Source organism: Pseudomonas sp. nanlin1 (genome assembly GCF_045571515.1).
Lineage (GTDB): Bacteria > Pseudomonadota > Gammaproteobacteria > Pseudomonadales > Pseudomonadaceae > Aquipseudomonas.
Genome location: NZ_CP124218.1, coordinates 170,605 through 225,637 on the forward strand (window position 1 = coordinate 170,605; position 55,033 = coordinate 225,637).

The following is a 55,033-nucleotide window of genomic DNA, read 5'->3' on the forward strand; positions in this document are numbered from 1 at the left end:
TCGCCGCGCAGAAGGTCTCTGGTTGCATGGAGCTGCACGTGGTCACGGGGGAGTTCGACTACTTTATGATGATCCGTACGCGCGATAGCCACAGTTTTAACCGCCTGCACGCGGAACAATTGTTATACCTGCCAGGCGTCCGCCAGATCCGTTCTTTCATGGGTTTGAAACAGGTCATGTCGACCACCGTTTTGCCGATCTGACGCTAAGTTTGCAGAAAGAGTCGGCGGGTGCGCGTCGTCGGCTATGTGGGTGCCGCTCCCCGACATCCGCCCTTTATTAGCCGCGCGATAATCGAGTATCGATCACCGGCTCGTCGAGGTAAGCATGACTGATAGCGCGCAACAGCAGGTTGCCCCTGCTACCCTGAAAAAAGTGATCTGTGCTGCCGCTGTTGGCAATTTTGTCGAATGGTTCGACTTCGCCGTGTACGGTTTTTTGGCCACCACCATCGCCCAGCAATTCTTCCCCAGTGGTGATGCCAGTGCGGCCCTGCTCAAAACCTTCGCAGTGTTTGCCGTAGCCTTCGCGTTTCGACCGTTGGGCGGTATCGTTTTCGGCATGCTGGGGGACCGCATTGGCCGTAAGCGAGTGTTGGCCATGACTATTCTGCTAATGGCCGGGGCGACCACCTTGATTGGCCTGTTGCCTACCTACGCCGCCATTGGCGTCGCCGCCCCGCTGCTTCTAACCCTCATCCGCTGTGCGCAAGGCTTCTCTGCCGGCGGTGAATATGCCGGTGCTTGCGCCTATGTGATGGAGCATGCGCCGCGTACTCAACGCGCTTGGTATGGCAGCTTTGTCCCGGTGTCTACCTTCGCCGCGTTCGCCAGTGCGGCGGTCATCGCGTTTTGCCTGGAAAGCGCCCTATCGGCAGAAGCGATGGGCAGCTGGGGCTGGCGCGTGCCTTTCTTGATTGCCGCACCGCTGGGTATCGTAGGGCTCTACTTACGCTGGCGCCTGGATGAGACCCCGGCGTTCCAAGCGGTCACCGCAGAGCATAGTGCGGAGCACTCACCGTTGCGCGAAACCCTCAGAGTTCAAGGCCGAAGCATGTTGATGCTGGGAGCTTTTGTGTCTTTGACGGCTTTGTCGTTTTATATGTTCACCACCTACTTTGCCACTTACCTGCAGGTAGCCGGGGGGCTGAGCCGGGCATCGGCGTTGCTGATTTCCGTTTTGGCGTTAATCTTCGCCGCAGCTATCTGCCCACTGGCGGGAGCCTTTTCTGACAAAGTGGGCCGGCGCACGACCATGGCGACGGCCGCCATCGGCCTTGCCGTGGTGGTCTATCCGGCTTTTCTGCTAGCGAGTTCCGGTGTATTTATCGCAGCCATGGTGGGTGTCACGCTGCTGGCCACCGGCGCGGTGCTATGTGGTGTGGTGACTGCTGCGCTGCTGTCTGAGGTGTTCCCTACCCGGACGCGGTATACCGCGTCGGCCATCACCTACAACATGGCGTATACCCTATTTGGCGGGACTGCCCCGCTCATCGCAACGTGGTTGATCACTCAAACGGGTAGCAGCTTATCCCCCGCCTTTTATTTGATAGCGGTCGCCCTATTGGCGCTGATAGGAGGGCTTTGCTTGCCGGAAACCGCACAGGTCTCGCTCCATGGTGATCCCCACCCTGGAAATCATACTGATAGCACCGCGGCCATGCCCGGCTAAAACGCAGATGTTCCACGTGGAACGCGCTAAAAATGGCGAATAAAAAAATCGGCAATAGATGCCGATTTTTTTATACCGCGAAAAAACTTATGCACTTTTTTGATAACGTTGAAGCCATTGAAAATAAGCAGCAAAAACAATGAGTTGCAGATGCAATTTCAGGCTTTCGAAAAAGGTTGTACACAAGTTATCCACAGAATCAGATGACGGTCTCCGTCACCACCTCAGGTTGTGCGGGCAGTGAGCCCAAGCTTCGCTGCGCTTGCTCGTTCCACGCCTGCACTTGGTCGTTCAATTGGGCGATGGCACGCGGTGCGTTGCTTTGGGCATACATCGGTTCGCCAATGATCACCTGAATAGTGCCCGCGCGCTTACCCCACCCTTCTTTGGGCCAATACTTGCCAGCATTGTGAGCGATGGGCAGCACGGGCAGTTCGGCATTCGCGGCCAATGCACTGCCACTGCGGGTGAATTTGCCAATCTTGCCAAAGGGGACGCGGGTGCCTTCGGGGAAAATCAGCACCCAAACGCCGTCCTTGAGCAACTTGTCACCCTTGCTGGCGATTTCTTTGAGCGCTGCTTTGGGGTTGTCACGGTCAATGGAGATCGGGCGTAGCATGGCCATGGCCCACCCAAAAAAAGGTACGTACAGCAGTTCCTTTTTCAGCACTTGGCTCATGGGCTGAAAGTAAGCCGAAAGGAAGAACGTCTCCCAGGTGCTTTGGTGGTTAGACACGATGACGCAAGGGGTTTGTGGGATGTTCTCGGCGCCGATGACCTCTACCTTAATGTTCAGGATGACCCGCGTCAGCCACATTGCACAACGGCACCAATAGACATTGATAAAGCGATAGCGCGCCCGAAAGGACAAGAACGGTGCGATGAAAAAGCTCAGGGTGCACCACAGCAATGAGCTGGTACCCAGCAGCAGGTAAAAAAGAAATACTCTGATCGCCTGCAAGATCGACATAGCGGCAGTTACCGTTGCGGGAAGCCCCGCTCTCTTTGAAGCTTCCAACGTGGAAGCCTAGTGGTGAATAAGTGACTGGGCGACGGACGCCAAGTCCTCGAAAATCAGTGTGCCCGCGGGCAATGGCTTGCCCAGGGTATTGATGCCTTTCCCGGTTTTAACCAGCACCGGCTGAGCGCCCGTGGCTTGAGCTGCCTGTAAATCGCCCAGGCTGTCGCCGACGAACCACACGCCGTCCAGATGGGTAGCGTAATGCGCGGCTATGGTCTCGAGCATCCCTGGACGGGGTTTGCGGCAGGCGCAACCCTCGGCTGGACCATGGGGGCAGTAGACGATCAACCCCACCTCACCCCCCTGTGCCACCACCAGATCGCGTAAGCGCTGGTGCATGGCGTCCAGGGTGGCCAGGCTGTAATAACCGCGGGCAATGCCGGACTGGTTAGTCGCTACGGCGACTGTCCAGCCGGCTTTGCTGAGGTCGGCAATCGCCGTGATGGACCCAGGAATAGGTACCCACTCCTCCACCGACTTGATGTAGGCGTCGGAGTCCTGGTTGATCACCCCATCGCGGTCCAGTATCAGCAGCTTCAAGGCTTACCCCAGCATCGAGATATCGGCAACGCCCAGGAACAACCCACGCAAGCGTGCCAACAAGGCGTACCGGTTGGCGCGTACGTTGGCGTCTTCGGCATTCACCATGACGGCCTCGAAGAACGCATCGACGGGTTCGCGCAGCGCAGCCAGGCGAGCGAGGGCCTCGTGATAACGGCGCTCTGCCGCCATCGGTACCACCGCGTGGTCGGCCTGCTGGATCGCTGAATACAACGAGAACTCGTTGGCATTATCGAAATACTTGGGTTCGACGGTCGGTGCGATAGCACCTTCGGCCTTGCTCAAGAGGTTCGACACCCTTTTGTTCACGGCGGCCAGGGCAGCGGCCTGCGGCAGTTTGCGGAAGGCTTGAACCGCTTGTACGCGCTGGTCGAAGTCCAATGCAGAACCTGGCTTCAGGGCACGTACCGAGAGGTAAGCGCCGACATCGATGCCTTCGTCTTCATAGCGCGAGCGCAGGCGGTCGAAGATAAAATCCAACACTTGGTCGGCCAAGCCTGGGGCTTTGACCTTCGAGCCAAAGGCATTCACGGTGAAAGCGACGGCCTGGTTCAGGTCCAGGTCCAGCTGCTTCTCGATGAGAATGCGCAGGATACCCAAGGCTGCACGACGCAAGGCATAGGGGTCTTTGCTACCGGTCGGAAGCATGCCGATGCCGAAGATACCCACCAGGGTGTCGAGCTTGTCGGCAATCGCCACGGCGGCGCCGGTCAAGGTGGTCGGCAGTTCTGCGCCCGCACCGCGAGGCATGTACTGCTCGTTGAGGGCCAGCGCTACGTCGTCGGCTTCATCGTCGTTCTGGGCATAGTAGTAACCGGCAACACCCTGCATTTCCGGGAATTCGCCGACCATCTCAGTGGCCAGGTCGCATTTGGACAATAAGCCCGCCCGCGCGGCACGTTGAGCATCACCACCGATCAGCGGCGCGATATAGGCCGCGAGTTTCGAGACGCGCACGGCTTTGTCGTAAACGCTGCCCAGTTGCGCTTGAAACACGACGTTTTCCAGGCGCTGGTTGAAGCTTTCCAACGGCTGCTTTTTGTCCTGCTTGAAGAAGAACTCAGCATCGGTCAGGCGTGGACGCACGACTTTCTCGTTGCCCTGAACGATCTGGGCGGGGTCTTTGCTTTCAATGTTGGCGACCGTGATAAAGCGTGGCAGCAGCTTGCCATCGGCGTCCAGCAGGCAGAAATACTTCTGGTTGTCCTGCATGGTGATGATCAAGGCTTCCTGGGGAACGTCGAGGAAGCGCTCCTCGAACGAACAGACCAGCGGCACCGGCCATTCGACCAGGGCTGTCACTTCATCGAGCAGGCTCGGCGGCACGATGGCGCTGCCTTCTTGCTGCAGGGCCAATTCGGCGGTGCGTTTGGCGATCAGCTCGCGGCGCTCGCTGGCATCGGCCAGCACATAAGCTTTGCGCAGGTCTTCGACGTAGTTGGCTGGCGAAGTGATACGCACGCTTTGCGGGTGGTGGAAGCGGTGCCCGCGGGACTCGCGGCCGGCGGTCTGGGCCAGGATCGTGCAATCGATGACCTGATCACCCAGCAGCATCACCAGCCATTGCGTCGGCCGCACAAACTCTTCCTTGCGCGCGCCCCAGCGCATGCGCTTGGGGATGGGCAGGTCGTTCAGCGAATCTTCAACGATGGTCGGCAGCAAGCTGGCCGTCGGCTTGCCTTTGATGTTTTGGCTAAAGCGCAGCTTGGGGCCCGACTGGTCGATTTCGCTTAAATCGACCCCGCATTTTTTGGCAAAGCCCAGGGCCGCTTGGGTCGGCTTGCCTTCAGCGTCGAACGCTGCCTGCAGTGGCGGGCCATCCAGGTTGATGCTGCGATCAGGCTGCTGGGTATCCAGCGCGCTGATCAATACCGCCAGGCGCCGGGGCGCGGCGAACACGCGCTTGGCGCTGAAGTTCAGGCCAGCGCCTTGCAGGCCCTTTTCGATGCCGCCGAGAAAGGCTTCGGCCAGGGTATTGAGGGCCTTGGGTGGCAGTTCTTCGGTGCCCAGTTCGACCAGGAAATCTTGAGCACTCATTGCGCAGCCTCCAGCTTAGCCAACACTTCATCTCGCAGTTGTGGGGTTGCCAGGGGGAAGCCCAGCTTGGCACGGGCCAGCAGGTAGGCCTGGGCCACGGCACGGGCAAGGGTGCGTACGCGCAAAATGTATTGCTGACGGGCGGTCACCGAAATGGCGCGGCGCGCGTCGAGCAGGTTGAAGGTGTGCGAGGCCTTCAAGACCATTTCGTAGCTGGGCAGTGGCAGTGGCTGTTCCAATTCCAGCAGGCGCTTGGCTTCGCTCTCGTAGAAGTCGAACAATTCGAACAGCTTCTCGACGTTGGCGTGTTCGAAGTTGTAGGTCGATTGCTCCACTTCGTTCTGGTGGAACACATCGCCGTAGGTCACCTTGCCGAACGGGCCATCGGCCCACACCAGGTCGTACACCGAGTCGACGCCCTGCAGGTACATGGCCAGGCGCTCCAGGCCGTAGGTGATCTCGCCGGTCACCGGGTAGCACTCAATGCCACCGGCTTGCTGGAAGTAGGTGAACTGCGTGACTTCCATGCCGTTGAGCCAGACTTCCCAGCCCAGGCCCCATGCCCCCAGGGTAGGCGACTCCCAGTTGTCTTCGACGAAACGAACGTCGTGCACCAACGGGTCGAGGCCGATGTGCTTGAGCGAGCCTAAGTAGAGCTCCTGGAAGTTGTCCGGGTTGGGCTTGAGCACCACCTGGAACTGGTAGTAATGCTGCAGACGGTTGGGGTTTTCGCCATAGCGGCCATCGGTAGGACGGCGGCTGGGCTGCACGTAGGCGGCGTTCCAGGTCTCTGGGCCGACGGCGCGCAGGAAAGTTGCGGTGTGGAATGTGCCGGCGCCTACTTCCATATCGTAGGGCTGAAGCACCACACAACCTTGCTCGGCCCAGTACTGCTGGAGGGCGAGAATCAAGTCTTGGAAGGTACGCACGGCTGGCGTAGGCTGGCTCACGAAATTCACCTGTTTCTAGGGCTGCAAATATAAAGAGCGGGAGTATACCGCGATTCAGCCGCGCCTCTACCCCATGGAGCCTTATGCCTCGTTGCTTTTGGTGCACGGAAGATCCGCTTTACCAGGCTTATCACGATCGCGAATGGGGCGTGCCACAGCATGACGCTGGCGCGTTGTTCGAGTTGCTATTGCTCGAAGGGTTCCAGGCGGGTTTGTCCTGGATCACCGTTCTGAAAAAGCGCGAGCGCTATCGCCAGGTGCTGTTCGGCTTCGACCCGCAGCGCCTGGCCGTTATGGGCGATGAGGTCATCGAAGAATTGATGCACGACCCCGGCATCATTCGTAACCGCCTCAAGCTCAACGCGGTACGGCGCAATGCCCAGGCCTGGTTGCGCCTCGAAGACCCGGCCAGTTGGTTGTGGAGCTTCGTCGGTGGCCAGCCACGCATCCATCACCGGGCCGACCGCAGCCAGGTCCCCACCCAGACCCCGGAAGCCGAAGCCATGAGCAAGGCCTTGAAAAAGGCCGGTTTTACTTTTGTAGGGCCGACGATCTGTTACGCCTTTATGCAAGCCAGCGGTATGGTCATGGACCACACCCTGGATTGCGATCGATACGCAGCACTTGCGCACTGACGCTACAATGCGCGGCTTGTAGAAAGAGGAGTCCCCTGTGGATAAGTTTAAAGGTGCGCTGATGGTCGGCGCTCTGCGGTTATTCGCACTGCTTCCGTGGCGCACGGTGCAGTGGGTGGGGGCGGCGATCGGTTGGCTGATGTGGAAGCTGCCGACCCGCTCGCGCGATGTGGTGCGTATCAACCTGGCCAAGTGTTTTCCCGAGCTGGACCCTATTGCGCATGAGCGTTTGGTGGGGCAAAGCCTTAGAGGCATTGGCAAGACCCTGACCGAAAGTGCCTGCGCGTGGATCTGGCCGGCCCAGCGTTCCATCGACCTGGTACGTGAGGTACAGGGCCTGGAAGTGCTCACCGAGGCCTTGGCGTCGGGTAAGGGGGTGGTGGGTATCACCAGCCACCTGGGCAACTGGGAAGTGCTCAATCACTTCTATTGCAACCAGTGCAACCCGATTATTTTCTACCGCCCGCCCAAGCTCAAGGCGGTCGACGACCTGCTGCGCAAGCAGCGTGTGCAGTTGGGCAACCGCGTCGCCGCTTCGACCAAGGAAGGTATTCTGAGTGTCATCAAGGAAGTGCGTAAAGGCGGCCAGGTCGGCATACCCGCAGACCCTGAACCGGCAGAATCGGCCGGAATGTTCGTGCCGTTTCTCGGCACCTTGGCGCTCACCAGCAAGTTCGTGCCGAACATGCTGGCCGGTGGCAAGGCGGTCGGGGTGTTCTTGCACGCGGTGCGGCTGGCTGACGGCTCTGGCTACAAGGTGATCCTGGAAGCCGCGCCCGAGGCGATGTACAGCACCGACACCGAAACCTCGGCAGTGGCGATGAGCGGTGTCATCGAACGCTATGTGCGGGCCTACCCCAGCCAATACATGTGGAGCATGAAGCGCTTCAAAAAGCGCCCTGCGGGCGAGGCGCGCTGGTATTGAGGCAGCGGGGGCGTGCCCCCGATCTGCTGCGGCCGGTCAGAAAAAACTCAACCCCACATGGAACAGCTTCTCCACGTCGCGGATGTACTTCTTGTCGACCACGAACAAAATCACGTGGTCGCCCGCCTCGATGACACTGTCGCCGTGGGCGATCACCACGTTGTCGTCGCGGATAATCGCGCCAATGGTGGTGCCAGGCGGCAGGCTGATGTCATCGATGGCACGGCCGATCACTTTGCTCGAACGGGCGTCACCGTGGGCAATCGCTTCGATGGCCTCGGCCGCACCCCGGCGCAGGGAGTGCACGCTGACGATGTCGCCCCGACGTACGTGGGCTAACAGGGTGCCGATGGTCGCTAATTGGGGGCTGATGGCAATGTCGATTTCGCCACCTTGGACCAAGTCGACGTAAGCCGGGTTGTTGATGATGGTCATGACTTTGCGCGCTCCCAGCCGTTTGGCCAGCAGCGACGACATGATGTTGGCTTCATCGTCGTTGGTCAGGGCCAGAAAAATATCGGCCTGGGCGATGTTTTCTTCGAGCATCAGATCGCGGTCCGAGGCGCTGCCCTGCAAGACCACGGTGCTGTCCAGGGAGTCCGAAAGATGGCGGCAGCGCGCCGGGCTCATCTCGATGATCTTGACCTGGTAGCGGCTTTCGATGGCTTCGGCCAACCGCTCGCCGATCTGCCCGCCCCCGGCGATCACGATGCGCTTGTTGGTCACCTCGACCCGGCGCAGCTCCGCCATGACAGCGCGGATGTCCTCGGTGGCAGCGATAAAAAACACTTCATCGTCGGCCTCGATCACGGTATCGCCGCGCGGAAGGATCGGCCGGTCGCGGCGGAAAATGGCCGCGACCCGGGTGTCGACATTGGGCATGTGCGCGCGGATCTGGCGCAGTTGCTGGCCCACCAGCGGGCCACCGTAGTAGGCCTTGACTGCCACCAGTTGCGCTTTGCCTTGGGCGAAGTCCAGCACCTGCAGGGCGCCGGGGTACTCGATCAGGCGCTTGATGTAGTTGGTGACCACCTGTTCCGGGCTGATCAGCACGTCCACCGGGATGGCGTCGTTGTCGAACAGCCCGGCGCGGGTGAGGTAGGCTGATTCTCGCACCCGGGCGATCTTGGTGGGCGTGTGGAACAGGGTGTAGGCGACTTGGCAGGCGACCATATTGGTCTCGTCGCTGTTGGTCACGGCCACCAGCATATCGGCGTCTTCGGCGCCCGCTTGCCGCAGCACCGTGGGATACGAGCCGTGGCCCTGCACGGTGCGGATGTCCAGGCGGTCGCCGAGGGCGCGTAAACGGTCGGCGTCGGTGTCGACCACGGTGATGTCGTTGGCTTCGCTGGCCAAGTGCTCGGCCAGGGTGCCGCCCACCTGCCCCGCGCCGAGGATGATGATTTTCATCCGATACTCCCATGAGCGATCTTGATCAGCTTGGCATAGTAGAAGCCATCGTGGCCGCCCTCTTGGGCCAGCAGTTGCCGGCCGTGGGGTTGCTTGACGCCGGCGCTGGTGGCCAGGTCCAGCTCGCGCGCGCCGGAGGTGCGCGCCAGAAAAGCCGCAATGACTTCGGTGTTTTCCGTTGGCAGCGTGGAGCAGGTGGCGTACAGCAGAATACCGCCGACCTCCAGGGTTGCCCAAAGGGCGTCGAGCAACTGCCCTTGTAGCGTGGCCAGGGCTGCAATGTCGTCGGGTTGGCGGGTGAGCTTGATATCCGGGTGGCGGCGGATAACCCCGGTGGCTGAGCAGGGGGCGTCCAACAAGATGCGCTGGAACGGCTGGCCATCCCACCAAGCCGCGGTATCGCGCCCGTCGGCGGCGATCAATTGGGCATCCAGGCCGAGGCGGTCAAGGTTTTCTCGCACCCGTACCAGGCGTTTGGCTTCAAGGTCCACGGCCACCACGGCGGCCAGGCCAGGCTCCGTTTCGAGCATATGGCAGGTCTTGCCGCCCGGCGCGCAACAGGCGTCCAGCACCCGCTGCCCGGGTTTCAGGTCCAGTAGCGGCGCGGCCAGTTGGGCGGCTTCATCTTGCACGCTGATCCAGCCTTCGCTGAAACCGGGCAATTCGCGCACGTCGCAGGGTTTTTCCAGGACGATACCGTCTTCGCTGTAAATGCACGGGCTGGCGACGGTGCCTTGGGCGGCGAGCAGTTGCAGGTAAGCGTCACGGCGCTGATGGCGCCGGTTGACCCGCAAGATCATCGGCGGGTGAGCATTGTTGGCGGCGCAAATGGCCTCCCAGTCCTGCGGCCAGAACGCCTTCAGCGATTTCTGCAGCCAGCGTGGGTGGGCGGTGCGCACCACGGGGTCGCGCTCGAGTTCGGCGAAAATAGCCTCGCTTTCGCGCTGGGCGCGGCGCAGTACGGCGTTCACCAGGGCTTTGGCCCAAGGCTTTTTCAGTTTGTCGACGCAACCGACGGTTTCGCCAATGGCCGCGTGGGCCGGGATACGGGTGTACAGCAGTTGGTAAAGGCCCACCAGCAGCAGAGCCTGAACGTCGTTGTCAGCGGCCTTGAACGGCTTTTGCAGCAGGTGCTCGGCCAGTGCCGCCAGGCGCGGCTGCCAGCGTGCGGTGCCAAACGCCAGGTCTTGGGTGAGGCCGCGGTCGCGCACCTGCACTTTATCCAATTGGCTGGGCAGCGAACTGTTCAGCGAGGCTTTGCCACTGAGCACGGTGGCCAGGGCGCGGGCAGCCGCCAGGCGCGGGTTCATTGGCCCAACACCGTGCCAATGGCGAAACTCTCGCGGCGGCTGTTGAACAGGTCGCTGAAATTCAACGGCTTGCCGCCAGGGAATTGCAGGCGCGTCAGGCACAACGCCTGATCGCCGCACGCCACCACCAGGCCTTCTTTGCTGGCGCCGAGGATCTGCCCTGGCGCGCCCTGGCCGTCAGCCACGCGTGCGGCCAATACCTTGACGGCCTCCCCGGCCAGGCTGCTATGGCAAATGGGCCAGGGGAAGAAAGCGCGAATCAGGCGCTCCAGTTCGACGGCCGGGCGGGTCCAGTCGATACGTGCTTCGTCTTTGTTCAGCTTGTGGGCATAGGTGGCCAGGCTGTCGTCCTGGATCTCTCCACCCAGGGTGCCGGCGGCCAGGCCTTCGATGGCGCTGACCACGGCGGCCGGGCCCATCTGCGCAAGGCGGTCATGCAAGCTGCCGCCGGTCTCGTCAGGCCCGATCGGCGTGCTGACTTTGAGCAACATAGGGCCGGTGTCCAGCCCGGCTTCCATGCGCATTACCGTGACGCCACTGGCCTCATCGCCGGCTTGCACCGCACGCTGTATCGGCGCCGCGCCGCGCCAACGGGGCAGCAGCGAGGCGTGACTATTGATGCAACCCAATGCCGGGATGTCGAGCACGGCCTGGGGCAGGATCAGGCCGTAGGCAACTACCACCATGAGGTCGGGCGCCAGCGCGGCCAGCTCGGCCTGGGCTTCGGGCGCGCGCAGGCTGGCGGGCTGCAAGACCGGGATGGCGTGCTCCAGGGCGAGCTGCTTGACCGCACTGGGGGTCAGCTTCTGGCCCCGGCCTGCCGGGCGGTCTGGCTGGGTGTAGACCGCGATCACTTCGTGGGCGGTGGCCAATAGAGCCTTCAGGTGTTCGGCGGCAAACTCGGGGGTGCCCGCGAAGACGATGCGCATGGTGGTAGGGGTCTCGCTTGAAGCTGGAAAAGAAAAAGGCTTGCAACGCAAGCCTTCGGCGGGGCGGGATCAGGCTTGCTGGCGGTGCTGCTTTTCCAGTTTCTTCTTGATCCGGTCGCGCTTGAGGTTGGACAAATAGTCGACGAACAGCTTGCCGTTGAGGTGATCGCACTCGTGTTGAATGCAGACCGCAAGCAACCCCTCGGCAATCAATTCATACGGTTTGCCATCGCGGTCCAACGCCTTGATTTTTACCTGCTGGGGGCGGTCGACGTTCTCGTAGAAGCCCGGTACCGACAGGCAGCCTTCCTGGTATTGGCCCATTTCTTGGGTGAGCGGCTCGAATTCGGGGTTGATGAATACCCGCGGTTCGCTACGGTCCTCGCTCAGATCCATGACGACAATGCGCTTGTGCACATTGACCTGGGTGGCGGCCAAGCCGATGCCCGGCGCCTCGTACATGGTTTCAAACATGTCATCGATCAATTGACGGACTTCGTCGTCGACCACGGCCACTGGCTTGGCCAGGGTTCGCAGGCGCGGGTCTGGAAATTCGAGGATGTTTAAAATAGCCATATGCGTATTTGCTGCACTGTAAGGTAAAGTCGAGGATAGCGGTCGAGCCGGTTGCAAGCGACCTGCCGGTAAAACGATCTCCCAAGGAGAGCCCGTGTCGGGCGGCGTTTCACGTGAGCGGACATGATAAAGGGATTCACGGCATGAGGAAATCACTACTCGCCTGGCTACTGCTGGCGTGTGCAGGGCTGGCCCAGGCACAGGTCGAGCTGCGCGACGGCTACCCCCAGCGGTATACCGTGGTGCAAGGCGACACACTATGGGACATTTCTGCCCGCTTCCTGCGCTCACCGTGGCAATGGCCCGAGCTCTGGCATGCCAACCCACAGATCGCCAACCCCGACCTGATCTACCCCGGCGACTCGCTGGTGCTGACCTATGTCGACGGCCAGCCGCGGCTGACGCTGGAGCGCGGGGCTTCGCGCGGCACTATCAAATTATCGCCGCGGGTACGCACCACCCCCGTGGCCGAGGCTATTCCCAGTATCCCGCTGCAAAGCATCAATGCGTTTTTGTTGAGCAACCGGATCGTCGACGATGCCGAAGACTTCACCCGCGCGCCCTACATTGTCGCGGGCAGCGCCGAACGTGTGCTCAGTGGCATTGGCGACCGTATTTACGCGCGGGGCAATTTCGACGGTGCGCCGCCGGCCTACGACATTTTTCGCCAGGGCAAGACTTACGTCGACCCCGACACCGAAGAAGTCCTGGGCATCAACGCCGACAACATTGGCGGCGGTGACGTGGTTGCCACCGAGGGCGATATCGCCACGTTGGTGCTCAGCCGTGCCAATCAAGAGGTGCGCTTGGCTGATCGGCTGTTCAGCAGTGAAGAACGCGCGGTAAATTCAACCTTTTTCCCCAGCCCGCCGGTGGCACCGGTCGAGGGCATGATCATTGATGTGCCACGGGGTGTTACGCAAATCGGCAAGTACGATGTAGTCACACTGAACCGTGGCAAGCGTGACGGCCTGGCTGAAGGCAACGTTTTAGCGATCTTTAAGGCCGGCGAGAGTGTGCGTGACCGGGTCACCGGCGATCAGGTGAAGATCCCCGACGAGCGTGCGGGCCTGCTCATGGTGTTCCGCACTTATGAAAAGCTCAGCTATGGTTTAGTACTCAATGCCAACCGCTCACTGACGGTCAAGGACAAGGTGCGTAACCCCTGATTTCCCATAGGTTGTCAGACACTTACCAACAGAGTTATCCACAGCTTGTCCTGCTGTTCCGTCGGCGCAATTGATCAAGGATGATCCTATGCCGCTGTTTACCTGCGATGCTCACTCGCCCTGCGAATTAGAGGCGCGCCTGCGTCTGCACCGGCTGCCCGAGGTGGGTCCACAACGTTTCCAACGCCTTATCCGCGCCTTCGGTAGCGCCTCCTCGGCGCTCAGTGCGCCCGCCTCGGCTTGGCAGTCACTGGGCTTGCCCAGCGCTACAGTGCAGGCCCGGCGCAGCCCCGAGGTGCGTGAAGGCGCCCGCGCCGCGTTGGCCTGGCTGGAGGGCCCGGCCCAGCATTTGCTGATGTGGGACCAACCCAACTACCCCGCCCTGCTGGCGCAGATCGCCGACCCACCGCCTCTGTTGTTCGTGCAGGGAGATCCCAGCATTTTGGAAAAACCACAGCTGGCCATCGTCGGTAGCCGTCATGCCTCACCGCCAGGGCTCGACACCGCCAAAGCCTTTTCACGCTGCTTGGCCGACGCCGGCTTTGTCATCACCAGCGGCCTGGCGCTGGGCATCGACGGTGCGGCGCACCAGGGCGCACTAGATGTCGGGGGCCTAACCGTGGGGGTGGTGGGCACTGGCCTGGAAAAATCTTATCCACAGCGGCACCGGGCACTGGCGGCCGCCATGGTCGAACGCGGTGGCGCTGTGGTTTCCGAGTTTCCTTTGGACACCGCCGCCAACCCCGGCAACTTCCCACGCCGCAATCGCATTATCAGTGGGCTGTCGCTCGGCGTGCTGGTGGTCGAGGCCAGCCCGGCCAGTGGTTCGCTGATCACCGCGCGCCTGGCAGCCGAACAAGGGCGCGAGGTGTTCGCCATTCCAGGCTCTATCCATCACCCTGCAGCCAGGGGGTGTCACCAGTTGATTCGCGATGGTGCGCAGTTGGTCGAGAGCATCGAACACATTCTCGAGAACCTGCGCGGTTGGCAGCAGGTGCCTGCTACGGCCGCCAACCTCGCCGATGCGGCTGCTGCCCACCCCCTGCTGGCACTGCTGGTGGCGGCGCCGCAAACCAGCGAGGGCCTGACCCAGGCCGTGGGGTGGGGGTTGGCCGAGGTCTTGGCCGAATTGACCGAACTTGAACTGCAGGGCGCGGTGGTGAATCAGGCCGGGCGTTGGTTTGCGCGTGTCAGCTAAGTACACTGGTGCCTCGGTCAAGGTGGAGCGATAACAATGGTGAGCAGTTGGCGTGTGCAGCAAGCCGCGCGGGAAATTCGAGCAGGTGCGGTCATCGCCTACCCCACTGAAGCGGTCTGGGGGCTGGGTTGTGACCCTTGGAACGAGGAGGCGGTCGACCGGTTACTGGCTATCAAGTCCCGTTCCGTGGAAAAAGGCCTGATCCTGGTAGCCGACACGATTCGCCAATTCGATTTCCTCTTCGAGGACTTCCCCGATGAGTGGCTGAACCGTATGGCCAGTACTTGGCCCGGGCCCAATACCTGGTTGGTCCCGCATCAGGACTTGCTCCCGCAATGGATCACCGGCATCCATACCAGCGTAGCCGTGCGGGTCAGCGACCATCCGCAAATCCGCGAGTTGTGTGCCTTGGTCGGGCCTTTGGTGTCCACCTCGGCCAACCCCCAGGGGCGGCCGGCGGCGCGCACGCGGTTGCGGGTTGAGCAGTACTTTCGCGGCGAGCTCGACCTGGTGCTGGGCGGCGCCTTGGGTGGGCGCAAAAGCCCGAGTGTGATTCGGGACCTGGTGACGGGCGAGGTGATTCGCCCGTCACTCTAGGTATTACGGGATCAGCACAGTCGAACCCATGGTACGGCGCGCGGACAGTTCGGTCTGGGCCTTGGCCGCCTCGGCGAGCGGATAGCGCTGGCTGACCTCTACGTTTAATTGGCCGCTGCTGATCATCTCGAACAGCTCGCTGGCCATCCCCGGCAGGTTGGTCGGCGTGGCGTAGCTGCCCAGGGTTGGCCGGGTGACGTAGAGCGAGCCTTTCTGCGCCAGAATGCCCAGGTTGACCCCAGTGACTGCACCGGAAGCGTTGCCGAAACTGACCAGCAGGCCCCGCGGCGCCAGGCAGTCCAGTGAAGCCTGCCAGGTGTCATGGCCCACGCCGTCATAGACCACCGGGCATTTTTTCCCGTCGGTCAGTTCCAGCACCCGCTGGGCCACGTCTTCGTGGGTGTAGTCGATGGTCTCCCAAGCACCCATGGCCTTGGCCCGTGCGGCTTTTTCCGGCGAGCTGACCGTGCCGATCAATTTGACCCCCAAGGCCTTGGCCCACTGGCAGGCCAGCAAGCCGATGCCACCGGCGGCGGCGTGAAACAACACGATTTCCCCGGCCTTCACAGGGTATGTCTGGCGCAACAGGTATTGCACGGTCAGGCCCTTGAGCATCACGGCGGCCGCCTGCTCGAAGCTAATCGCCTCGGGCAGGGCCACCAAGGCGCTCGCTGGCAAGCTATGCAGTTCGCTGTAGGCGCCCAGCGGGCCGCCCGCATAGGCCACCCGATCGCCCACACTGAAACCCGTTACTTCACTACCCAGCGCATCGACCACCCCAGCGCCTTCTGTCCCCAGGCCCGACGGCAGTGCAGGCGCGGGGTACAGACCGGTGCGATAGTAGGTGTCGATGAAGTTCAGACCGATCGCCTGGTTGCGCACGCGCACTTCCAATGGGCCTGGCTCGGCGGGCGTGTAATCGATGTACTCGAGCACTTCGGGGCCGCCGTGCGCGCTGAATTGAATACGTTTTGCCATCTCAGTTCTCCCTGGGTCGTGTGGCGGAAAACCTCTATCGGACGCTTTTGCTTACTCGGCGTCAACTGCGACGCCCGCGCAGCGGGTGTTATGCTACGCGCCGAATTTGCGTTCGCCCGCTGCCAGGCGGCGTTCGGCCAATGTCTGACCGTTCAAGGTGACCCCATGAGTACCCGTACCGAAGCCGTCAAAGCCTACCTGCTAGACCTGCAAGAGCGGATTTGCCAAGCCCTGCAAAACGAAGACGGTGGCGCCCGTTTTGTCGAGGACGCCTGGGCCCGGCCCGCGGGGGGTGGCGGCCGGACCCGCGTGATCGAAAATGGGCAGATCATCGAAAAAGGCGGAGTCAACTTTTCCCACGTGTTTGGCGCGGGCTTGCCGCCGTCCGCCAGCGCCCATCGGCCCGAACTGGCCGGGCGCGGTTTCGAGGCGCTGGGGGTGTCGTTGGTGATTCACCCGCACAACCCCCATGTCCCCACTTCCCATGCCAACGTGCGCTTTTTTATCGCTGAAAAAGAAGGCGAAGAAGCGGTCTGGTGGTTCGGTGGCGGTTTCGATCTCACCCCCTACTACGCCCATGAAGAAGACTGCGTGCACTGGCATCGAGTCGCCGAGCAGGCTTGCGCGCCCTTCGGGCCGGACGTCTACCCACGCTACAAAGCCTGGTGCGATCGCTACTTCCACCTCAAGCACCGTAACGAGCCGCGCGGTGTCGGCGGCCTGTTTTTCGATGACCTGAACGAATGGGACTTCGACACCAGCTTCGCTTTCATGCGGGCCATTGGCGACGCCTTTATCGAGGCCTACCTGCCCATCGTGCAGCGTCGCAAGGCCATGGCCTGGACTCCGCAACAGCGCGAGTTTCAGGAGTTTCGCCGAGGCCGCTACGTGGAATTCAACCTGGTGTACGACCGAGGCACCCTGTTCGGGCTGCAATCGGGTGGCCGTACCGAGTCGATATTGATGTCGCTGCCGCCCCAGGTGCGTTGGGGCTACGACTGGAAAGCCGCGCCTGGCAGCGAGGAAGCGCGTTTGACCGACTACTACCTGCAAGACCGCGACTGGCTGGGGTTACTGCCTGCGGTCGATAAGGAAACCCCTTGAATGGACCACTACGTCGTATTCGGTAACCCGATCGCCCACAGTAAGTCACCGTTGATTCACACCCTGTTCGCCGAACAGACTGGCCAGCAGATGCTGTACGCCACGCAATTGGCCCCCTTGGGCGATTTTGCCCAATGTGCGCAGGCCTTCTTCCAGCGAGGCCTGGGCGCCAATGTGACAGTGCCGTTCAAGGAGGATGCTTTTCGCCTGTGCAATGAGTTGACGCCGCGTGCGCAGCGCGCCGGGGCGGTGAATATGCTCAGTGCCCTGCCCGGGGGGCGCTTGCACGGGGACAATACCGACGGCGTGGGCCTGGTACGCGACTTGACGGTCAATGCTGGGGTCGCATTGAAGGGTAAGCGAATTCTCTTGTTAGGCGCCGGTGGTGCGGTGCGCGGTGTTCTGGAGCCGCTGTTGGCCGAAGGCCCGGCTTCTTTGGTGATCGCCAACCGTACCGTTGAAAAAGCCGAAAGCCTGGCCAGGCTGTTCGCTGACCTGGGCCCCGTGGCAGCCAGCGGCTTTGATTGGCTGGAAGAGTCGGTAGACATCATTATCAATGCCACCTCAGCGAGCCTGGCCGGTGACGTGCCGCCCATTGCCAGCAGCTTGATAGCGCCCGGGGTTACCGTCTGCTACGACATGATGTACGGCAGAGAGCCTACCCCCTTCTGCCGATGGGCCGAAGCCCACGGCGCGGCGCTGTGCCTGGATGGCTTTGGCATGCTGGTGGAGCAAGCGGCCGTGGCTTTCACCCACTGGCGTGGGGTGCAGCCAGACACCGCGCCCGTGCTGGCGGCGTTACGCGCACAGCTGGTGCTGGGTTAGTTTTCGAACTGAATCGGGCACTGCTCACGCCCCTCCAGCTTCAGCAGCTCATCCACCACCGCCGGGCGTGCCCGCCTGAGCACCAGGTGGCGGCCCTGCGCGTTCAAGTGGCGGGCCACCTGGTGAAGCATCGCGACGCCGGAATAGTCGATGAAATTGATGTGCAAAGCGTCCACGATCACCCGGCGCCCCGACGTAGCTTGCAGGCGTGACTGCAGGTAATGGCTGGCGCCGAAAAAGATCGACCCCCCCACGTGCAATACGCTGTCTTCCCCTTCTTGCGACTGTTGCACCCGCGGCTGGGACGTGCGCTTGAGGTAGAAGAACAGCGACGCGAGTACCCCCGCATAGATGGCCGTTTGCAGCTCCAGCAATAAGGTCGCCAATAGCGTAAGCAGCATCACCACGAACTCTGCACGGCTGACCCTCAGTAGTGCACGGATACCTTTGTAGTCCACCAGGCCCCAGCAGATCAGCAGGATGCTGCCAGCCATGGCTGGAATGGGTATATGGGCGATCAGGCGGGCCCCGGCCAGGGCAAAGACGGCCACCCACAGCGCGGAAAATACCCCGGCCAACGGTGAGCGCGCGCCGGCCTCGTAGTTAAGCGCCGAGCGGGTGAACGAACCCGCCGATAGCGAGCCGGCCCAGAAGCTGCCAAACATGTTCGATAAACCCTGGGCCCGCACCTCCTGGTTGGCGTCGAGCAATTGTTGCGAGCGCGTCGCCAGGGAGCGTGCGATCGACAAACTGGTGACGAGCCCTAGCATGCCCACCGCCACGGCGCTGGGCAGCAAGCGCAGGGCGGTATCCAGGTCCAATGGCAGCGGGCTGAACGGCGGCAGGCGCCCGCTGAATTCGGCCACCCGCTGCACGTGGTCAAACCCGCTAGGCCAGAGCCAGGCCAGCAGGCTCGCGCTGACCAGGCTGATCAGCAGCGTCGGCCAGCGCGGTATCAAGCGTTTGAGAACCAAGCCCAAGACCAGTGTGCCCAGCCCCAGCAGCAATGATGGCTGGTCAACGGCCTGCAGGTGTTGCCCGATGAGCATCAGCGTGGCCAGGGCGGTGCTTTGGCTGTCCAACTGCAGCCCTAGCAGGCTTGGGAGCTGGCCGATAGCAATGACTACGGCAGCACCCAGGGTGAAGCCCAGCACCACCGAATGGGAGACGAAGTTCACCAACGCGCCAAAGCGCAGCAGGCCGAGCACGAGTTGAAACAGACCGGCGAGGAACGTCAGCACCAGGACCAAGGTGACGTAGTCTTGGCTGCCTGGTACGGCCAACGGGCTAATGCTGGTGTAAAGCACGATGGAGATGGCAGCAGTAGGCCCACTGATCAAATGCCAGGATGACCCCCATAAACAGGCAATCAGTACCGGAACGATGGCAGCGTACAGACCATATTCAGGCGGCAGCCCGGCAATCAGGGCGTAGGCGATCGATTGCGGCAGCGCCAGGATCGCGCCGCTCAAACCGACCATCAGGTCGCGCCCGACGCGCTGGCGGTTTTGCCGGGGTAGCCAGGCGAGAAAAGGCAGCAGGTTCTGGCGGTTGGGCCAAGGCATAGGGCTATCGCTTCTTTACGGCATGGCGTCGGGGCACCCTGGGTGCCCCGACCTTTTTACAGGCTCGCTTTGACGGCTGGCAGGGCCTCTTTGCCGTCGAGGGTCTTGACCCCTGCCAGCCATTTTTCCAGCACGGCCGGGTTCGCTTTGATCCAGGCCTTGGCCGCGTTGGCGTTGGTCATTTTTTTATTGGCCACGTCGGCCATGATGCTGTTCTCCATGTCCTGGGTGAACGTCAGGTTGGTCAGCAACTGGCCAACGTTGGGGCACGCTTGGGCATAGCCTTTGCGCGTCACTGTGTAGACGCTGCCGGTGTCACCGAAGTAGGCTTCGCCGCCTTTGAGGTAATGCATTTTAAGCTGGACGTTCATTGGGTGTGGGGTCCAGCCCAAAAACGTAACGAAGCGCTTATTCTTCACGGCGCGTGATACTTCAGCCAGCATGGCCTGTTCGCTGGACTCCACTAGTTTCCATTGGCCCAGGTCGAATTCGTTCTTCGTGATGATCTTTTGCAGCGACAGGTTAGCCGGGGCGCCGGACCCGATACCATAGATCTTCTTCCCGAACTTGTCGGCGTACTTGTTCAAATCGGCGAAGTTGTGCACGCCGGCGTCCCAAACGTAGTCTGGGACGGCCAGGGTGAACTCGGTGCCTTCCAGGTTCTTGGCCAACTGAGTGACGTCGCCGGTGGCGATGAACTTGTCATGGAAACCCTGCTGGGCCGGCATCCAGTTGCCGAGAAAGACATCGACCTTGCCGTCTTTGAGGCCACCATAGGTGATCGGTACGGCCAGGGTATCGACCTTGGCCGTATAGCCCATGCCGCTGAGCAGTACGCCGGTGATCGCATTCGTGGCGGCGATGTCACTCCAACCGGGGTCTGCCATCTTCACGGTGCTGCAGTCTTGTTCGGCCATTACGCGCGTGCCAGTGAGGGTCAGTGCTGCAGCAATCAGAACGGTGGATATCTTTTTCATGGCTTCCCCGGGCTTTCGTTCAGTTATTGGCAGGGTTGTGGATAACGGGCTTTGCGCTCCAGATCGTCGAGATCGATATGGTTGCGCATGTATTGCTGGCTGGCGTCGACCAGTGGCTGGTGGTCCCAGCTCTTGAGTTTGCCCACCGTCAGGGCTTGTGTCACCAAACGCCTGCGGCGCTGGCTGGCGAGTACTTGGGCATGGATGGCCGGTATGTCCCATTTCTGTCGGGCCTCCTGCAGGAATGCCCGCAACACTGAAGGTTCGCTTTGGCTCAGGTCCTGGCGCTCCTGCGGGTCGGCGTCAACATTGAACAGCAGGCACGGGTCGCTTTCGCTGTAGATGAATTTCCACGGGCCGCGCCGGATCATCATGAGTGGGCTGACCGTGCCCTCGGCCATATATTCGCCGAATACTTCGTCATGGCCGCCCTGCCCGTTCAGATGCCCGAGCAGCGAACGGCCGTCCAGGGGTAACTCAGGTAGTAGCTGCCCGCCAGCCAACTCAACCAGGGTCGGCAGTAGGTCCGCCGTCGACACAGACTCACTCACCCGGCCGGCAGCAAATTGCCCTGGGGCGTACACCAGCAGCGGTACCCGCGCCGACATCTCGAACCAGTTCATTTTGTACCAGAGCCCACGCTCCCCCAGCATGTCGCCATGGTCGCCAGAGAAGACGATCAGGGTGTCATCGGCCAGGCCCGTGTCTTCTAGGGTTTGCAGCAGTTTGCCAATGTTGTCGTCGATGTAACTGCAAGCACCGAAATAGGCGCGCCGGGCATCGCGAATCTTATCCACAGGCAGCGGCTTGTCCCACAGGTCGTAGACCTTGAGCAGGCGCTGGGAGTGCGGGTCCAGCGCGGCTTGGGCAGGAACATCTTGGGGCAGGGGTATTTCTTCGTCGCTGTACAGGTCCCAGAACCGCTTGGGGATGGTGTAGGGATCGTGCGGGTGGGTCATCGATACCGTCAGGCAAAACGGTTGCGCGCCGGCTTCGCGAATATGGTCGAACAGGTATTGCTGAGCCTTGAATACCACTTCTTCGTCGAAATCCAGCTGGTTGGTGCGCACGCATGGGCCCGCTTGCAGCACGGAAGACATGTTGTGGTACCAACTGGGGCGCACGTCGGGCTCGTCCCAGTTCACCGCCCACCCGTAGTCCGCTGGGTAGATATCACTGGTGAGGCGTTCTTCGTAGCCGTGCAGTTGGTCGGGGCCGCAAAAATGCATTTTTCCCGACAATGCTGTGCGGTAGCCCAAGCGCCGCAGGTAGTGGGCGTAAGTCGGTACATCGGCAGGAAAGTCGGCCGCATTGTCATAAGCGCCGATCTTGCTGGGTAATTGGCCGCTGACCAAGGTGAAGCGCGACGGGGCGCACAGCGGGCTGTTGCAGTAAGCCGAATCGAACACCACGCTTTGGCTGGCGAGCCGGCTCAGGTGAGGTAGTTTGATTGGGGACGGGCCGTAAATGGGCAACAAGGGGGCGGCCATCTGATCGGCCATGATGAAAAGAATGTTCTTGCGCTTCATGGGATGTTTAGCGCTCCATAGTGAATATTTATGGGAAGGTGATGCCTTTCAGAATGCGGCCCATAGGCTTGGGCGTAAAGGCCATGGAGCGCAATGTGTAGGATAAGCACTGCTTATGTATAACAGTTTGGGTGACCTCTCCCTTGATCTCTTGCGCACGTTCGAAGCGGCAGCGCGCTTGCGCAGCTTTACTGCAGCGGCCCTGGAAATGGGCACCACGCAGCCGGCGGTGAGCCAACAGGTCAAACGCCTTGAAGAGCAACTTGGCGCTCGCCTGTTCGAGCGTATCTACCGCGGTATTGAATTGACTGACGCCGGTTTCGCCTTGTTCGAAGCGGTCCAAGAGGGCTTACAAAGTATCGATGAGGGCCTGTCGAAAATTGCTGAGCACACCCAACACGAAGTGCTCCAGGTCTCGACCGATTTCGCCTTTGCCGCCTATTGGCTGATGCCGCGTCTGCATCGTTTTCATGAGGCTTATCCGCAATTGGATGTGAGCCTGGTCACCAGTGAGCGCAGCCACGCCCTGTTACGCCCCGACGCTGATGTGGCGGTGTTGTTCGGCGATGGTCGGTTCAAGCAGGGTGAAAGCCACTGGTTATTTGGCGAGCAGGTGTTTGCAGTGTGCAGCCCCCGATTGGTCGAGGGGCAGGCCCTGCCGCTGGCCGCGCAGGCTTTGCTGGAGCTGCCACTTCTGCACCTACGGGGCGAGGCCAGCCATCACTGGTTCAATTGGGCTGAGTTGTTCCGCGCGCTACAGCTACCGGGCGCACCGGCACCGGGCCAGTTACGCTTTGATAACTACACCTTGCTGATCCAGGCGGCCATCGCGGGCCAGGGCGTCGCGATCGGTTGGCGGCATCTGGTCGATGCGTTACTGGAGCAAGGTTTGTTGTGTCGGCCGATGGCCGAAGTGGCTGAGTCGCCGATGGGTTATTACGTGGTGGTGCCAACCCGCAAGCGTCATGGAGACAGAGTGCAGTGCTTTTTGGATTGGGTGATGGCAGAGCAGAACGCCTCACCGGTTTGATATCCTCTGCTCACCCGCCCAGCAGGAGCCGCCATTGTGCAACGCATCAAGGCCTATCACGCCCATGTCTATTACGCCGCTGACACCTTGGAGCAGGCACGCCTGTTGTGTGAGGAAGCGGTCAAACTGTTCGACGTGCAGATGGGCCGCATGCACCAACGCCCAGTCGGCCCCCACCCGGACTGGAGCTGCCAGCTGAGTTTCGGTCCGCAAATGGTCGCGGTGATGCTGCCTTGGCTCGTGATCAACCGCAAAGGCTTGGTGGTTTTTATGCACCCGGTGACGGGCGATGACCTGGTCGATCACCGGGATTACGCGATCTGGATGGGGCACAGCCGGCCGCTGAATTTGGCTGGATTTGGGGGGTAGGTGGCCCTGTTACACCGGCCGCTTTGCGGCCTCTCGCGGGCAAGCCCGCTCCTACGCGTAGGAGGGGGCCTTGGCCGCGGAGCTTTGATCTTTAATTCAACACCCCACTAAGAATCTCATACACCAACCCTGTGCCCAGGGCAATCAGCACCACATCAGTGCCCACTCGGCGCCATTCATAACCGGGGTAATGTGGCAGGTGGCCCAAGGCGCGCGCATCCAGGCGCTTGCCATAGCCCGGCGGCAATGGGTGGCCCTTGGCGATATGCACATCAGGTGGGGGTGGGTTGCCTCGGCCGAAGTCGGCGCGGTGTTCATGGATGGTATTGCGCACCGGGCCGAAATCCTGGGGCGGGCCGCCACGTTGTGCGTGGTTGTTACCCGCCGGGCGCTTTTGCGGGCCGCGTTCGCCCTGCGGGCCCTGTTGGCGCTGTTCGCCGGGGCCTTGGCGTTGTTCGTCCGGACCTCCGGGGCCGCCAGGTGCTGCTTGGAGCAGTGGAGACAACGCTACCAGCACAATGCCCAAGCCTGAAATCAGGGGGGTTGGCAACTTCATGGGTGGGTCCTCGGCAAGCGGAACAACAAAAAGGGGAGCGCAGACAGGCCTGCGATCCCCTTGGTCTTGCCGATTAGTCTGCGTGAAAGCCGCCTAATTCCTTTGTATCAGGAACTTTACCCTTAGCTGACGCGGGCGTTACGTACACCCTTGGCCAAGTCGCCGCACAGTGCCAGTACGTCTTCCACCGCTTGGCCCGGATGGGCGGCGTTGGCGATTTTGTCCACCAAGGCCGAGCCCACCACCACGCCGTCCGCCAAACGTGCAACAGCGGCGGCCTGTTCTGGAGTGCGAATGCCGAAGCCCACGCTGATCGGCAAATCGGTGTGGCGGCGCAGGCGCTCGATGGCGCTGCTGACCTGCTCAGTGGTGGCGGAACCGGCCCCCGTGACGCCAGCGACGGATACGTAGTAAACGAAGCCTGAGCTACGCTCCAACACCTTGGGCAAGCGAGCATCGTCAGTGGTCGGTGTGGTCAACCGGATAAAATCGATGCCCGCAGCCTGGGCCGGGGTGGCCAGTTCCGCGTCATGCTCGGGGGGCAGGTCGACAATGATCAGGCCATCTACCCCGATTTCCTTCGCTTTGGCGACAAACGCGGCCACACCATAATTGTGGATCGGGTTGTAATAGCCCATCAATACGATCGGCGTGGTGTCGTTTTCCAGGCGAAACTCGCGGACCATCTCCAGGGTTTTCTTGAGGTTCTGCCCGGCTTCCAGCGCGCGCAGGCTGGCCAGCTGAATGGCCACGCCGTCCGCCATTGGGTCGGTGAACGGCATGCCCAGCTCGATCACGTCGGCGCCTGCCGCTGGCAAGCCCTTGAGGATTGCCAGGGATGTGTCATAACCCGGATCGCCCGCGGTGACGAAGGTCACCAGCGCCGCACGGCCTTCGGCTTTCAGGTCGGCAAAACGTTGTTCGAGGCGGCTCATGCGAGTATCTCCTGAGTATTAACAGCGCCCATGTGGTTCATCACGGTCTGCATGTCTTTATCGCCGCGGCCCGACAGGCACACCACCATCAGATGATCCTTGGGCAGCGATGGCGCGCGGCGCATGGCTTCAGCCAGGGCGTGGGCGGTTTCCAGGGCCGGAATGATGCCTTCCAGGCGGCAGGTGCTGTGGAACGCGGCCAAAGCTTCGTCGTCGGTAATACTGACGTAGTTGACCCGCTTGATATCGTGCAACCAGGCGTGCTCAGGCCCGATACCGGGGTAATCGAGGCCGGCGGAAATGGAGTGGGCGTCGTTGATTTGGCCATCGCCGTTCTGCAACAGAAAGGTACGGTTGCCATGCAACACACCCGGCACACCGCCGTTCAGGCTGGCCGCGTGTTTATCGGTGTCGACCCCGTGGCCCGCGGCTTCGACGCCGATGATTTCGACACTGGTGTCGTCCAGGAAGGGGTGGAACAAGCCCATGGCGTTCGAGCCACCGCCCACGCACGCCACCAGGCTGTCAGGCAGGCGCCCTTCTTTCTCCTGCAACTGCTGGCGGGTTTCCTTGCCGATGATGGCCTGGAAGTCACGCACCATGGCAGGGTACGGGTGTGGCCCGGCAACGGTACCAATCAGGTAGAAGGTGTCTTCAACGTTGGTCACCCAATCGCGCAGGGCTTCGTTCATGGCGTCTTTGAGGGTGCCCGTGCCGGAGGTGACCGGTACGATTTGCGCGCCGAGCAGCCTCATGCGAAACACGTTGGCTTGCTGGCGCTCGATGTCGGTGGCGCCCATGTAGATCACGCAGGGCAGGCCAAAACGCGCCGCGACCGTGGCCGTGGCCACGCCGTGCATGCCAGCACCGGTTTCGGCGATCAGGCGCTTTTTGCCCATGCGCTTGGCCAGCAGCACCTGGCCGATGCAGTTATTGATTTTGTGCGCGCCAGTGTGGTTCAGCTCTTCGCGCTTGAAATAAATCTTAGCGCCACCGCAGTGCTCAGTCAGGCGCTCGGCAAAGTACAGCGGGTTGGGCCGGCCGACGTAGTCGCGCTGAAAGTAGGCCATTTCCTCGATAAACGTAGGGTCCTGCTTGGCGGCTTCGTATTCGCGAGCTAGGTCGAGTACCAGTGGCATCAAGGTTTCGGCCACGTAGCGGCCGCCAAATGCGCCGAACAAGCCGTTGGCGTCGGGGCCGCTGCGAAGGGTGGTCTGGGTCATGAAGTGCTCCAGGCATTGCGAGAAAAGGGATGCACGAATAAGTGCGATGGGCCTACTTTAACCATCACGGCGCCCGCTGAAAACCGATAAGATTGCAATAACCTGTCAGGAAAACTCACAGATACCATGAGCCGCGATCTGCCACCCCTAAATGCCCTACGGGCCTTCGAGGCCGCCGCCCGCCTTAATAGCATCAGCCAGGCCGCCGTCCAGTTGAATGTGACCCATGGTGCGGTGAGCCGCCAACTCAAAGTGCTCGAAGAGCATCTTGGGGTAGCCCTTTTCAGCAAAGATGGCCGTGGCGTGAAACTCACAGATGCAGGAATGCGCTTAAGGGACGCCAGTTCTGACGCCTTCGAGCGCCTGCGCGAGGCCTGCGCGGTGATCACCCAAAGCACGGCCAGCGCGCCCTTCGTACTGGGGTGCTCGGGCAGCCTGTTGGCTCGCTGGTTTATCCCCCGCCTGGGGCGCTTGAACGCCGACCTACCCGACCTGCGCCTGCATTTGTCGGCCGGCGAAGGTGACCTCGACCCGCGCCGCCCCGGCCTGGACGCTCTGCTGGTGTTCGCTGAGCCACCATGGCCAGCGGATATGCAGGTGTTCGAGTTGGCGAACGAGCGCATTGGCCCAGTGCTCAGTCCCCATTTTGCGCCTGGCGCGGCGCTGTTGGGGGCACCGGTGGCGGCCCTGCTGAACTTGCCTCTGTTGCAAACCGCATCGAGGCCGCAAGCATGGCCGGCTTGGGCACAAGGGCAAGGCCTGGAGGCATCGGGGCTGAATTTTGGGCAGACCTTCGAACACCTGTATTACCTGCTGGAGGCGGCGGTCGCGGGTTTGGGCATTGCCATTGCGCCTGAGCCACTGGTGGCCGATGACATCAAGGCGGGTCGGCTGGTAGCGCCGTGGGGCTTTAGTGAAACACCGGCGCGCTTGGCGCTGTGGGTGCCCCGGCGCGCCGTGGATGGGCGCGCTGGGCAGCTGGCGCAGTGGTTAGGCGCCGAGCTGAAGCGACAGATCGATTAGTCGCGCTTGCTGCACATCAGGTAGGCCGCGAGCAGGCCCAAGGCACCGACGACAACACCCGCAGTGGCCAGCGGGTGCTCCTGCGCGTATTCGCGGGTTGCAACGCTGGTTTCACGGGTCTTGACCTTCACTTCTTCGTAAACGTCACCGAGCAGGCTGCGGGAGTGCTTTAGCGCGTTTTCGGCATTGGCCCGCAGTGCTTTGAGGGTCTTGCGCGACTCGTCGCTGGCGTCGTCTTTCAGGCTTTCCAGGGAGCGAAGCAGGCTTTCGATTTCTGCTTCCATGCTCTGCAACGAGGCTTTGCGTAAAGAATTACTGGCCATAGGTGTCTTCTCCTGCTGTGTAGATGAAGTGTGTAAGTTTCCGACTGCACAGGTTGCTGAAAGTGCAGTGTTTCTGAACTTTTCCCCTGTAATAGCCCACAGACGTATTAGCAACCGGGCTGCCGGACTGTCCATTTTCCCCAAGGAGATAGCACGATGTCTGATCACCACACCTACAAAAAAGTCGAACTGGTCGGCTCTTCTACCACCACCATCGAAGACGCCATTAATAATGCCCTGGCAGAAGCCAGTAAAAGCCTGAAGAACCTAGAGTGGTTCGAAGTGACTGAAACCCGCGGTCACATCGAAGGCGGCAAAGCGGCGCACTTTCAGGTCACCTTGAAGGTGGGTTTCCGCATCGAAAACAGCTGATACAGCGTCCGCAGACGCCGGTCTGGCCTAATGCCAGATAATCCGCTAAAAGAGAGTGCAGACGCTGCCCCACCAGGCCGCGTCTGTTTTTTATCCAGCTTTAACCCCACCAAGGAATATGACCGATGAAAAAAGTTTTGTTGGCGGCAGGTTTGATGTTTGTAGCAGGGACCGCGATGGCGGCTGGCAAGCCGTGCGAAGAGCTAAAAAGCGAAATCGACGCGAAGATTCAGGCCAAAGGCGCATCCGGCTATACGCTGGAAATCGTCGAAAAAGGCAGTGCCGCAGATGCTCAGATCGTGGGCTCGTGCGAAGGCGGCACCAAGGAGATCGTTTACAAGCGCGGCTGATCCGCTTTTAAACGCTAAAGCCGGGGCCGCAACGCACCGGCTTTTTTTGCGCCTATCGTTAGCCCCGTACTGTCTGTGCCAACAGTTCGTAGGAGCGCAGGCGGTCTGCGTGCTCGTACAGATCGCAGGTGAATATCAGCTCATCGGCTTGGGTTTGCTCGAGCAACACCTCAAGTTTACCGCGAACCTTACCGGGGCTGCCCACCATCGCCAGGCCGAGGAAGCTGGCCACGGCCTCTTTTTCATGGGGTAGCCATAGCCCATCCATCGTCTCTACCGGCGGTTGCTGCATTAGCGTTTCGCCACGCATCAGGTTGAGAATGCGGCGGTACACAGAGGTTGCCAGGTAATTGGCACGCTCATCCGTATCGGCCATGACCAGCGGCACCCCTAGCATCACGTAGGGCTTGTCGAGGACTGCGCTGGGCTTGAAGTGGTTGCGGTAAACCCTGATAGCTTCATGCATATAACGCGGGGCGAAGTGCGACGCGAACGCATAGGGCAAGCCCCTTTCACCGGCCAACTGCGCGCTGAACAAACTGGAGCCAAGCAGCCAGACGGGCACTTGAGTGCCGCTGCCCGGTACGGCGATGACTTTTTGCTGCGGCGTGCGCGGGCCCAAGTAATTCATGAGTTCGCGGACGTCGTCGGGGAAGTCGTCAGCACTGCCGGAACGTTCCCGGCGCAAGGCTCTGGCGGTCATCTGGTCCGAGCCTGGAGCGCGGCCCAGGCCTAAATCGATACGCCCTGGGTACAAGCTTTCGAGCGTGCCGAACTGCTCGGCGATCACCAACGGCGCGTGGTTGGGCAGCATGATGCCACCGGAGCCCACGCGAATACTCGAAGTACCGCCGGCCAGGTAGCCGAGCAGTACCGAGGTCGCCGAGCTGGCGATGCCGTCCATGTTGTGGTGTTCTGCTACCCAGAAGCGGTTGTAGCCCAGGCGCTCGCCGTGGCGGGCCAAGTCCAGAGAGTTTTTCAAGGACTGGGCCGGGCCCTGGTCCTCCCGTACGGGGACCAGGTCGAGCATGGATATCTTAAGATCGGCTAATTGCGTCATCACGTCCTCTGCAAGCGTTCGGCGACTGAATGAATCGTACGCCTATGTACTACTGAGTGAGGGCGTATCCGATAAATTCAATAGGTTGCTATGTAATTCGTCTGAACTTGCTAGCGCCCCCGGCCTCTCAACTCACGTGACGGCGCGACGCTTTCGCGCCATGTTATTAGGAGGCAGCACCATGAAGATAACCAAAAAGGCTTCAGCGGTATGGCAAGGTGGCTTGAAAGACGGTAAAGGCGAAATCTCTACCCAGAGCGGCGCTTTGAAAAATAACCCATACGGTTTTAATACGCGCTTCGAAGGGCAGCCGGGCACTAACCCGGAAGAGCTGATCGGCGCGGCACACGCGGGTTGTTTCTCCATGGCGTTTTCGATGATCCTGGGCGGAGCCAACTTGGTGCCTGAGAAAATCGAGACCAGCGCTGAAGTGACCCTGGAAAAAGTGGGTGAGGGTTTCGAGATCACTGCGATTCACTTGGTCATGAGTGCTAAAATCCCCGGCGCGACCCAGGAGCAGTTCACTGAACTCTCCGAACAAGCCAAGGCTGGTTGCCCTGTGTCTAAAGTGCTGAACGCTAAGATCACCCTGGCGGCGACGCTGGAAAGCTGAGTCGGCTAGCTCTGTCTGCGCACCGTATAGGAGAAAGGATCATGAAACGATTCGCTCTGGCAGTTATCTGCGGTGCGCTGGCGAGTTCAGCACTCGCCGCACCGAAACCCTGCGATGAATTGAAGGCTGAAATCGAAACCAAGATTCAGGCTCAAGGCGTCGCCAATTACACCCTGGAAGTGGTGCCCAACGACGAAGCCCATGACGCCAATATGGTGGTGGGGTCGTGTGAGAATGGCACTAAGAAGATCATCTATCAGAAAAATGATGGCTGATTAAATACAGCGTATATCCCGGTCTTCAGCCACGATTTGCCGTTGCGCGTCGAATAACCTCGCGCTGGCCTGGGTTGAGATGGCCCGCCCTTCCAAGCGATAACGTTCTCCAGCTTTGAAACCGTCGTAGCGCAAGGTGATGTAACACGTGCGCTCGATAGGCTCACGGGTCAGCAGGCCCGCTACCATCTCATAATCGAACCGCACAATCAGCTCATGGCTGCCCGGCGTCAGCTGGAAATAACGGCCGTCCGTGGTTTTCTGGCCATCGAGCCGCTCGGCCATCACCAGCCGCCCGCTATGGGTAAACATGTCGACCCAAGCGGTTTGCGCAGTGTGCTCGGGCAATGGCGTGTTCGCGCAGCTGGCCAGGGCTGCGCCGCTCAAAATAATCGCAAGGCGGCCCATGGCACGCTCCCGTCGTAGGTGATCTACAGCATAGCGCTACTGGCCAGCTCAGGCACTTTGGCAGCCCGCCGGTTGTGCATGGCCCACCACCTTGCGGTTGGCGTCATACAAACGCGCCCACGGCCGGAAACCGGTACTGCCCGCCTGCAACCGGTAGCGCTGGCCGGCATCGAATTGGTCGAATTTGACGTTGAGCTGGCAACTGCGCCATAGCGGTTGGGCGACCGGGCCGATATTGGTGGGCTCGACCGGAAACTGCAGGCGCACAGTGAGCTCGTGGCGGCCCGGTGGCACTTCGAAATAACGGGCGTCGCTGGAGTCGCGGTCGTCCACTTGCTCGGCGTGCAGCGTATTATTCTGGCCGGACGCCAGGTCGATCCAGGCCTGGTTGGGGTCTGGGTCGGGCAGGCCGGCACAGCCGGCAAGGGTCAGCAAGCTGCCAACCAACAGAGGGGTACGCATGGCGATGCTCCGTATTCGAGTAGCTGTCTATCGCCCCATATGGGAGGATTCCGCCCTCGGGCAGTGCAGCCACAGAGATTTAAAAACCCATGATTCGATTGCTCATCAAGACCGGCTCGGGCCATGGGGCACTCGACCGCCTTTTCCGCTACTTGGTTCCCGCCTGCCTGGTTTTAGGGCTCAGCGGCTGTTCTAGCCTGGCCTACTACGGGCAACTCGCGCAAGGCCAAATGCGCCTGCTCAGCGCCCGTGAACCCATCACGCAGATCACCGCTGACCCGCAGCGCGACGCCCAGTTACGTGCTCAGTTATCGAAGGCCGAGCAGGCCCGGCGTTTTGCCAGTAAGCAGTTGCACCTGCCGGACAACCAAAGTTATCGCCTCTATGCCGACATCGGCCGTCCGTTCGTGGTGTGGAACGTGTTTGCCACTGGCGAATTCTCTCTGGCCCCACAACTGCATTGCTTCCCCATCGCCGGCTGCGTGGCGTACCGAGGTTACTACAGCCAGGCGGGCGCCCGGGGCGAGGCGGCGCTTGAGCGCTTGGCCGGTAACGATGTGTACATTGGAGGTGTCGAGGCCTATTCGACGCTGGGCTGGTTCAGCGACCCGATCACCAGCGCCATGCTGAAATGGGGCGATGAGCGCCTGGCGACGTTGATCTTTCATGAGCTGGCCCATCAACGTTTCTATGTGCAGGACGACAGCGAATTCAACGAATCCTTTGCCACCTTCGTCGAGCAGCAAGGCAGCCGCCAATGGCGCGCCGCGCGTGGTTTAGCGCCGTTGCAGGACCAGCACCTGCGCCAGCGTGACCAGTTCACCCAACTGGTGCTCGATACCCGTACCCGCTTACAGGCGCTGTATGCCCAGGCATTGCCCAGTGGCGCGATGCGTGCCGCCAAGCAGGCAGAGTTCGAGCATATGCGCCAGGCTTACCGCACGCTGCGCGACACTCAATGGGCCGGCGATACACGCTACGACGCGTGGATGAACAGCCCGATGAACAACGCCAAGCTATTGCCCTTCGGCTTGTACGACCAGTGGGTTCCGGCATTCGCGGCGTTGTTCAGGCAAGCAGGCGGCGACTGGCAACGTTTCTATGATGCTGTCGAGGGGCTGGGGCGTTTACCCTTCGCAGAGCGCCGCGCAAGCCTGCAACGCCTTAATCAGGCTGGTCAAAACCCGCTGCCAGGTGCTGGTCCTTGAGCTTGACGTAGTTACCAGCGGTATAGGTAAAGAACGAGCGCTCCTTGTCGGTCAGTGGCCGGGCTTGCTTGACCGGGCTACCGACGTACAGAAACCCGCTTTGCAAGCGTTTACCCGGCGGCACCAGGCTGCCGGCACCAATGATCACTTCGTCTTCGACCACCGCACCGTCCATGACCGTGCTGCCCATGCCGATCAAGATGCGGTGGCCCACGGTGCAGCCATGCAGCATGACTTTGTGACCAATGGTTACATCGTCGCCGATCAACAGCGGATAACCGTCTGGGTTAAAGGGGCCGGCGTGGGTGATGTGCAGCACGCTACCGTCCTGCACACTGGTGCGCTTACCGATGCGGATACGGTGCATATCGCCGCGGATGACCGTCAATGGCCACACGGAGCTGTCAGTGCCGATTTCTACGTCGCCGATCACCACTGCCGAAGTGTCGACAAAGGTGCGCTCGCCGAGGCGAGGGGTATGGGGGCCGAAGGTGCGTAAAGTCACGATAGGTTCTCTCTCTGGCATTCATAGCTGCGGTCAGGCGCGATTGTAATTAAGATGGTCGAGTGTTTCTTTTTAGCCAAGGTGTTTAACCGTGAGCGCGAACAACCCGCTTCTGCAGTCCTATGACCTGCCACCGTTCTCGGCGATCCGTGCCGAGCACGTGCAACCGGCGATTGAACAGATCCTGGCCGATAACCGCGCAGGCATCGCCCGTATTCTTGAAACCCAGGGTCAACAGCCTACCTGGGCCGGCCTGGTACTGGCGATGGACGAGCTCAACGACCGCCTGGGCGCGGCCTGGAGCCCGGTCAGCCACCTCAATTCGGTGTGCAATAGCGTCGAGCTGCGCCAGGCCTACGAGGCCTGCCTGCCAGCGTTGAGTGCCTACTCCACCGAACTTGGGCAAAACCGCGAACTGTTCCAGGCTTTCGAAGCGCTGGCTAACAGCCCGGAAGCCGCCGGTTTCGACGTTGCGCAAAAAACTATCCTAGAGCACGCGCTGCGTGATTTCCGCCTGTCGGGCATCGACTTGCCCACCGCTCAACAGGAGCGCTATGCGCAAGTGCAGAGCCGGCTGTCGGAATTGGGCAGCCACTTCTCCAACCAATTGCTCGATGCCACCCAGGCTTGGACCAAGCACATCACCGACGAAGCCGCGCTGGCCGGCCTGACCGACTCGGCCAAGGCTCAGTTGGCGGCCGCTGCCAAGGCCAAGGGCCTGGACGGCTGGCTGATCAGCCTGGAATTCCCTAGCTATTACGCGGTAATGACCTACGCCCAAGATCGCGCCCTGCGCGAAGAAGTCTATGCGGCGTACTGCACGCGGGCGTCTGACCAAGGCCCCAACGCCGGCCAGAACGACAACGGCCCGGTCATGGCGCAAATCCTTGACCTGCGCAAAGAGCTGGCTGAGCTGTTGGGGTACACCAGCTTCGCCGACCTGAGCCTGGCCACCAAAATGGCCGAGTCGAGTGACCAGGTGCTGACGTTCCTGCGTGACCTGGCCACCCGCAGCAAGCCGTTCGCGGTCCAAGACCTGCAGCAGCTCAAAGCCTACGCCGCCGAACAGGGTTGCCCCGATCTGCAGAGCTGGGACAGCGGTTTCTATGGCGAGAAACTGCGTGAACAGCGTTACAGCGTGTCCCAGGAAGCCTTGCGCGCCTACTTCCCGATCGACAAAGTATTGGGCGGCCTGTTCGCGATCGTCCAGCGTTTGTATGGCATCGAGATTGCCGAGCAGAAAGGCTTCGACACCTGGCACCCTGATGTACGCCTGTTCGAGATCAAAGAGAACGGCCAGCACGTTGGCCGCTTCTTCTTTGACCTCTACGCCCGTGCCAACAAACGCGGCGGCGCCTGGATGGACGGCGCCCGCGACCGTCGACGCACCGTTGACGGCCGCCTGCAGAGCCCCGTGGCCAACCTGGTGTGCAACTTTACCCCGGCCGACGCCGGTAAGCCGGCCTTGCTCACCCACGACGAAGTGACCACCCTGTTCCACGAGTTCGGCCATGGCCTGCATCACTTGCTGACGCGGGTCGAGCACGCCGGGGTGTCCGGGATCAACGGGGTGGCGTGGGACGCCGTCGAGCTGCCGAGCCAGTTCATGGAAAACTGGTGCTGGGAGCCCGAAGGGCTGGCCTTGATGAGCGGCCATTACCAGACGGGCGAGGCGCTGCCCGAAGACCTGCTGGAAAAAATGTTGGCCGCGAAGAATTTTCAGTCGGGCTTGATGATGGTGCGGCAATTGGAGCTGTCGCTGTTCGACTTCGAACTACACACCTCCCACGGTGACGGCCGTAGCGTCCTTGAGGTGCTGGAGGCCGTGCGCGACGAAGTTGCAGTCATGCGTCCACCGGCCTACAACCGCTTCCCCAACAGCTTCGCGCACATCTTCGCGGGCGGCTACGCGGCGGGTTACTACAGCTACAAGTGGGCAGAGGTGCTGTCGGCCGACGCGTTCTCGAAGTTCGAGGAAGACGGCGTGCTGAACGCCGAAACCGGCCGCGCGTTTCGCGAAGCGATCCTTGCCCGTGGCGGCTCCCAGGCGCCCATGGTGCTGTTCGTTGACTTCCGCGGCCGCGAGCCGTCTATCGATGCCCTATTGCGTCACAGCGGCCTGAGTGAGGATGCAGCGGCATGAGCATCAAGAAGCGCTTCATTGCCGGGGCGGTCTGCCCGGCATGCAGTGAGCCGGACAAACTGATGATGTGGAGCGTCGATGACGTTCCACATCGTGAGTGTGTGGCCTGTGGCTACGCGGACACCTTGAATGCACAAGGGCAGTCCGTGCCTTCCGAGCTGGGCACGCGGGTCAATAAGCAGGCGCCCAAGGTGCCTGAGCGCAATGTCCAGACCGTGCAGTTTTTCCCCAACCCCAAGTTGAAAAAACCCACGCAGTAGCGCCAGCCGGGTTCGCGCGCCTGCCCGTACCTGTGGTGCCAGGCGCGTTAACCTTGCAGGACCTTCGCTCAGCGCCCGCCTCTTAGACTCAAGGGCCCGGCCAACCCGGCCGGTCCCAGAGTTCAAGGAGCGAGCCCATGAGTGATAACCCGCTGTTGCAGCCCCATACGCTGCCCCCCTTCGCAGACATCAAGCCTGAGCACGTTGCTCCGGCCATCCAAACCATCATCGACATCAACCTCAAGCAGCTGGCGCAGTGGCTGCCCGAGCAAATCATCGCGCCCACCTGGGAAGGTCTGGTCAAACCTTATGAGGACCTCACTCAACGCCTGGACGTCGTGCTGCAGGTCCTCGATGTAGTGGCCGACGGGCCGTTAGGTGAAGCCTATTGGGCCAGCCAGGAGCGCATCCAAACCTACCTCGCAGCGCTCGCCCATAACCCTACCCTGTTCGGCGCATTTCAACGGTTGTATCAACAGGACTTCGGCACATCCCTCAATGCCACTGAGCGCACAGCGCTGGAGCTGATCATCAGAACCTTGCGCTTGAGTGGCGCAGGTCTGGAGCCTGGGGTGCAACAGCGGCTGACCGCCCTTGAGCTGCAATTGCAGGTGCTTTATCAGCGTTTCTCCGAACACATGGCGGCGGCCAACGGGCTATGGACGCGCCTGCTCACCACGCCCAATGAGCTACTAGGGTTGTCGGACAACGACCAAGGGCAGTTGCGCCGCGCCGCCGAAGACCGCGGCCACGAAGGTTGGCTGGTGACCCTAGACCTACCCCGCTACATCGCGATCATGACTTATGCGCAAGACCGCGAGTTACGTGAAGCCTGTTATCAGGCGTTCTACACCCAGGCCTCCGACCAAGGCCCTACTGCAGGCCAATACGATAATGGCCCGGTACTCGAGCAGATCCGCACGCTGCGCCTGGAGCGCGCCAACCTGCTGGGTTACCCGGACCACGCCCAATTGGCACAGGCCACCCGTATGTTCGAGACCTGCGCAGAGGTGCAGCAGTGGTTGACCGAATTGGCCGAGCGCATCAAGCCGGCGGCCTTGGCGGAAGTCGAAGGGCTGCGCGAATACGCCCGCATCCACGATGGCATCGACCTGCAGCCCTGGGACTTTGAGTACTACCAAGAGCGCTACCGGCAGGCCCATTACCAGGTGTCCGAGCAGGCGGTGAGTGAGTATTTCCCTCTGGAAACCGTATTGGCGGGCCTCGGCCGGCTGCTTGAGCGCCTGTTCGGTCTGGCGCTGCAAGAACGCCAGGAGGCCCCGCGCTACCACGGCGATGTCAGGGTCTACGAGTTGCTCGAAGGCGAGGTCAGTTTAGGTCACCTGTATATCGACCCCTACCTGCGCGACGGCAAGGCCCCCGGTGTGTGGATGAAGTCGATGCGCGACCGGCATCGCTGGAGTGATGGCCGGCTGCAGCTGCCGATTGCCCGGCTCAGTTGCGACTTCAACCCTCCGCTAGGCGCCGCGCCCACCCTGCTGACCCTGCGCAATGTGCGCGAGTTGCTGCATGAGTTCGGCCATGCCATGCATCACCTGCTAACCACCGTGGAGCACGGCAGTGTGGCCGGGATCAAAGGGGTGGCCGAGGACGCGGTGGAGTTCCCCAGTACGCTCTTCGAGCACTGGTGTCGTCGAGGTGAGAGCCTGGCATTGCTCAGCGGGCACTACCAAACGGGCGCTACGTTACCCACCTCCCTGCTTGAGCGCATTGTCGCCCACGGCCAGTATGGGGCGGCCAGCGAGGCGCTTGACCAGATCAAGTTCGCCTTGGGTGACTTGGCCCTGCACTCAGCCGAACTCACTGCGGGGCCTGCCATCGAGCGACGGCTTGAGCAGCGCTTTGCTTACCTGCCTGCGCCTGCCTATGTGCGGCCGGTTAATCAGTTCGGGCATGTGTTCGCGACCGAAGACTACGCGGGCGGGTATTACACCTATGTCTGGTCGGCCGTGATGGCGGCCGATGTGTTTGAGCGCTTTCAAGCGCAAGGGGTGCTGGATAAGGCCACTGCCACCGAGCTGCGCACATTGATATTGGCGCCCGGAGGCACGGTATCCGTGGCGCAAATGTTCGCAGCATTCAAAGGCCGTGGGCCCGATACGGGCGCATACCTGGCCTTTCTAGGTATTCAGAACTGACCAAAGCCCCCTGGCAGTACGGCGCAGTCAGGGGGCTGACGCAACCCGAGAAATAGCTGAAACCGGTTTCATTTCCGGCAACAAGTCGATACATTTCGCCCTGGCTTTAACCAGCGGCATTCGGCCGCAGTTCGAAATTACCTATTTGTACGCGTGCGACCTCATAAAAAAGACATTGCCACACCCTCTCGGGCAGCGCGATGCATCTGAAAAAAACCGCCTGCACCGTGTCGACGACCCCGATGAGGATTCCCCATGTCTGAACCCGACCAGGACAACCCACGCCGCGATTTTTTGCGCAAAACATTGACGCTGATCCCCGTGGTGACAGTGGCCAGCACCGGCCTGGGTATGAGCGCCCTTGCAGCGTCCGAACCGGCGCCCAAAGCGGCCCCTGTGGCGCCCGCTCAAGGCACCTATGAACCACGTTTTTTTACGACTGAAGAATGGGCCTTTATCGGTGCTGTGACCGCACGCCTGATCCCCGCCGACGATCTGGGCCCAGGCGCGCTCGAGGCCGGCGCGCCGGAGTTTATCGACCGCCAGATGAACACCCCGTATGCCAACGGTTCGCTGTGGTTTATGCAGGGCCCGTTCGTGACCGATGCGGTACCGGAAATGGGCTACCAGCTGCAATTGGTGCCCCAGCAGATCTATCGGCTAGGCATCGCTGCCACCGATGCCTGGTGCCGCCAGCAATCGGGCAAGCCTTTCGCTCAGCTCGATAGCGCCGCGCAGGATGCCGTGCTCAAGCGCCTTGAAGCCGGTGACATCGAGCTGGCTGAGCTACCGGCCAAGGCGTTTTTCAGCCTGATGCTGCAAAACACCCGGGAAGGCTTTTTCTGTGACCCCATCCATGGTGGCAACAAAGGCATGGTGGGTTGGACTCAGATCGGTTTCCCCGGCGCTCGCGCCGACTTCATGGACTGGGTGGAGCGCAATGAGCCCTACCCGTTCCCGGCCGTATCGATTCGCGGCGAGAGGGCTTGAGCATGGCAACGGTAATGAAAAAGGTCGACGCGGTGATCGTGGGTTTCGGTTGGACCGGCGCGATCATGGCCAAGGAACTGACCGAGGCAGGGCTGAACGTGGTCGCCCTCGAACGCGGGCCAATGCAAGACACCTATCCGGACGGTAACTACCCGCAGGTGATCGACGAACTCACCTATAGCGTGCGCAAAAAACTGTTCCAGGACATCTCCAAAGAAACCGTGACCATTCGCCATAGCGTCAATGACGTCGCGTTGCCCAACCGCCAGCTAGGCGCGTTTCTGCCGGGCCAAGGGGTGGGCGGCGCAGGGCTGCATTGGTCGGGTGTGCATTTTCGGGTGGACCCTATCGAGTTGCGCATGCGCAGCCATTACGAGGAACGCTACGGTAAGCACTTCATCCCCAAAGACATGACTTTGCAGGACTTTGGGGTGACCTACGAGGAACTGGAGCCCTTTTTCGACTTCGCCGAAAAAGTCTTCGGTACCTCTGGGCAAGCCTGGACCGTCAAAGGCCAGCGCGTGGGCGAAGGCAAGGGGGGCAACCCCTACGCGCCGGATCGCTCCAATGAATTTCCGCTGCAATCGCAGAAGAACACCTATTCGGCGCAGCTGTTTCAAAAAGCCGCCAGTGAAGTGGGCTACAAACCTTACAACTTGCCCTCGGCCAACACCTCCGGGCCTTACACCAACCCCTACGGTGCCCAAATGGGGCCGTGCAACTTCTGCGGTTTTTGCAGCGGTTACGTGTGCTACATGTATTCCAAGGCCTCGCCTAACGTCAACATCTTGCCCGCCCTGCGCCAGGTGCCCAATTTCGAGCTGCGGACCCATGCCCATGTGCTGCGGGTCAACCTCGACAGTGACAAGCGCAAAGCCACCGGGGTGAGTTACATCGATGCCCAAGGCCGGGAAATCGAACAGCCTGCCGACCTGGTGATTCTTGGGGCGTTCCAGTTCAACAACGTGCGCCTGCTGTTGCTGTCCGGGATCGGCAAGCCCTACGACCCGAAAACCGGTGAAGGGGTGGTCGGTAAAAACTTCGCCTATCAGAACATGGCGACCATCAAAGCGTTTTTCGACAAAGACACCCACACCAATAATTTTATTGGCGCCGGCGGCAATGGCGTGGCCGTGGATGATTTCAACGCGGATAACTTTGACCATGGCCCCCATGGCTTTGTCGGCGGCTCGCCGTTCTGGGTCAACCAGGCCGGTAGTCGGCCCATTGCTGGCACCTCTAACCCGCCGGGTACCCCCGCCTGGGGGAGCGCCTGGAAGCGCGCTACGGCTGACTACTACACCCACCAGGTGTCGATGGACGCCCACGGTGCGCACCAGCCCTACCGTGGCAACTACCTCGACCTCGACCCGGTGTACCGCGACGCCTACGGCCTGCCGCTGTTGCGCATGACATTCGACTGGCAAGAAAACGACATTAAGATGAACCGTTTCATGGTCGAGAAAATGAGCAAAATTGCCGAGGCCATGAACCCCAAGCAAATCGCCCTGTTGGGCAAGAAAGTCGGCGAGCACTTCAATACCGCCTCCTACCAGACCACCCACCTCAACGGTGGCGCGATCATGGGCACTGACCCCAAAACCAGTGCGGTCAACCGCTACCTGCAGTGCTGGGACGTGCATAACGTGTTCGTGCCAGGCGCCTCGGCGTTTCCCCAAGGGCTGGGCTACAACCCCACGGGCCTGGTCGCTGCCCTTACCTACTGGTCGGCCCGCGCGATTCGCGAGCAGTACCTGAAAAACCCCGGCCCGCTGGTGCAGGCTTAAGGAGCGCGACATGAATAAATTCTCTATCGCGGCCCTGGGGTTGGCGCTGCTGGCACCGCTGGGTGCCGTTCAAGGCGCCGATGCCTTGATCGCTCAAGGTGAATACCTGGCCCGCGCCGGTGACTGCGTCGCCTGCCATACCGCCAAGGACGGCAAGCCCTTTGCCGGTGGCCTGGCGATGCAAACGCCCATCGGCACGGTGTACTCGACCAACATTACCCCGGACAAAACCGGGATCGGTGGCTACAGCTTCGAGGACTTCGACAAAGCCGTGCGCCATGGCATTGGCAAAGACGGCAGCAGCCTCTACCCGGCGATGCCCTACCCGTCCTATGCGCGGGTCACTGATGCCGACATGCAGGCGCTTTATGCCTATTTTATGCAGGGTGTCGCGCCGGTTGCCCAGCCGAACCGCGAAGTAGACATCCCCTGGCCATTGAGCATGCGCTGGCCTCTGGCAATCTGGCGCGGCCTATTCGCCCCCAAAGTAGAGTCGCCGCCGACACCCTCCGGTACCGACCCGTTGGTTAGCCGTGGTGCGTACCTGGTAGAGGGGCTTGGGCACTGCGGTGCCTGTCACACCCCGCGGGCCCTGACGATGCAGGAAAAAGCCTTGAGCGCAGGGGAAGGCGACGCGTTTCTGGCCGGCAGCGCGCCGCTGGAGGGCTGGATCGCGAAAAGCCTGCGTGGCGATTACAAAGATGGCCTGGGCAGTTGGAGTGAGGAGCAGTTGGTGCAGTTCCTCAAGACCGGGCGCAGCGACCGCAGCGCGGTGTTTGGCGGTATGAGCGACGTGGTCAAACACAGCATGCAATACATGACCGACGCTGACCTGACCGCGATTGCCCGCTACCTGAAAAGCCTGCCCGCCAACGACCCCAACGATCGGCCGGCGGTGTACGACGACAAGGTTGCCAAAGCCTTGTGGAACGGCGACGACAGCCAGGCGGGGGCGTCGGTCTATATCGACAACTGCGCCGCCTGCCACCGCACCGATGGCCACGGCTACACGCGGGTATTCCCGGCCTTGGCCGGCAACCCGGTGCTGCAGACCGAGGATGCCAGTTCGCTGATCCACATCGTTCTGGCCGGCGGTACACTGCCGGCCACCCACAGCGCGCCTTCGTCGTTCACCATGCCGGCCTACGCCTGGCGCTTGTCGGACCAGGAAGTGGCCGACGTGGTGAACTTCATTCGCAACAGTTGGGGTAACCAGGGTGCCAAGGTCGATGCCAACGATGTCGCCAAGCTGCGCACGGACGACCTGCGCAGCACCTCGGGCGATGATCTAGGGCAGGTCACTTCGCCCTGAAGGCGTGGGTGCACTGAGTAGGAGTGGCCGCTAGCGGCCGCTCCATTGGGTCATGCGCTTGACCAGATAAGGCCCCAGCAGGATCACGGCGAACAGGCGCAATGTCTGCATCGCCAGCACCAGGCTGACATCGGCGTGGGTGTCCACCGCAATAATCGCCATGGAGTCCAGCCCGCCCGGGCTGGTCGCCAGGTAGACCGACAGGTAGTCCTTGTCCAGCAAAGCCGCAATGCCCACCGCACACAGGGCACACAGGCCGATCAGCAGCAGGGAGCAGGCAATCATCGTCGGCAGCCGCCGCATCACATACAGCACGGTTGGGCGGTCGAAGCGCAGGCCGACGTAACAGCCGATACTGCCCATGGCGATGGTCAGCAACCAGGCCGGCATGACGATATCCAGAATACCCGCCAATTGCAGCGCGGCCCCCAGGATCAATGGCACCAACAATGCCCCTGCCGGAATGCGCTCACCCAGCAGCACCCCCACCGCGATCACGGCCAGGCCACCCAGAAAGGCCAGCCATTGGTAGGCGCTCAGCGCGTCGGCTGTGCTGCGAACGCTGTGGGAAGCGGCATCGCCGCTGATGAGATGGCTGACCAGCGCGCCGATCAATACCACGCAGACCACGCGAACGTACTGCATGGTCGCGACCACCCGCGAGTCTGCGCCGTAGTCTTCCGCCATTGCCACCATGGCCGAGGCCGCACCCGGCGTGCTGCCCCACACTGCCGTGGTGCCGGGCAAGTTGCCATAACGGCTCATCAGTAAGCCCACCATCAAGCTCAAGCCAATGGTGATGGCCGTGGATAGCAGCATCACTGGCCAGGCGTCGACCAGGGCGACCAGTACGCTCGCTGAAATAGCGTGGGCAGCCACCAGCCCGATCACGCCTTGCCCGCATTTGAAGGCCACACGCGGGACGCGGATAGAGCAACCGCCGACCGCGAACAAAATAGCCACCAGCATTGGCCCAAGGAACTGCCCGGCCGGTAATTCGATAAACGCCAGGAACTGCCCTGCACCGCCGGCGGCGGCCAACAGCCCAAGCCATTGCAGGGTGGTGGATAAAGAAAATGACCAGCTGGAAGTGGACAAACGCAGCACGGGATACTCCTCAGTACCCACGCCTCCCCTTGGTCTGTATCAAGAGGTACAGGCGTGGCCGAGATCAAAGTATTGCCCCATGGATTGATCAAGTCTATTTTCTAATAATCATCAAACGATAACTTTGGTTTATCAATGGACCTGCGCGACCTGACCTATTTCGAGACCATCGCTGAGTTGGGGCACTTGGGCCGTGCGGCTGAAAAGCTCAACCGCAGCCAGCCGGCGTTGAGCAAAAGCATTCAGCGCCTGGAGGAGTCACTGGGCACGCAGTTGTTTCTGCGTGAGGGGCGCCGGATCAAACTCACTGCCGTGGGTGAGCTGCTGCTGGCGCGCAGTAAGCCCCTGCGCCAGGGCATCGAAGAAACCCGTCGCGAATTGCGTGACTTCGCTTCTGGGGTATTAGGCAACATTCGCTTGGGCTGCTCTTCGACCATGATCGAGTACCTGCTGCCCGAATTGGCGGCGGCGTTGCTCCAACAAGCACCGGATATCACCCTTTCCGTCATGGCCGGGCAAGACGACGTGTTGTTACAGGCCCTGCGCAGCGGGCAGCTGGATGTGGCGATCTGCCCATTGGCGTTGGCCGACCCAGAATGGACATGCCACCCTCTGCTCAAAGACGAAGCGGTGGTGGTAGCCAGTAAAAGCCACCCTATTTTCGCGCAAACCTATGGGCTGGCTGACCTCTGCCGCTACCGTTGGGTGTTGCCACCGGCGTCGGTGTCTGGCCGGCGCTGGCTCGACCAGGTGTTTCGCGAGCACCAACTGCCGCCCCCCTCGGTGCAGATTGAAACCAACTCCATCACCTTGTCGCCACGCCTGATCGCCAGCACAGGGTTGTTGAGTTTTCTCTCCCGTGAAGCCTTGGACTATGGCAATGCGGCAGCGCAATTGCGCGAGGTGCCGTTGCCAGAGACGACCTTTAAACGGCTGGTGGGGCTGGTGCATCGCAGCGGCGCTTACCTGTCGCCGGCTACGCAAAAGCTGATCAGCGTGTGTGGTGAGCTTGCGTGGCTTTCCACGCGAGCCCATGTGCCGCTCGCGCCCTCCTAGCTCGCTGCTCGCTCGAGCCAGGGTAGTGCGAGCGAACCGGTATCAGGTTGACGGTGACCAGTAGGTTTTTCCGAAGGGTGGGCGTGACAGTCTGTGCCGTGGGTTGTGACGCAAGCGGTACAACCAGGCTTGAATCAAGCGCTATCGCGCAGGGCCTCAAGGGGCCAGAGGCGTGACCTAAAGCCCTGGGCATAGGAGGGTTGATCTTTTGGCCCACGCTTTGCTCAGTCATTGGGGCAATTATCGTTCGCTTACCCTAAGGAAGATCGAGCCCATGACTAAAACAATGAAAGCTGCCGTCGTCCATGCCTTTGGCCAACCCCTTGAAATCCGCGAAGTCGATATTCCTACGCCTGGACCTGGGCAGGTACTGGTCAAAATCGCCGCTTCCGGCGTCTGCCATACCGATTTGCACGCGGCTGGGGGTGACTGGCCCGTTAAGCCCAGGCTGCCCTTTATCCCCGGCCATGAAGGCGTAGGCCATGTCGCCAGCGTCGGGGCAGGTGTTCACCACATCAAAGAAGGCGACCGGGTCGGTGTGCCTTGGTTGTACTCCACCTGCGGGCATTGCGAGCATTGCCTGGGTGGTTGGGAGACGCTTTGCGAAACCCAACAAAACACCGGTTATTCGGTCAATGGAGGGTTTGCCGAGTACACCTTGGCCGACGCTAACTATGTCGGGCGGCTGCCCGACAACATTGGCTTTGTCGACATCGCCCCGATTTTATGTGCCGGGGTTACCGTGTACAAAGGCCTGAAAATGACGGATACCCGCCCAGGCCAGTGGGTAGTGATCTCCGGGATTGGCGGGCTTGGTCATATGGCGGTGCAGTACGCCAAGGCCATGGGCCTGAATGTAGCGGCTGTGGATATCGACGACGGCAAGCTCGACCTGGCGCGCCGCCTCGGCGCGCAAGTGACCGTCAATGCCCGGCATCAAGACCCCGCAGCCTACCTTAAGGAAACCATCGGAGGTGCCCACGGTGTACTGGTAACGGCGGTATCCCCGAAAGCTTTCGAGCAGGCCATAGGCATGGCGCGGCGCGGTGGGACGATTGCACTCAATGGTTTACCACCGGGCAACTTTCCCCTGTCGATTTTCGACATGGTGCTTAATGGCACTACCGTGCGCGGTTCAATCGTTGGCACACGCCATGACTTACAGGAAGCCTTGGACTTCGCCGGCGAAGGTAAGGTCAAGGCCACCGTTTCCAGCGATAAGCTGGAGAACATCAATACCCTCCTGGGCCGACTGCACGCTGGCGAGATCGAAGGGCGGGTGGTGATAGATATGGCGCTCTAAGTTCTGGACGTTAGGCGGCAACGGTACCAACGGCATCAAGACATCCTACTGCCGTTGTCGCCTTTGACGTCTTGTCAGTGTAAGGCCCTGTGTCGATGATTGATCTGCCCCGCCAGTGCTAATGCACCGGGCGGGAAATCATCCACGTGAAAGGGACTTTCGACATGGTAAACGATGCACAAAAGCTCGCGAAAATGAGCGATCCCGATTTGGAGTTAGGCGAAAAAACCGCCTTGGAATCCGAATTAATGTTCAAAGCGATAACGGGCAAGTTGGACGTGTCCACTGCGGCGCCCGAAGACGCCAAACAGTTCGCCAAAAAGCCCAGGCCACCGGGTGTTTTGGTGACCACTGATGACTTGGTGAGTATTCGCGCTTATCAAGAAGTCGCCCTTACCTTGCCTACGGAAAAATCCGCTATCAGTGTCTACCTCGGATTTGAAGGCAAGGCCCCCCCAGGCCTGAGCGTTGATGACTTCGCATTCACGTTCAACAAGATCCGCGCCCATGGGAAAAGTTGGACCTCCCTTGAAAAAGATATCTTTCTCACCAGTGCGCGCCTGAATACTTTTGGCCAGGCAATGAAGATCAATTGCGATAGCATGACCGCATTGTATGATCGAATAATCGCGAACCGTGGGACTCAAGGCCCATGGAGCTCGGTGGCTTGCCTTAAAGACTTGCTGGAGTCCAATGAGCCGATTGCCCAGAAAGATTTCCCTGCGCTCAAATTCGACCGTTTCGATAAGGTCGACCATGCCGATTTCCCTGACATTTTGAGGGATATCAGCAAATCGATCGTTGAATTAGTGAACAGCACTAACCAGCTGGATGAACAACTGACCGCGTTCAGCGATGCGCTCAAAGACGATATCAAGCGCGAGGTCGACCTGAGGGTCAAGGCGATCGAAAATGCAAAAAACAAAATCGGCGCCAGCACTCTTAAAGATGACATTGCCAGCCTCAAGCTGAAAATCGAAGAAATAACCCAGGCCTATCAAAAAGCCATCAACGATGCGGTCAAGGGCGCCTCGGCGGCCATTAATAGCGCGGCCATGAAGAATATTGCTGGCGCGGTAGATGGCTTGGCCATGTGTATCTATGTGGGGTTCGAAGTGCATGAGCTGCGCACCCAGCGCAACGAGCTGTGCGACGAATACAAAAATAAGCGTGAGCAACTGGCCATCGAGACCGGCAATCACGATGCGCTGTTGGACATCGAAATAAAGCTGCTCAGGTTGCAGACCGTGGTCATTGACGCCAGTGCTGGCGCGAAAAACCTGGTCAAACTGTGGAGCAGTTTGAAAGTCTATGCCAACCAGTCGGCCGAGCGACTTGAACAAATCGATGATCTTATGTCGTTAAACAAATTTATGCGCACATTCCGACTTGTCTCGGCACCTTGGTTGGATATTAAAGTATTAACCGCTCAGCTTGATAAAGTTTTTATCGATGCTGATCTTTATCGCGGTCAGGCAGGAGCCCGGACATGACCAACACTGTAACGGCATTGAATGCCCCTATTACCTTTCGCGCCTACTCGGCCGAGCAAATTGTAGTATTAAAAGACGAAGTCTCCGATTTGTCCACTACCATTGAAACCGGTAAGCTGGGGCGTGACTTTCACTCCTACCTGTCCGAAAACGCCAAGTCATTAGCTACTGCACTCACTCAGTTTCATTCCGGCCTGGAGGGCTGGAGCCTCGAGCGGGTGGTCAGTCTCAATACGCTCGATAAAACCCGCGATGAATATCTAGCAGGTGCGCCGGGAGATGAGGATTACAAAGACTTCTGGAAGGAAATCGAACCCAACCTTAAGTCTATCGAAGAAGGCTTCGCAAGCCATCGCCTTTTGTTGCGCGCGCTGCCAAGTGTAGAGTCGCCCAGTAAGCTAGACACTTACAAAGCGCAGCTTGACGCCGACACGCCCGCCTCTGCGCATGATGCTCGCCACGCGGAACTGAAAAAAAAGCTTGAGGCCGTCAGCAGCGCGATTGCACTGATGCGCAAGGAGAGCCTCGATAAGTTGAAGGTCCCCGCAGCCGAGGGCACCGCGCCTGCGCCAGAGCCCCTATTGCCGCCCGGGAAACAAGATATTTTGCAGACTGCGGTTAATATCATTCTGAAAACGACGGACGTCATCGACCACGTGTTGGAGCTCAAGGAGCTGTTGCTCACCCGAAAGAGTTTGCTCAAGCAACAGGCCACGTTAGTTGAAGAGGCGAAAGCTACCAATACTGCGCTGCACGAGAAACTAGCCCGTAGCAATTACCTGGAGGCATGCGCCCGTATAGAGCAGTCGCGCCAAGCCTATATAGACGAAGTCGAAAAAGTCTTCGCCAGCCTTGAGTTGTTCTGCGCCCACCAGCGTTCTCCCGCAGCCGATGTGCGAGATCAAGTCGAGCGTCTGCTCGCGCAACTCAAACCCTTGGTAGAGTATATTGAGCCACTGCAAAGGTAGCAGCTGTCTGGCCCAGGCTAATCGGCCTGGGCAACTTCACGACGTTTCCAAGGATGGAATGCGTATGCCGAGTTTAGAAGATCAAGCACCCCTGCGTGCCGATTCAACCAGCCCTTCGGGGATCCTGTTCAATAAGCCCGACCTGAGGGCCTTGCAGCGCTACCGGATGATGGCCGCTGCGTTACCTACCGATGAGCGCGGCGTGCGCGCTTATCTGGGCGCTTTGCCCCATTGGCCCGAGTCCCTGCACAGTCTAAGCAGGGCGTTGAGCCCCGGCGCCTTTTTGCGTTGTTTCACAGACATGACTGAACATGCGGGCCAGTGGGCCAGCCTGGAGTCGCGCCTGCGTATCACCTCACAAAAACTGGTCCTGTTTGCCGATCGACTGACGGCGGCGTCGCTGTTGGTCACACACACCTGGAACCACTCGGCGCTGGGCCGTTCGACGCAAACCCAGGCCGAGGCGCAGGCGCTTAATGAGGAGGCACAAACCCTTAAAACACAGTGCGCTGCCGTGCTTGGGCAGATCAGTGAGCACGCCGAGCGCTTACATGGCCACGCCAAGGCGCTGCTCAGTGACCTGAGCGAATTTAGGCGCCGATTGGAAGAAACCATCATGGGCGAGCTTGTGCTGAAGATCGAGCTGGTCCACAGGGCGGAGGCTAAGTTGGGCGGTTCTGCCGCGACTACCAGGGTGGCCGAACTGAATGAGCGCTATAAACAGCTGCTTGAAACCTACGAAGCCTATGCTTCGGCGCCATCGAGTTGGGACGTGGCCTTAGCCAAATCCATCGTGCGGCTGTTTATCGTCGACCCCGAGCAAGAGACTCGTCAAGAGCTCGAGGCGGTTAGCCAGCAGCATCAAGAGGCGATCCGCCAGGTGGTCGAGGAGCAGCGTGCGGCACTCGCCGTCAGCCATATGTTGAAGGTGCTGCCCCGGGTCGCCGGTATTTCGGTATCCGCGAAAGTCAGCGCCGGTCGCGTGGTAGACCTGTGGTCCGGGTTGCAAGTGTATGCCGATCAGCAAGCGCTGCGCCTGGGCAAAATCACCGACACGGCAAGTTTGCACGCGTACTACCGAGAATTTTTATTGATGGTTGCGCCGTGGCAAGAGATCGCCGCGACCAGCCAACACCTTAAAGGCACCCTGCGCGGCTAACGCAATGGCCCGCCATCGCAGGCCCCATACGAGGTAGTGAGTCATGAAAGCGCAATTATTAGATTCCCAGGATCTGCAGGACTACTTGGAGCTGCAGCAACTTCTGCCGCTGTTGGCTCCGCTCGATACTCTATTAACTTTTATCCACAGTCGCACCAGCGCGGCCCCTCAACTGCCCGTCGATCTAGCGGCTATGGAAGCGCCTATTAGAGCGCTGTTGGCCCAGCGTGTGGAAACAGTCAGCAACTACCAGCGCCAAGTGAAAGTGTTACAAGGCCAGACCAAGACGGTTCAAGGGATCATCGTCGAGGCGCAACGGAGCTTACAGAGCGACAGTGACCCCTGGACAATGGGTGATGAGGCCATGGGTGCATTGAAAGGAACCTCATTTTACTTTTCGATCGTGCGAGATGATCTGCAAACCCTGCGCGCGCGGCAACATACCCACACCCAAGAGGCAATTCATACCTTGGCCCCGATCAAACGGCAACTGACTCAGTGGGCCGATGCTGACAAGGGCCCGCCGACGGGGGGGAAAGCGCTAGATTTGGGCGCTATCCTGCCCCCCTCCTCGCCTTTTTACCTGTTTATTGATCGGTTTCTGGCCGACGGCATCTATGACTGCGAGGACGCAGAGCGGTTGGCCAGGTTCAGCCTCGCAGCGGAAACTATGTTCGAACGCAACATCGAGGTTGAAGACCGCATCGAACATTCGCTCGCCGTATTAGGTGAGTACTATGAAGAAATTGAAACGCAATGTGTCTTGATGCAGAACGCCACTCGACTTTTCGCCGCTCAGCTGGCGGCGGAACATATTCAGCGGCTATGCAAAGAACTAGACACATTGCTTTCTGACTTCGCACTTATCCCTATTCCTACGGTCAATTGACCCAGACCAGGCCGCTTTCATACCCTCTCAGTGGAATTTTCCTACAGCGCTTCAGGTTCAATTAAGCTTCAGGCGCTAGGGTGAACATGAATAGACCGGCTGGTCATATTATATGGCCAGCACTCCTTTCCATACGGAAAGTGAACGTTTACCTGTCAGAGAGGATAAAGCATGAACGACAAGGCCCAGAATCTGCCCGGAGCGACCCCTGAGGTTGAGACTGCAGACCAAGCGCTCAAGCAAATCGTCGATGGTTTCCTGCACTTCCATCACGAAGTCTTCCCGCAACAGCAGGCGCTGTTCAAGAAGTTGGCCTCATCGCAGAAGCCTCGCGCAATGTTCATCACCTGCGCCGACTCGCGCATTGTGCCTGAGCTGATCACCCAGAGTTCGCCCGGCGACCTGTTCGTTACGCGTAACGTGGGCAACGTCGTACCGCCTTACGGGCAGATGAACGGTGGGGTGTCTACAGCCCTCGAGTACGCCATCCTCGCCTTGGGTGTGCAGCACGTGATTATTTGCGGCCACTCTGACTGCGGTGCGATGCGCGCGGTGTTGAACCCTGACTCCCTGGAAAAAATGCCGACGGTCAAGGCCTGGCTGCGCCATTCCGAAGTGGCGAAAATCGTTTTGCAAGACAACTGCGATTGCGCTAACGAAGGCGAAAGCATGAAGCGCTTGACCGAAGAGAACGTGATCGCGCAGTTGCAGCACCTGCGCACCCACCCGTCGGTAGCCTCGCGCATGGCCAGTGGTCAGTTGTATATCCATGGTTGGATCTACAACATCGAAACCAGTGAGATCAAAGCCTACGACGCGGAGCAAGACAAATTCATTACGCTTAACGGCATTAATCCAATGCCTAGCGCCACCCCTAAAGGGCGCTTCTAGCATTCAGCAATGAACATGTAGGGCCAATGATGGCTTTGCACCTTGCGTGCGGCCAGGCCCACAGCCGTTTCCGAAAATAACAACAACGGTGTTCTGTGTCGGTTTTCTTCCGTGACGGCGGGCTATTGCCTGGCGTTCTGGAAGCATCCGACGCAGCGGCGTTGTTTTCGAAAATAGCGGTGGCCCGGCCTGATGCACATTCAGGAGAATTGACGTGAATATTGCGCAAATGAAAGCGGCTTTGCCGCGTGAGTTATTGGCGTCGGTGGTGGTCTTTCTGGTCGCATTACCTTTGTGCATGGGTATTGCCATTGCATCGGGTATGCCACCGGCGAAAGGGCTGATCACCGGTATTATCGGCGGGATCGTCGTCGGGTTCCTTGCCGGCTCGCCATTACAAGTAAGCGGGCCGGCTGCCGGCTTGGCGGTGTTGGTGTTCGAGCTGGTGCGCCAGCACGGTATGGCGATGCTAGGGCCGATCCTCCTTCTGGCCGGTTTGCTGCAATTGCTGGCTGGCCGTTTCAAGCTGGGTTGCTGGTTCCGGGTGACTGCCCCGGCTGTGGTCTACGGCATGCTGGCGGGTATTGGTGTATTGATTGTGCTGTCCCAGGTCCACGTGATGCTGGACCAATCGCCCCAACCCTCGGGCATGGCTAACCTGATCGCCTTCCCTAATGCCGTTGGCGATGCATTGCCCACCATGGGCGGTGGTTTGGGCTGGCAGGCAGGTCTGCTGGGCTTGCTGACTATCGCGGTGATGTGGAGTTGGGAGCGCTGGCGCCCGCAGGCACTGCGTTTCGTGCCTGGTGCATTGTTAGGGGTAGGTCTGGCTACAGTTATCAGCTTAGTGTTTGCCCTGCAGGTCAAGCGGGTCGAAGTCCCGGAGAACCTGGCCGAAGCCATCGACTGGATTCGCCCGGGTGACTTGATGAACCTGGCCGATCCAACGCTGCTGATCGCGGCCGTCGCACTGGCGTTTATCGCCAGTGCCGAAACCTTGCTGTCCGCGGCAGCCGTAGACCGCATGCACAACGGCCAACGCTCGGATTTCGACCGTGAATTGTCGGCTCAAGGCATCGGCAACATGTTGTGTGGCCTGCTGGGCGCCCTGCCCATGACCGGCGTGATCGTACGTAGCTCGGCCAACGTGCAGGCCGGCGCGCAAACCCGCATGTCGGCCATCTTCCATGGCTTCTGGTTGCTGGCATTCGTTGTGGCGCTGTCGAGTGTGCTGCAGAGCATCCCCATCGCAAGCCTGGCGGGTGTATTGGTATTCACCGGGGTCAAGCTGGTGGACTTCAAGGCGTTCAAAGGGCTTGGGCGCTATGGCCGCATGCCGATGTTCACCTACGCTGCCACGGCACTGGCGATCGTCTTCACCGACCTGCTGACCGGCGTGCTGCTGGGCTTTGCTCTGACCTTGCTGAAGCTGGCGATTAAGGCGGCGCGCTTGAAAATCAGTGTGGTAGACGGCGAAGGGCCAAATCAGGTGGAGCTGCGCATGGTTGGCTCAGCCACCTTCCTCAAAGTGCCTGCGCTGACCAAGGCTCTGGAAACGATTCCTGAAGGCACCACGGTCTATGTGCCGTTGGGTGGCCTCAGCTATATCGACCATTCGTGCTTGGAATTGCTAGAGGACTGGGGCCGCGCGAACCAGGCCAACGGATCGCGGATGATCATCGAAAGCCGTGGTTTGAAGCGGCGTATCGAGGGGCAATTGCGGACTTCGGCGGGGTTTGGTAGCTGATTGGGATTGGGGTTGGGTGAAGAGCTCGGGGGCGAGCCCCCTCCTACGGTCGGCGGCATATTTGGTATTGGGTGTGCCGGGGTTGGTGGCATATTCGGTGTGCCGCGATCAGGGTAGGAGGGGGCTTGCCCCCGATCTTTTCGCCCCCGATCTTTTTGCCTTCGATCTTTTTACAGGCCCAACTCCACACCCAACTGCTGCGACAAGCACGGCCAGCGGCGCCAGGCGTCAGTGGTGCTGGGGCTGGCGAGTGCAGCTCGGTATTGCTCGACCGATTCCAAGGCAAAGCTCTCGTCGCTGAGCATGTTGTCCACTGAGTGATGGACCACCGCGTCTAGTTCATTGGCAAACTGCTCACCAATCAATTGATGGGCGATCAGGTTGGCCGTTGTGGTATCCAACGGAATCAACTGTTGTGCGAAATGCCTGATGTACAGGTCGTTCACCTCCTCTACCAGGCGGTGCGCCAGGTACGCCTCATCCAGTAAGCTGTCCAGCCCAACATGGCCCTCCATGATCTTGGGCGGGTGCAAAAAATAGTCTTCGGCGATCTTCAGCACCGGTTTGATCTGCGACTCGATGCCGGCCTCGCGTGCCACTGCGTTGGCTGCATCCAGTAGGTCGGGCACATGATCGATATAGGCGCCGACGAACCTTGCCAACACACCTTGAGCGTCCTGTGCGGGTAGGCGAATGGTCGGGTGCAAATGCGGCAGTTGCTGCTCAAGCTGGCGTATCAGTTGGCCCGTGCGGTCTTCATGCTGGTGGGCAAGTTGGATCTGCTCGCGCAGGGCGGCGGTATTCATGAAAGCTCCAAGGCAACCCAGTGATCGGGGAAAAATGAAACATAGCTGGGTTCTGACGCCAGCTCAGACGTATTTGTCATATCTATCGTGATGCACGGGCCATGCAGTTATAGTTTGCAGCCCGACTACCCAAGCGCGCCGGCTTGCCTATACTCGCATTCAGCGGTTCGATAACAATAATAAAAGGGGAAAACCTCTATGCTGCGCTCACGCCTATGGGCCGTGCCATTACTGGCTGGCGCCCTCCTATTACCGCTCAACGACGCCGCCAGTGAGGCTCGCGCTATGGCTGACTGGTCGGGAAGTTCGTCCAACCTACTGTTTGGACTGCCCCCACACCCAGCGGCGATGGTGGTGCTGTATCTGTACTTGGGCTGGCATGATTACCCCAAGTCCGGCTTCTGAAGTTGGCGATGGTGTTGACACTGTTGTACCGTTGCAGCCCACTCCATCGACGGCGGCCCACCACGTGCCATTCAAGTCATGACTCGACTGCAAAAAGCCCTGTTCCTGGTCGCGGGTTGCCTAGCCCTGATTGTTGGTGTGCTGGTTAATGGCTTGTTTGAACCTGACGGCCAAGCCAACGATGCGGCGCTGATCGAGGCGGGCATTATTCTGCTACCCCAAGCGCGTCATGTCCCCGCACTGGCGATGATCGATCAGGATGGCCAAACGGTGCAGGTCGATCAGCTCAAGGGGCAATGGTCGTTGCTGTTCTTCGGTTTTACCTTTTGCCCGGATATCTGCCCGACCACCCTGGCCCAGCTGCGCCAAATCAAAAGTGAACTGCCCTCTGACGTGGCGGGGCGTTTGCGGGTGATTTTGGTCAGTGTCGACCCCGACCGGGATACGCCAAAGCAGCTCAAACAGTACCTGGCCTACTTCGACGCTAGCTTCGAGGGCCTGACCGCACCGCTGGAAACTCTTAAAACGCTCTCCCGTGGGGTCAGTATCCCGTTCGTTCCGGCCGATACCAGCAAGCCCAACTACACCGTCGAGCACAGCGGTAACCTGGCGATCATTGGGCCGGATGGCTTACAACGTGGGTTCATCCGCGGGCCACTGAACAACCAAAAGATGATTGCCCAGTTACCCGAGTTGCTGCGTCGGCCGTGAGGGGCGCCTACGTGCCCCTTGGCGGAAATCAGAACGCCGGCAACACCGCGCCTTTGTAGTTATCCAGGATAAATTGCTTCAACTGCGGGCTGTGCAGCGCCGCTGCAAGCTTTTGCATTGCAGGGGTGTCTTTGTTGTCGGGGCGCGAGACCAGGATATTCACATAAGGCGAGTCATTGCCTTCGATCAACAGCGCGTCTTTGGCAGGGTCCAGTTTCACTTCCAGCGCATAGTTGGTGTTGATCAGAGCCAAATCGACTTGGGTGAGCACGCGCGGAATGGTTGCGGCCTCCAGTTCACGGAATTTCAAACCTTTGGGGTTTTCCACGATGTCTTTAGTGGTGGACAGAATATTGGTCGGGTCTTTAAGGGTGATCAGCCCGTGCTTGGCCAACAATATCAGTGCCCGCCCACCGTTGGTGGCGTCGTTGGGGATCACCACGTTAGCGCCGTTGTTTAGCTCATTGATGCTAGCCAGCTTTTTATCGGAATAAGCGCCCAACGGCTCCAGGTGCACGCCGACCACGCTGACCAAGTTAGAGCCCTTACCTTTGTTGAATTCGTCTAGATAAGGCTGATGCTGGAAGAAGTTGGCGTCCATGCGCCCTTCGGCCACTTGGATGTTGGGTTGGATGTAGTCAGTGAACACTTTGACGTTCAGGTCTACCCCTTCCTGGGCCAATTGCGGCTTGATGAATTCGAGAATTTGCGCATGGGGCACGGCCGTGGCCGCTACGGTGAGCGACTCATTGGCCTGGGCAGATAACGCGGCAACAGCGGCAAACGCCGCCAATAGTTTTTTCATGAGATGCACTCCTTGTGAAGGCGCGTTGCGCCGCCGCCCTCGTTACTTACGGGAAAAATGTACAACCAACCGGTCGCCCACGGTTTGCAAGACCTGCACCAGCACCAGGAGCAATACCACGGTCACAACCATGACGTCGGTCTGAAAGCGCTGATAACCAAAGCGGATGGCCAGGTCGCCCAGACCGCCGGCGCCGACCACACCAGCCATTGCGGTATAGGACACCAAAGTGATCGCGGTGACGGTAATGGCCGCAAAAATACCTGGGCGTGCTTCGGGCAAGAGTGCGTTCATGATGATCTGCCGTGTCGTGGCGCCCATGGACTGGGTGGCTTCGATAATCCCACGGTCCACCTCGCGCAA

General features: G+C 60.3%; 57 protein-coding genes (2 of these 57 running past the window's edge). 33 read left to right on the forward strand and 24 right to left on the reverse strand.

Annotation, left to right across the window (positions count from 1 at the left end; translation table 11 throughout):
- Window positions 1-203, forward strand: the 3' portion of a protein-coding gene (locus tag QCL65_RS00825) for an Lrp/AsnC family transcriptional regulator (RefSeq protein ID WP_407313947.1). 307 nt of this gene lie to the left of the window's left edge; the window shows 203 of its 510 coding nt (coding positions 308-510); the start codon falls outside the window, past its left edge; it ends in the stop codon at window positions 201-203.
- 124 nt (window positions 204-327) lie between these two features.
- Window positions 328-1,671 carry an MFS transporter gene (locus QCL65_RS00830; protein ID WP_407313949.1) on the forward strand — a complete coding sequence of 448 codons (1,344 nt, stop codon included), beginning with the start codon at window positions 328-330 and terminating at the stop codon, window positions 1,669-1,671.
- A 199-nt stretch (window positions 1,672-1,870) separates the two neighbouring features.
- Here the strand turns inward: QCL65_RS00830 and QCL65_RS00835 are convergent, their stop codons facing one another.
- From QCL65_RS00835 to glyQ, 4 genes are read right to left on the reverse strand one after another with little or no spacing between them, the layout of a single operon-like run.
- Complete coding sequence (locus QCL65_RS00835; protein ID WP_407313951.1) at window positions 1,871-2,641, reverse strand: lysophospholipid acyltransferase family protein; 771 nt, start codon at window positions 2,639-2,641, stop codon at window positions 1,871-1,873.
- Between the two features lie 57 nt (window positions 2,642-2,698).
- Window positions 2,699-3,232 carry a D-glycero-beta-D-manno-heptose 1,7-bisphosphate 7-phosphatase gene (gene gmhB / locus QCL65_RS00840; protein ID WP_407313953.1) on the reverse strand — a complete coding sequence of 178 codons (534 nt, stop codon included), beginning with the start codon at window positions 3,230-3,232 and terminating at the stop codon, window positions 2,699-2,701.
- Window positions 3,233-3,235: 3 nt separating this feature from the next.
- A complete protein-coding gene (gene glyS / locus QCL65_RS00845; RefSeq protein WP_407313955.1) occupies window positions 3,236-5,290 on the reverse strand; it encodes a glycine--tRNA ligase subunit beta in 2,055 nt (684 codons plus the stop codon).
- Window positions 5,287-6,240, reverse strand: a complete 954-nt coding sequence (glyQ, locus tag QCL65_RS00850) for a glycine--tRNA ligase subunit alpha (RefSeq protein ID WP_407313957.1) — start codon at window positions 6,238-6,240, stop codon at window positions 5,287-5,289. Before glyQ ends, glyS begins: the two co-directional genes overlap by 4 nt.
- An 83-nt stretch (window positions 6,241-6,323) precedes the next feature.
- On the opposite strand from glyQ, the gene QCL65_RS00855 reads away from it, so the two are divergent.
- Both QCL65_RS00855 and QCL65_RS00860 read left to right on the forward strand, forming a co-directional pair.
- The gene (locus QCL65_RS00855; RefSeq protein WP_407313959.1) at window positions 6,324-6,875 is read left to right on the forward strand and encodes a DNA-3-methyladenine glycosylase I; all 552 of its coding nucleotides are present in this window, start codon (window positions 6,324-6,326) and stop codon (window positions 6,873-6,875) included.
- Between the two features lie 37 nt (window positions 6,876-6,912).
- Window positions 6,913-7,800, forward strand: coding sequence for a lysophospholipid acyltransferase (locus QCL65_RS00860; protein ID WP_407313961.1), 888 nt, complete (start codon window positions 6,913-6,915; stop codon window positions 7,798-7,800).
- Window positions 7,801-7,836: 36 nt separating this feature from the next.
- On the opposite strand, the gene trkA is transcribed toward QCL65_RS00860, so the two are convergent.
- The 4 genes from trkA to def form a co-directional block, all read right to left on the reverse strand.
- On the reverse strand, window positions 7,837-9,210 hold the full coding sequence (trkA, locus tag QCL65_RS00865; RefSeq protein ID WP_407313963.1) for a Trk system potassium transporter TrkA: 1,374 nt from the start codon (window positions 9,208-9,210) through the stop codon (window positions 7,837-7,839).
- On the reverse strand, window positions 9,207-10,520 hold the full coding sequence (rsmB, locus tag QCL65_RS00870) for a 16S rRNA (cytosine(967)-C(5))-methyltransferase RsmB (RefSeq protein WP_407313965.1): 1,314 nt from the start codon (window positions 10,518-10,520) through the stop codon (window positions 9,207-9,209). Before rsmB ends, trkA begins: the two co-directional genes overlap by 4 nt.
- A complete protein-coding gene (fmt, locus tag QCL65_RS00875) occupies window positions 10,517-11,449 on the reverse strand; it encodes a methionyl-tRNA formyltransferase (protein WP_407313967.1) in 933 nt (310 codons plus the stop codon). The genes rsmB and fmt overlap by 4 nt, the downstream gene beginning before the upstream one ends.
- A gap of 69 nt (window positions 11,450-11,518) precedes the next feature.
- On the reverse strand, window positions 11,519-12,025 hold the full coding sequence (def, locus tag QCL65_RS00880) for a peptide deformylase (protein WP_407313969.1): 507 nt from the start codon (window positions 12,023-12,025) through the stop codon (window positions 11,519-11,521).
- A gap of 143 nt (window positions 12,026-12,168) precedes the next feature.
- On the opposite strand from def, the gene QCL65_RS00885 reads away from it, so the two are divergent.
- The 3 genes from QCL65_RS00885 (at window position 12,169) to QCL65_RS00895 (ending at window position 14,989) form a co-directional block, all read left to right on the forward strand.
- Window positions 12,169-13,194, forward strand: coding sequence for a LysM peptidoglycan-binding domain-containing protein (locus QCL65_RS00885; protein ID WP_407313971.1), 1,026 nt, complete (start codon window positions 12,169-12,171; stop codon window positions 13,192-13,194).
- Window positions 13,195-13,282: 88 nt separating this feature from the next.
- Window positions 13,283-14,392: a DNA-processing protein DprA gene (dprA, locus tag QCL65_RS00890; protein ID WP_407313973.1), complete on the forward strand. Its 1,110-nt coding sequence runs from the start codon at window positions 13,283-13,285 to the stop codon at window positions 14,390-14,392.
- Between the two features lie 36 nt (window positions 14,393-14,428).
- Complete coding sequence (locus QCL65_RS00895; RefSeq protein WP_407313975.1) at window positions 14,429-14,989, forward strand: L-threonylcarbamoyladenylate synthase; 561 nt, start codon at window positions 14,429-14,431, stop codon at window positions 14,987-14,989.
- Window positions 14,990-14,992: 3 nt separating this feature from the next.
- Here QCL65_RS00895 and QCL65_RS00900 read toward each other — a convergent pair whose 3' ends face one another.
- A complete protein-coding gene (locus QCL65_RS00900) occupies window positions 14,993-15,967 on the reverse strand; it encodes an NADPH:quinone reductase (protein WP_407313978.1) in 975 nt (324 codons plus the stop codon).
- Between the two features lie 165 nt (window positions 15,968-16,132).
- Between QCL65_RS00900 and hemF the strand changes: the two genes are divergently transcribed.
- Together hemF and aroE are read left to right on the forward strand one after the other, a co-directional pair.
- Entirely contained in the window at window positions 16,133-17,071 is a 939-nt protein-coding gene (hemF, locus tag QCL65_RS00905; RefSeq protein WP_407313980.1) for an oxygen-dependent coproporphyrinogen oxidase, read from the forward strand.
- Window positions 17,072-17,896 carry a shikimate dehydrogenase gene (aroE, locus tag QCL65_RS00910; RefSeq protein WP_407313982.1) on the forward strand — a complete coding sequence of 275 codons (825 nt, stop codon included), beginning with the start codon at window positions 17,072-17,074 and terminating at the stop codon, window positions 17,894-17,896. It abuts the gene before it with no gap.
- On the opposite strand, the gene QCL65_RS00915 is transcribed toward aroE, so the two are convergent.
- The 3 genes from QCL65_RS00915 to betC are packed head-to-tail and all read right to left on the reverse strand — an operon-like array spanning window position 17,893 to window position 21,967.
- Complete coding sequence (locus QCL65_RS00915) at window positions 17,893-19,461, reverse strand: SulP family inorganic anion transporter (RefSeq protein ID WP_407313985.1); 1,569 nt, start codon at window positions 19,459-19,461, stop codon at window positions 17,893-17,895. The genes aroE and QCL65_RS00915 overlap by 4 nt on opposite strands.
- 56 nt (window positions 19,462-19,517) lie before the next feature.
- A complete protein-coding gene (gene choX / locus QCL65_RS00920; protein WP_407313987.1) occupies window positions 19,518-20,438 on the reverse strand; it encodes a choline ABC transporter substrate-binding protein in 921 nt (306 codons plus the stop codon).
- A 23-nt stretch (window positions 20,439-20,461) separates the two neighbouring features.
- Window positions 20,462-21,967, reverse strand: coding sequence for a choline-sulfatase (gene betC / locus QCL65_RS00925; protein ID WP_407313989.1), 1,506 nt, complete (start codon window positions 21,965-21,967; stop codon window positions 20,462-20,464).
- A gap of 115 nt (window positions 21,968-22,082) precedes the next feature.
- Here betC and QCL65_RS00930 point away from each other — a divergent pair, with 115 nt between their 5' ends.
- Together QCL65_RS00930 and QCL65_RS00935 are read left to right on the forward strand one after the other, a co-directional pair.
- A complete protein-coding gene (locus QCL65_RS00930; RefSeq protein WP_407313991.1) occupies window positions 22,083-22,997 on the forward strand; it encodes a choline sulfate utilization transcriptional regulator in 915 nt (304 codons plus the stop codon).
- A 36-nt stretch (window positions 22,998-23,033) separates the two neighbouring features.
- The gene (locus QCL65_RS00935; protein WP_407313993.1) at window positions 23,034-23,366 is read left to right on the forward strand and encodes a DOPA 4,5-dioxygenase family protein; all 333 of its coding nucleotides are present in this window, start codon (window positions 23,034-23,036) and stop codon (window positions 23,364-23,366) included.
- 91 nt (window positions 23,367-23,457) lie between these two features.
- On the opposite strand, the gene QCL65_RS00940 is transcribed toward QCL65_RS00935, so the two are convergent.
- From QCL65_RS00940 to trpB, 3 genes are all read right to left on the reverse strand, one after another.
- Window positions 23,458-23,922: an anti-virulence regulator CigR family protein gene (locus tag QCL65_RS00940; RefSeq protein ID WP_407313996.1), complete on the reverse strand. Its 465-nt coding sequence runs from the start codon at window positions 23,920-23,922 to the stop codon at window positions 23,458-23,460.
- Window positions 23,923-24,044: 122 nt separating this feature from the next.
- The gene (gene trpA / locus QCL65_RS00945; RefSeq protein WP_407313998.1) at window positions 24,045-24,857 is read right to left on the reverse strand and encodes a tryptophan synthase subunit alpha; all 813 of its coding nucleotides are present in this window, start codon (window positions 24,855-24,857) and stop codon (window positions 24,045-24,047) included.
- A complete protein-coding gene (gene trpB, locus QCL65_RS00950; RefSeq protein WP_407314000.1) occupies window positions 24,854-26,080 on the reverse strand; it encodes a tryptophan synthase subunit beta in 1,227 nt (408 codons plus the stop codon). The genes trpA and trpB overlap by 4 nt, the downstream gene beginning before the upstream one ends.
- 126 nt (window positions 26,081-26,206) lie before the next feature.
- Between trpB and QCL65_RS00955 the strand changes: the two genes are divergently transcribed.
- The gene (locus tag QCL65_RS00955; RefSeq protein ID WP_407314002.1) at window positions 26,207-27,103 is read left to right on the forward strand and encodes a LysR family transcriptional regulator; all 897 of its coding nucleotides are present in this window, start codon (window positions 26,207-26,209) and stop codon (window positions 27,101-27,103) included.
- Here the strand turns inward: QCL65_RS00955 and QCL65_RS00960 are convergent.
- Window positions 27,100-27,426, reverse strand: a complete 327-nt coding sequence (locus tag QCL65_RS00960) for a YqjD family protein (RefSeq protein WP_407314004.1) — start codon at window positions 27,424-27,426, stop codon at window positions 27,100-27,102. The two genes, QCL65_RS00955 and QCL65_RS00960, sit on opposite strands and share 4 nt — an antisense overlap.
- 156 nt (window positions 27,427-27,582) lie before the next feature.
- Here QCL65_RS00960 and QCL65_RS00965 point away from each other — a divergent pair, with 156 nt between their 5' ends.
- Window positions 27,583-27,798 (forward strand): dodecin, encoded by a 216-nt coding sequence (locus QCL65_RS00965; protein WP_407314006.1) that lies wholly within the window; start codon window positions 27,583-27,585, stop codon window positions 27,796-27,798.
- 125 nt (window positions 27,799-27,923) lie between these two features.
- Window positions 27,924-28,148, forward strand: coding sequence for a DUF1161 domain-containing protein (locus QCL65_RS00970; protein ID WP_407314008.1), 225 nt, complete (start codon window positions 27,924-27,926; stop codon window positions 28,146-28,148).
- Window positions 28,149-28,206: 58 nt separating this feature from the next.
- Here the strand turns inward: QCL65_RS00970 and QCL65_RS00975 are convergent, their stop codons facing one another.
- A complete protein-coding gene (locus tag QCL65_RS00975; RefSeq protein WP_407314010.1) occupies window positions 28,207-29,208 on the reverse strand; it encodes an LLM class flavin-dependent oxidoreductase in 1,002 nt (333 codons plus the stop codon).
- Window positions 29,209-29,395: 187 nt separating this feature from the next.
- On the opposite strand from QCL65_RS00975, the gene QCL65_RS00980 reads away from it, so the two are divergent.
- Together QCL65_RS00980 and QCL65_RS00985 are read left to right on the forward strand one after the other, a co-directional pair.
- Window positions 29,396-29,821, forward strand: a complete 426-nt coding sequence (locus tag QCL65_RS00980; protein ID WP_407316601.1) for an OsmC family protein — start codon at window positions 29,396-29,398, stop codon at window positions 29,819-29,821.
- A gap of 41 nt (window positions 29,822-29,862) precedes the next feature.
- Window positions 29,863-30,096, forward strand: coding sequence for a DUF1161 domain-containing protein (locus QCL65_RS00985; RefSeq protein ID WP_407314012.1), 234 nt, complete (start codon window positions 29,863-29,865; stop codon window positions 30,094-30,096).
- On the opposite strand, the gene QCL65_RS00990 is transcribed toward QCL65_RS00985, so the two are convergent.
- Both QCL65_RS00990 and QCL65_RS00995 read right to left on the reverse strand, forming a co-directional pair.
- Complete coding sequence (locus QCL65_RS00990) at window positions 30,097-30,504, reverse strand: hypothetical protein (RefSeq protein WP_407314014.1); 408 nt, start codon at window positions 30,502-30,504, stop codon at window positions 30,097-30,099. It abuts the gene before it with no gap.
- A gap of 48 nt (window positions 30,505-30,552) precedes the next feature.
- Entirely contained in the window at window positions 30,553-30,966 is a 414-nt protein-coding gene (locus QCL65_RS00995; RefSeq protein WP_407314016.1) for a hypothetical protein, read from the reverse strand.
- A gap of 89 nt (window positions 30,967-31,055) precedes the next feature.
- Between QCL65_RS00995 and QCL65_RS01000 the strand changes: the two genes are divergently transcribed.
- Window positions 31,056-32,174, forward strand: a complete 1,119-nt coding sequence (locus QCL65_RS01000) for an aminopeptidase (RefSeq protein WP_407314018.1) — start codon at window positions 31,056-31,058, stop codon at window positions 32,172-32,174.
- Here the strand turns inward: QCL65_RS01000 and QCL65_RS01005 are convergent.
- Complete coding sequence (locus QCL65_RS01005; RefSeq protein WP_407314020.1) at window positions 32,131-32,700, reverse strand: gamma carbonic anhydrase family protein; 570 nt, start codon at window positions 32,698-32,700, stop codon at window positions 32,131-32,133. The two genes, QCL65_RS01000 and QCL65_RS01005, sit on opposite strands and share 44 nt — an antisense overlap.
- Before the next feature lie 70 nt (window positions 32,701-32,770).
- Here QCL65_RS01005 and prlC point away from each other — a divergent pair, with 70 nt between their 5' ends.
- From prlC to QCL65_RS01035, 6 genes are all read left to right on the forward strand, one after another.
- A complete protein-coding gene (gene prlC / locus QCL65_RS01010; protein ID WP_407314022.1) occupies window positions 32,771-34,822 on the forward strand; it encodes an oligopeptidase A in 2,052 nt (683 codons plus the stop codon).
- Window positions 34,819-35,082, forward strand: coding sequence for a YheV family putative zinc ribbon protein (locus QCL65_RS01015; protein ID WP_407314024.1), 264 nt, complete (start codon window positions 34,819-34,821; stop codon window positions 35,080-35,082). Before prlC ends, QCL65_RS01015 begins: the two co-directional genes overlap by 4 nt.
- A gap of 137 nt (window positions 35,083-35,219) precedes the next feature.
- A complete protein-coding gene (locus QCL65_RS01020; protein WP_407314026.1) occupies window positions 35,220-37,241 on the forward strand; it encodes a M3 family metallopeptidase in 2,022 nt (673 codons plus the stop codon).
- A gap of 255 nt (window positions 37,242-37,496) precedes the next feature.
- A complete protein-coding gene (locus tag QCL65_RS01025) occupies window positions 37,497-38,231 on the forward strand; it encodes a gluconate 2-dehydrogenase subunit 3 family protein (protein ID WP_407314028.1) in 735 nt (244 codons plus the stop codon).
- A 2-nt stretch (window positions 38,232-38,233) separates the two neighbouring features.
- A complete protein-coding gene (locus QCL65_RS01030) occupies window positions 38,234-40,018 on the forward strand; it encodes a GMC family oxidoreductase (protein ID WP_407314030.1) in 1,785 nt (594 codons plus the stop codon).
- Between the two features lie 10 nt (window positions 40,019-40,028).
- Window positions 40,029-41,330: a c-type cytochrome gene (locus QCL65_RS01035; protein WP_407314032.1), complete on the forward strand. Its 1,302-nt coding sequence runs from the start codon at window positions 40,029-40,031 to the stop codon at window positions 41,328-41,330.
- A gap of 30 nt (window positions 41,331-41,360) precedes the next feature.
- On the opposite strand, the gene QCL65_RS01040 is transcribed toward QCL65_RS01035, so the two are convergent.
- A complete protein-coding gene (locus QCL65_RS01040; RefSeq protein ID WP_407316603.1) occupies window positions 41,361-42,434 on the reverse strand; it encodes an AbrB family transcriptional regulator in 1,074 nt (357 codons plus the stop codon).
- Between the two features lie 138 nt (window positions 42,435-42,572).
- On the opposite strand from QCL65_RS01040, the gene QCL65_RS01045 reads away from it, so the two are divergent.
- From QCL65_RS01045 to QCL65_RS01080, 8 genes are all read left to right on the forward strand, one after another.
- The gene (locus QCL65_RS01045; RefSeq protein WP_407314035.1) at window positions 42,573-43,493 is read left to right on the forward strand and encodes a LysR family transcriptional regulator; all 921 of its coding nucleotides are present in this window, start codon (window positions 42,573-42,575) and stop codon (window positions 43,491-43,493) included.
- 274 nt (window positions 43,494-43,767) lie between these two features.
- Window positions 43,768-44,796, forward strand: coding sequence for an alcohol dehydrogenase AdhP (gene adhP, locus QCL65_RS01050; protein ID WP_407314037.1), 1,029 nt, complete (start codon window positions 43,768-43,770; stop codon window positions 44,794-44,796).
- 146 nt (window positions 44,797-44,942) lie between these two features.
- Window positions 44,943-46,289 carry an alpha-xenorhabdolysin family binary toxin subunit A gene (locus QCL65_RS01055; protein ID WP_407314039.1) on the forward strand — a complete coding sequence of 449 codons (1,347 nt, stop codon included), beginning with the start codon at window positions 44,943-44,945 and terminating at the stop codon, window positions 46,287-46,289.
- Window positions 46,286-47,257, forward strand: a complete 972-nt coding sequence (locus tag QCL65_RS01060; protein WP_407314042.1) for an alpha-xenorhabdolysin family binary toxin subunit B — start codon at window positions 46,286-46,288, stop codon at window positions 47,255-47,257. Before QCL65_RS01055 ends, QCL65_RS01060 begins: the two co-directional genes overlap by 4 nt.
- 64 nt (window positions 47,258-47,321) lie before the next feature.
- Window positions 47,322-48,416 carry a hypothetical protein gene (locus tag QCL65_RS01065; protein ID WP_407314044.1) on the forward strand — a complete coding sequence of 365 codons (1,095 nt, stop codon included), beginning with the start codon at window positions 47,322-47,324 and terminating at the stop codon, window positions 48,414-48,416.
- Window positions 48,417-48,459: 43 nt separating this feature from the next.
- Entirely contained in the window at window positions 48,460-49,305 is an 846-nt protein-coding gene (locus QCL65_RS01070; protein ID WP_407314046.1) for a hypothetical protein, read from the forward strand.
- A 171-nt stretch (window positions 49,306-49,476) separates the two neighbouring features.
- Window positions 49,477-50,196, forward strand: coding sequence for a carbonic anhydrase (locus QCL65_RS01075; RefSeq protein ID WP_407314048.1), 720 nt, complete (start codon window positions 49,477-49,479; stop codon window positions 50,194-50,196).
- A gap of 214 nt (window positions 50,197-50,410) precedes the next feature.
- The gene (locus QCL65_RS01080; RefSeq protein WP_407314050.1) at window positions 50,411-51,943 is read left to right on the forward strand and encodes a SulP family inorganic anion transporter; all 1,533 of its coding nucleotides are present in this window, start codon (window positions 50,411-50,413) and stop codon (window positions 51,941-51,943) included.
- Window positions 51,944-52,113: 170 nt separating this feature from the next.
- Here the strand turns inward: QCL65_RS01080 and QCL65_RS01085 are convergent, their stop codons facing one another.
- Window positions 52,114-52,749: a hypothetical protein gene (locus QCL65_RS01085; RefSeq protein ID WP_407314052.1), complete on the reverse strand. Its 636-nt coding sequence runs from the start codon at window positions 52,747-52,749 to the stop codon at window positions 52,114-52,116.
- Window positions 52,750-52,947: 198 nt separating this feature from the next.
- Between QCL65_RS01085 and QCL65_RS01090 the strand changes: the two genes are divergently transcribed.
- A complete protein-coding gene (locus QCL65_RS01090; protein ID WP_407314054.1) occupies window positions 52,948-53,154 on the forward strand; it encodes a hypothetical protein in 207 nt (68 codons plus the stop codon).
- Between the two features lie 78 nt (window positions 53,155-53,232).
- The gene (locus QCL65_RS01095; RefSeq protein ID WP_407314056.1) at window positions 53,233-53,865 is read left to right on the forward strand and encodes an SCO family protein; all 633 of its coding nucleotides are present in this window, start codon (window positions 53,233-53,235) and stop codon (window positions 53,863-53,865) included.
- Window positions 53,866-53,893: 28 nt separating this feature from the next.
- Here QCL65_RS01095 and QCL65_RS01100 read toward each other — a convergent pair whose 3' ends face one another.
- Window positions 53,894-54,670, reverse strand: a complete 777-nt coding sequence (locus QCL65_RS01100) for a MetQ/NlpA family ABC transporter substrate-binding protein (protein ID WP_407314058.1) — start codon at window positions 54,668-54,670, stop codon at window positions 53,894-53,896.
- Window positions 54,671-54,712: 42 nt separating this feature from the next.
- On the reverse strand, window positions 54,713-55,033 hold the 3' end of the coding sequence (locus tag QCL65_RS01105) for a methionine ABC transporter permease (protein WP_407314060.1). 351 nt of this gene lie beyond the right edge of the window; the window shows 321 of its 672 coding nt (coding positions 352-672); its start codon lies beyond the right edge, outside the window — the gene reads right to left on this strand; the stop codon is at window positions 54,713-54,715.

What these genes read in the sequence shown, in the direction of transcription:
- QCL65_RS01025 (WP_407314028.1), top strand. Translation starts at nt 37,497, where the DNA reads ATGTCTGAACCCGACCAGGACAACCCACGCCGCGATTTTTTGCGCAAA.
- glyS (WP_407313955.1), bottom strand. Translation starts at nt 5,290, where the DNA reads ATGAGTGCTCAAGATTTCCTGGTCGAACTGGGCACCGAAGAACTGCCA.
- QCL65_RS00835 (WP_407313951.1), bottom strand. Translation starts at nt 2,641, where the DNA reads ATGTCGATCTTGCAGGCGATCAGAGTATTTCTTTTTTACCTGCTGCTG.
- QCL65_RS00955 (WP_407314002.1), top strand. Translation starts at nt 26,207, where the DNA reads ATGAGCCGCGATCTGCCACCCCTAAATGCCCTACGGGCCTTCGAGGCC.
- QCL65_RS00970 (WP_407314008.1), top strand. Translation starts at nt 27,924, where the DNA reads ATGAAAAAAGTTTTGTTGGCGGCAGGTTTGATGTTTGTAGCAGGGACC.
- choX (WP_407313987.1), bottom strand. Translation starts at nt 20,438, where the DNA reads ATGAAAAAGATATCCACCGTTCTGATTGCTGCAGCACTGACCCTCACT.
- QCL65_RS00895 (WP_407313975.1), top strand. Translation starts at nt 14,429, where the DNA reads ATGGTGAGCAGTTGGCGTGTGCAGCAAGCCGCGCGGGAAATTCGAGCA.
- QCL65_RS01075 (WP_407314048.1), top strand. Translation starts at nt 49,477, where the DNA reads ATGAACGACAAGGCCCAGAATCTGCCCGGAGCGACCCCTGAGGTTGAG.
- QCL65_RS01015 (WP_407314024.1), top strand. Translation starts at nt 34,819, where the DNA reads ATGAGCATCAAGAAGCGCTTCATTGCCGGGGCGGTCTGCCCGGCATGC.
- QCL65_RS00830 (WP_407313949.1), top strand. Translation starts at nt 328, where the DNA reads ATGACTGATAGCGCGCAACAGCAGGTTGCCCCTGCTACCCTGAAAAAA.
- QCL65_RS01035 (WP_407314032.1), top strand. Translation starts at nt 40,029, where the DNA reads ATGAATAAATTCTCTATCGCGGCCCTGGGGTTGGCGCTGCTGGCACCG.
- QCL65_RS01090 (WP_407314054.1), top strand. Translation starts at nt 52,948, where the DNA reads ATGCTGCGCTCACGCCTATGGGCCGTGCCATTACTGGCTGGCGCCCTC.
- QCL65_RS00960 (WP_407314004.1), bottom strand. Translation starts at nt 27,426, where the DNA reads ATGGCCAGTAATTCTTTACGCAAAGCCTCGTTGCAGAGCATGGAAGCA.
- QCL65_RS01070 (WP_407314046.1), top strand. Translation starts at nt 48,460, where the DNA reads ATGAAAGCGCAATTATTAGATTCCCAGGATCTGCAGGACTACTTGGAG.
- QCL65_RS00965 (WP_407314006.1), top strand. Translation starts at nt 27,583, where the DNA reads ATGTCTGATCACCACACCTACAAAAAAGTCGAACTGGTCGGCTCTTCT.
- adhP (WP_407314037.1), top strand. Translation starts at nt 43,768, where the DNA reads ATGACTAAAACAATGAAAGCTGCCGTCGTCCATGCCTTTGGCCAACCC.
- QCL65_RS00900 (WP_407313978.1), bottom strand. Translation starts at nt 15,967, where the DNA reads ATGGCAAAACGTATTCAATTCAGCGCGCACGGCGGCCCCGAAGTGCTC.
- trpA (WP_407313998.1), bottom strand. Translation starts at nt 24,857, where the DNA reads ATGAGCCGCCTCGAACAACGTTTTGCCGACCTGAAAGCCGAAGGCCGT.
- QCL65_RS00995 (WP_407314016.1), bottom strand. Translation starts at nt 30,966, where the DNA reads ATGCGTACCCCTCTGTTGGTTGGCAGCTTGCTGACCCTTGCCGGCTGT.
- hemF (WP_407313980.1), top strand. Translation starts at nt 16,133, where the DNA reads ATGAGTACCCGTACCGAAGCCGTCAAAGCCTACCTGCTAGACCTGCAA.
- QCL65_RS01065 (WP_407314044.1), top strand. Translation starts at nt 47,322, where the DNA reads ATGCCGAGTTTAGAAGATCAAGCACCCCTGCGTGCCGATTCAACCAGC.
- QCL65_RS01060 (WP_407314042.1), top strand. Translation starts at nt 46,286, where the DNA reads ATGACCAACACTGTAACGGCATTGAATGCCCCTATTACCTTTCGCGCC.
- QCL65_RS00885 (WP_407313971.1), top strand. Translation starts at nt 12,169, where the DNA reads ATGAGGAAATCACTACTCGCCTGGCTACTGCTGGCGTGTGCAGGGCTG.
- QCL65_RS00985 (WP_407314012.1), top strand. Translation starts at nt 29,863, where the DNA reads ATGAAACGATTCGCTCTGGCAGTTATCTGCGGTGCGCTGGCGAGTTCA.
- trkA (WP_407313963.1), bottom strand. Translation starts at nt 9,210, where the DNA reads ATGAAAATCATCATCCTCGGCGCGGGGCAGGTGGGCGGCACCCTGGCC.
- rsmB (WP_407313965.1), bottom strand. Translation starts at nt 10,520, where the DNA reads ATGAACCCGCGCCTGGCGGCTGCCCGCGCCCTGGCCACCGTGCTCAGT.
- QCL65_RS01020 (WP_407314026.1), top strand. Translation starts at nt 35,220, where the DNA reads ATGAGTGATAACCCGCTGTTGCAGCCCCATACGCTGCCCCCCTTCGCA.
- trpB (WP_407314000.1), bottom strand. Translation starts at nt 26,080, where the DNA reads ATGACCCAGACCACCCTTCGCAGCGGCCCCGACGCCAACGGCTTGTTC.
- QCL65_RS01005 (WP_407314020.1), bottom strand. Translation starts at nt 32,700, where the DNA reads ATGCCAGAGAGAGAACCTATCGTGACTTTACGCACCTTCGGCCCCCAT.
- QCL65_RS01030 (WP_407314030.1), top strand. Translation starts at nt 38,234, where the DNA reads ATGGCAACGGTAATGAAAAAGGTCGACGCGGTGATCGTGGGTTTCGGT.
- def (WP_407313969.1), bottom strand. Translation starts at nt 12,025, where the DNA reads ATGGCTATTTTAAACATCCTCGAATTTCCAGACCCGCGCCTGCGAACC.
- QCL65_RS00990 (WP_407314014.1), bottom strand. Translation starts at nt 30,504, where the DNA reads ATGGGCCGCCTTGCGATTATTTTGAGCGGCGCAGCCCTGGCCAGCTGC.
- QCL65_RS01100 (WP_407314058.1), bottom strand. Translation starts at nt 54,670, where the DNA reads ATGAAAAAACTATTGGCGGCGTTTGCCGCTGTTGCCGCGTTATCTGCC.
- QCL65_RS01085 (WP_407314052.1), bottom strand. Translation starts at nt 52,749, where the DNA reads ATGAATACCGCCGCCCTGCGCGAGCAGATCCAACTTGCCCACCAGCAT.
- QCL65_RS01000 (WP_407314018.1), top strand. Translation starts at nt 31,056, where the DNA reads ATGATTCGATTGCTCATCAAGACCGGCTCGGGCCATGGGGCACTCGAC.
- aroE (WP_407313982.1), top strand. Translation starts at nt 17,072, where the DNA reads ATGGACCACTACGTCGTATTCGGTAACCCGATCGCCCACAGTAAGTCA.
- QCL65_RS00975 (WP_407314010.1), bottom strand. Translation starts at nt 29,208, where the DNA reads ATGACGCAATTAGCCGATCTTAAGATATCCATGCTCGACCTGGTCCCC.
- QCL65_RS00930 (WP_407313991.1), top strand. Translation starts at nt 22,083, where the DNA reads ATGTATAACAGTTTGGGTGACCTCTCCCTTGATCTCTTGCGCACGTTC.
- dprA (WP_407313973.1), top strand. Translation starts at nt 13,283, where the DNA reads ATGCCGCTGTTTACCTGCGATGCTCACTCGCCCTGCGAATTAGAGGCG.
- betC (WP_407313989.1), bottom strand. Translation starts at nt 21,967, where the DNA reads ATGAAGCGCAAGAACATTCTTTTCATCATGGCCGATCAGATGGCCGCC.
- fmt (WP_407313967.1), bottom strand. Translation starts at nt 11,449, where the DNA reads ATGCGCATCGTCTTCGCGGGCACCCCCGAGTTTGCCGCCGAACACCTG.
- QCL65_RS01045 (WP_407314035.1), top strand. Translation starts at nt 42,573, where the DNA reads ATGGACCTGCGCGACCTGACCTATTTCGAGACCATCGCTGAGTTGGGG.
- QCL65_RS00855 (WP_407313959.1), top strand. Translation starts at nt 6,324, where the DNA reads ATGCCTCGTTGCTTTTGGTGCACGGAAGATCCGCTTTACCAGGCTTAT.
- QCL65_RS01095 (WP_407314056.1), top strand. Translation starts at nt 53,233, where the DNA reads ATGACTCGACTGCAAAAAGCCCTGTTCCTGGTCGCGGGTTGCCTAGCC.
- QCL65_RS00940 (WP_407313996.1), bottom strand. Translation starts at nt 23,922, where the DNA reads ATGAAGTTGCCAACCCCCCTGATTTCAGGCTTGGGCATTGTGCTGGTA.
- QCL65_RS00915 (WP_407313985.1), bottom strand. Translation starts at nt 19,461, where the DNA reads ATGCCTTGGCCCAACCGCCAGAACCTGCTGCCTTTTCTCGCCTGGCTA.